This is a genomic window from Helicobacter sp. MIT 05-5294 (assembly GCF_000765675.1).
Lineage (GTDB): Bacteria > Campylobacterota > Campylobacteria > Campylobacterales > Helicobacteraceae > Helicobacter_D.
In genome coordinates this window covers 113,785-159,848 of record NZ_JRPA02000003.1, presented here as the reverse complement: position 1 = coordinate 159,848, position 46,064 = coordinate 113,785, and the positions used below count along the sequence as shown (strand labels likewise).

47 protein-coding genes (1 of these 47 running past the window's edge) are annotated in these 46,064 nt (G+C 37.1%); 41 read left to right on the top strand and 6 right to left on the bottom strand.

The window, feature by feature from the left end; translation table 11 throughout:
• Positions 1 to 111: 111 nt before the first annotated feature.
• Positions 112 to 324, top strand: a complete 213-nt coding sequence (locus LS69_RS02990; RefSeq protein WP_138121944.1) for a hypothetical protein — start codon at positions 112 to 114, stop codon at positions 322 to 324.
• Positions 299 to 475, top strand: a complete 177-nt coding sequence (locus tag LS69_RS10335) for a hypothetical protein (protein ID WP_194145388.1) — start codon at positions 299 to 301, stop codon at positions 473 to 475. The genes LS69_RS02990 and LS69_RS10335 overlap by 26 nt, the downstream gene beginning before the upstream one ends.
• On the opposite strand, the gene htpG is transcribed toward LS69_RS10335, so the two are convergent.
• On the bottom strand, positions 470 to 2,353 hold the full coding sequence (htpG, locus tag LS69_RS02985) for a molecular chaperone HtpG (protein WP_138121942.1): 1,884 nt from the start codon (positions 2,351 to 2,353) through the stop codon (positions 470 to 472). The genes LS69_RS10335 and htpG overlap by 6 nt on opposite strands.
• Before the next feature lie 291 nt (positions 2,354 to 2,644).
• Here htpG and uvrA point away from each other — a divergent pair, with 291 nt between their 5' ends.
• Positions 2,645 to 5,452, top strand: a complete 2,808-nt coding sequence (gene uvrA, locus LS69_RS02980) for an excinuclease ABC subunit UvrA (protein WP_138121964.1) — start codon at positions 2,645 to 2,647, stop codon at positions 5,450 to 5,452.
• A 255-nt stretch (positions 5,453 to 5,707) separates the two neighbouring features.
• Here the strand turns inward: uvrA and LS69_RS10330 are convergent, their stop codons facing one another.
• Together LS69_RS10330 and LS69_RS02975 are read right to left on the bottom strand one after the other, a co-directional pair.
• Positions 5,708 to 5,884 (bottom strand): hypothetical protein, encoded by a 177-nt coding sequence (locus tag LS69_RS10330; RefSeq protein WP_194145387.1) that lies wholly within the window; start codon positions 5,882 to 5,884, stop codon positions 5,708 to 5,710.
• 24 nt (positions 5,885 to 5,908) lie between these two features.
• On the bottom strand, positions 5,909 to 7,858 hold the full coding sequence (locus LS69_RS02975) for a methyl-accepting chemotaxis protein (protein ID WP_194145386.1): 1,950 nt from the start codon (positions 7,856 to 7,858) through the stop codon (positions 5,909 to 5,911).
• A 218-nt stretch (positions 7,859 to 8,076) separates the two neighbouring features.
• On the opposite strand from LS69_RS02975, the gene tatA reads away from it, so the two are divergent.
• From tatA to LS69_RS02945, 6 genes are read left to right on the top strand one after another with little or no spacing between them, the layout of a single operon-like run.
• Positions 8,077 to 8,304 (top strand): twin-arginine translocase TatA/TatE family subunit, encoded by a 228-nt coding sequence (tatA, locus tag LS69_RS02970; RefSeq protein WP_194145385.1) that lies wholly within the window; start codon positions 8,077 to 8,079, stop codon positions 8,302 to 8,304.
• A 3-nt stretch (positions 8,305 to 8,307) separates the two neighbouring features.
• Positions 8,308 to 9,924, top strand: a complete 1,617-nt coding sequence (gene argS, locus LS69_RS02965; protein WP_138121936.1) for an arginine--tRNA ligase — start codon at positions 8,308 to 8,310, stop codon at positions 9,922 to 9,924.
• Positions 9,925 to 9,934: 10 nt separating this feature from the next.
• The gene (gene fabD, locus LS69_RS02960) at positions 9,935 to 10,855 is read left to right on the top strand and encodes an ACP S-malonyltransferase (protein ID WP_138121934.1); all 921 of its coding nucleotides are present in this window, start codon (positions 9,935 to 9,937) and stop codon (positions 10,853 to 10,855) included.
• Position 10,856: 1 nt separating this feature from the next.
• Complete coding sequence (locus tag LS69_RS02955) at positions 10,857 to 11,543, top strand: 5'-methylthioadenosine/adenosylhomocysteine nucleosidase (protein ID WP_138121932.1); 687 nt, start codon at positions 10,857 to 10,859, stop codon at positions 11,541 to 11,543.
• Between the two features lie 21 nt (positions 11,544 to 11,564).
• Positions 11,565 to 12,038, top strand: a complete 474-nt coding sequence (locus tag LS69_RS02950) for a histidine phosphatase family protein (protein WP_138121930.1) — start codon at positions 11,565 to 11,567, stop codon at positions 12,036 to 12,038.
• 9 nt (positions 12,039 to 12,047) lie between these two features.
• The gene (locus tag LS69_RS02945; RefSeq protein ID WP_138121928.1) at positions 12,048 to 12,560 is read left to right on the top strand and encodes a YhcH/YjgK/YiaL family protein; all 513 of its coding nucleotides are present in this window, start codon (positions 12,048 to 12,050) and stop codon (positions 12,558 to 12,560) included.
• Between the two features lie 91 nt (positions 12,561 to 12,651).
• On the opposite strand, the gene LS69_RS02940 is transcribed toward LS69_RS02945, so the two are convergent.
• Positions 12,652 to 13,062 carry a Fur family transcriptional regulator gene (locus tag LS69_RS02940; protein WP_138121926.1) on the bottom strand — a complete coding sequence of 137 codons (411 nt, stop codon included), beginning with the start codon at positions 13,060 to 13,062 and terminating at the stop codon, positions 12,652 to 12,654.
• A 255-nt stretch (positions 13,063 to 13,317) separates the two neighbouring features.
• Here LS69_RS02940 and aspS point away from each other — a divergent pair, with 255 nt between their 5' ends.
• From aspS to pseH (LS69_RS02895), 9 genes are all read left to right on the top strand, one after another.
• Positions 13,318 to 15,069, top strand: coding sequence for an aspartate--tRNA ligase (gene aspS, locus LS69_RS02935; protein WP_138121924.1), 1,752 nt, complete (start codon positions 13,318 to 13,320; stop codon positions 15,067 to 15,069).
• A gap of 9 nt (positions 15,070 to 15,078) precedes the next feature.
• Positions 15,079 to 15,651 (top strand): adenylate kinase, encoded by a 573-nt coding sequence (locus LS69_RS02930; protein ID WP_138121922.1) that lies wholly within the window; start codon positions 15,079 to 15,081, stop codon positions 15,649 to 15,651.
• A 73-nt stretch (positions 15,652 to 15,724) separates the two neighbouring features.
• Positions 15,725 to 16,243: an inorganic diphosphatase gene (gene ppa / locus LS69_RS02925; protein WP_138121920.1), complete on the top strand. Its 519-nt coding sequence runs from the start codon at positions 15,725 to 15,727 to the stop codon at positions 16,241 to 16,243.
• A gap of 168 nt (positions 16,244 to 16,411) precedes the next feature.
• A complete protein-coding gene (locus tag LS69_RS02920; protein ID WP_138121917.1) occupies positions 16,412 to 17,434 on the top strand; it encodes a DctP family TRAP transporter solute-binding subunit in 1,023 nt (340 codons plus the stop codon).
• Positions 17,435 to 17,481: 47 nt separating this feature from the next.
• Positions 17,482 to 18,084, top strand: coding sequence for a TRAP transporter small permease (locus LS69_RS02915; protein ID WP_138121962.1), 603 nt, complete (start codon positions 17,482 to 17,484; stop codon positions 18,082 to 18,084).
• Between the two features lie 18 nt (positions 18,085 to 18,102).
• Entirely contained in the window at positions 18,103 to 19,377 is a 1,275-nt protein-coding gene (locus LS69_RS02910) for a TRAP transporter large permease subunit (RefSeq protein WP_138121915.1), read from the top strand.
• A gap of 38 nt (positions 19,378 to 19,415) precedes the next feature.
• Positions 19,416 to 20,162 carry a cytochrome c biogenesis protein CcdA gene (locus LS69_RS02905; protein ID WP_138121913.1) on the top strand — a complete coding sequence of 249 codons (747 nt, stop codon included), beginning with the start codon at positions 19,416 to 19,418 and terminating at the stop codon, positions 20,160 to 20,162.
• Between the two features lie 10 nt (positions 20,163 to 20,172).
• Positions 20,173 to 20,667, top strand: coding sequence for a UDP-4-amino-4,6-dideoxy-N-acetyl-beta-L-altrosamine N-acetyltransferase (pseH, locus tag LS69_RS02900; RefSeq protein WP_238699079.1), 495 nt, complete (start codon positions 20,173 to 20,175; stop codon positions 20,665 to 20,667).
• Positions 20,668 to 20,842: 175 nt separating this feature from the next.
• Positions 20,843 to 21,946 (top strand): UDP-4-amino-4,6-dideoxy-N-acetyl-beta-L-altrosamine N-acetyltransferase, encoded by a 1,104-nt coding sequence (pseH, locus tag LS69_RS02895; protein WP_138121909.1) that lies wholly within the window; start codon positions 20,843 to 20,845, stop codon positions 21,944 to 21,946.
• 71 nt (positions 21,947 to 22,017) lie between these two features.
• On the opposite strand, the gene LS69_RS02890 is transcribed toward pseH (LS69_RS02895), so the two are convergent.
• Together LS69_RS02890 and LS69_RS02885 are read right to left on the bottom strand one after the other, a co-directional pair.
• Positions 22,018 to 23,994 carry a 6-hydroxymethylpterin diphosphokinase MptE-like protein gene (locus tag LS69_RS02890; RefSeq protein ID WP_138121907.1) on the bottom strand — a complete coding sequence of 659 codons (1,977 nt, stop codon included), beginning with the start codon at positions 23,992 to 23,994 and terminating at the stop codon, positions 22,018 to 22,020.
• 78 nt (positions 23,995 to 24,072) lie between these two features.
• Entirely contained in the window at positions 24,073 to 25,623 is a 1,551-nt protein-coding gene (locus LS69_RS02885) for a flagellin B (protein WP_138121906.1), read from the bottom strand.
• 58 nt (positions 25,624 to 25,681) lie between these two features.
• Between LS69_RS02885 and LS69_RS02880 the strand changes: the two genes are divergently transcribed.
• From LS69_RS02880 to LS69_RS02780, 23 genes are all read left to right on the top strand, one after another.
• Complete coding sequence (locus LS69_RS02880) at positions 25,682 to 25,945, top strand: hypothetical protein (protein WP_138121904.1); 264 nt, start codon at positions 25,682 to 25,684, stop codon at positions 25,943 to 25,945.
• 63 nt (positions 25,946 to 26,008) lie between these two features.
• Positions 26,009 to 28,093, top strand: coding sequence for a glycosyltransferase family 1 protein (locus LS69_RS02875; protein ID WP_138121902.1), 2,085 nt, complete (start codon positions 26,009 to 26,011; stop codon positions 28,091 to 28,093).
• Positions 28,094 to 28,107: 14 nt separating this feature from the next.
• On the top strand, positions 28,108 to 29,412 hold the full coding sequence (locus LS69_RS02870) for a radical SAM/SPASM domain-containing protein (protein ID WP_194145384.1): 1,305 nt from the start codon (positions 28,108 to 28,110) through the stop codon (positions 29,410 to 29,412).
• Between the two features lie 11 nt (positions 29,413 to 29,423).
• The gene (locus LS69_RS10325; RefSeq protein ID WP_194145383.1) at positions 29,424 to 29,591 is read left to right on the top strand and encodes a hypothetical protein; all 168 of its coding nucleotides are present in this window, start codon (positions 29,424 to 29,426) and stop codon (positions 29,589 to 29,591) included.
• A gap of 119 nt (positions 29,592 to 29,710) precedes the next feature.
• The gene (locus LS69_RS02865) at positions 29,711 to 30,721 is read left to right on the top strand and encodes a radical SAM protein (protein ID WP_138121898.1); all 1,011 of its coding nucleotides are present in this window, start codon (positions 29,711 to 29,713) and stop codon (positions 30,719 to 30,721) included.
• A 68-nt stretch (positions 30,722 to 30,789) separates the two neighbouring features.
• The gene (locus tag LS69_RS02860; RefSeq protein ID WP_138121896.1) at positions 30,790 to 31,290 is read left to right on the top strand and encodes an acyltransferase; all 501 of its coding nucleotides are present in this window, start codon (positions 30,790 to 30,792) and stop codon (positions 31,288 to 31,290) included.
• The gene (locus LS69_RS02855) at positions 31,283 to 32,251 is read left to right on the top strand and encodes a Gfo/Idh/MocA family oxidoreductase (protein WP_138121894.1); all 969 of its coding nucleotides are present in this window, start codon (positions 31,283 to 31,285) and stop codon (positions 32,249 to 32,251) included. The genes LS69_RS02860 and LS69_RS02855 overlap by 8 nt, the downstream gene beginning before the upstream one ends.
• Complete coding sequence (locus LS69_RS02850; RefSeq protein ID WP_138121892.1) at positions 32,235 to 33,206, top strand: NAD-dependent epimerase/dehydratase family protein; 972 nt, start codon at positions 32,235 to 32,237, stop codon at positions 33,204 to 33,206. The genes LS69_RS02855 and LS69_RS02850 overlap by 17 nt, the downstream gene beginning before the upstream one ends.
• On the top strand, positions 33,203 to 34,288 hold the full coding sequence (locus LS69_RS02845) for a DegT/DnrJ/EryC1/StrS aminotransferase family protein (protein ID WP_138121890.1): 1,086 nt from the start codon (positions 33,203 to 33,205) through the stop codon (positions 34,286 to 34,288). The genes LS69_RS02850 and LS69_RS02845 overlap by 4 nt, the downstream gene beginning before the upstream one ends.
• On the top strand, positions 34,288 to 34,914 hold the full coding sequence (locus tag LS69_RS02840; protein WP_138121888.1) for an acyltransferase: 627 nt from the start codon (positions 34,288 to 34,290) through the stop codon (positions 34,912 to 34,914). Before LS69_RS02845 ends, LS69_RS02840 begins: the two co-directional genes overlap by 1 nt.
• Positions 34,911 to 35,828: a sulfotransferase gene (locus LS69_RS02835; protein ID WP_138121886.1), complete on the top strand. Its 918-nt coding sequence runs from the start codon at positions 34,911 to 34,913 to the stop codon at positions 35,826 to 35,828. The genes LS69_RS02840 and LS69_RS02835 overlap by 4 nt, the downstream gene beginning before the upstream one ends.
• A 118-nt stretch (positions 35,829 to 35,946) precedes the next feature.
• Positions 35,947 to 36,675, top strand: coding sequence for a hypothetical protein (locus LS69_RS02830; RefSeq protein ID WP_138121885.1), 729 nt, complete (start codon positions 35,947 to 35,949; stop codon positions 36,673 to 36,675).
• 21 nt (positions 36,676 to 36,696) lie between these two features.
• A complete protein-coding gene (locus tag LS69_RS02825) occupies positions 36,697 to 37,590 on the top strand; it encodes a hypothetical protein (RefSeq protein WP_138121884.1) in 894 nt (297 codons plus the stop codon).
• Positions 37,580 to 38,206: a hypothetical protein gene (locus LS69_RS02820; RefSeq protein ID WP_138121883.1), complete on the top strand. Its 627-nt coding sequence runs from the start codon at positions 37,580 to 37,582 to the stop codon at positions 38,204 to 38,206. Before LS69_RS02825 ends, LS69_RS02820 begins: the two co-directional genes overlap by 11 nt.
• Positions 38,196 to 38,333 (top strand): hypothetical protein, encoded by a 138-nt coding sequence (locus LS69_RS10320; RefSeq protein ID WP_194145382.1) that lies wholly within the window; start codon positions 38,196 to 38,198, stop codon positions 38,331 to 38,333. The genes LS69_RS02820 and LS69_RS10320 overlap by 11 nt, the downstream gene beginning before the upstream one ends.
• Positions 38,318 to 38,797, top strand: coding sequence for a hypothetical protein (locus tag LS69_RS02815; protein WP_138121882.1), 480 nt, complete (start codon positions 38,318 to 38,320; stop codon positions 38,795 to 38,797). Before LS69_RS10320 ends, LS69_RS02815 begins: the two co-directional genes overlap by 16 nt.
• 2 nt (positions 38,798 to 38,799) lie before the next feature.
• Entirely contained in the window at positions 38,800 to 39,717 is a 918-nt protein-coding gene (locus LS69_RS02810) for a ketoacyl-ACP synthase III (RefSeq protein ID WP_138121881.1), read from the top strand.
• 2 nt (positions 39,718 to 39,719) lie between these two features.
• Positions 39,720 to 39,956 (top strand): phosphopantetheine-binding protein, encoded by a 237-nt coding sequence (locus LS69_RS02805; protein WP_138121880.1) that lies wholly within the window; start codon positions 39,720 to 39,722, stop codon positions 39,954 to 39,956.
• 21 nt (positions 39,957 to 39,977) lie between these two features.
• Positions 39,978 to 41,237 (top strand): hypothetical protein, encoded by a 1,260-nt coding sequence (locus LS69_RS02800; protein ID WP_238699078.1) that lies wholly within the window; start codon positions 39,978 to 39,980, stop codon positions 41,235 to 41,237.
• A gap of 32 nt (positions 41,238 to 41,269) precedes the next feature.
• Positions 41,270 to 42,367: a DegT/DnrJ/EryC1/StrS family aminotransferase gene (locus LS69_RS02795; protein WP_138121878.1), complete on the top strand. Its 1,098-nt coding sequence runs from the start codon at positions 41,270 to 41,272 to the stop codon at positions 42,365 to 42,367.
• A gap of 21 nt (positions 42,368 to 42,388) precedes the next feature.
• The gene (gene asnB / locus LS69_RS02790) at positions 42,389 to 44,098 is read left to right on the top strand and encodes an asparagine synthase (glutamine-hydrolyzing) (protein WP_138121877.1); all 1,710 of its coding nucleotides are present in this window, start codon (positions 42,389 to 42,391) and stop codon (positions 44,096 to 44,098) included.
• Positions 44,095 to 45,186 carry a DUF354 domain-containing protein gene (locus LS69_RS02785; protein WP_138121876.1) on the top strand — a complete coding sequence of 364 codons (1,092 nt, stop codon included), beginning with the start codon at positions 44,095 to 44,097 and terminating at the stop codon, positions 45,184 to 45,186. Before asnB ends, LS69_RS02785 begins: the two co-directional genes overlap by 4 nt.
• Positions 45,180 to 46,064: the 5' portion of a Gfo/Idh/MocA family oxidoreductase gene (locus LS69_RS02780; RefSeq protein ID WP_138121875.1), read on the top strand. Its footprint extends 183 nt past the window's final position; 885 of the gene's 1,068 nt are visible here — the first part of the coding sequence; it begins with the start codon at positions 45,180 to 45,182; its stop codon lies beyond the right edge, outside the window. Before LS69_RS02785 ends, LS69_RS02780 begins: the two co-directional genes overlap by 7 nt.

The following is a 46,064-nucleotide window of genomic DNA, read 5'->3' as shown; positions in this document are numbered from 1 at the left end:
CAAACTATTTTAGCAAAAATCCAAGTAATTAAAAAGGGATTATAAATTGGGATTCCATAGTAGAATAGAATCTTTTGTGCTAGATTGTGGATTTGTTTCACTAAGTTTGCAATGACGAGTTACCAATCTGTAATTTTACTACTGCGTCATTGCGAGAGTTTTGTAAAAACTCGTGGTGCGCAATTTGTGAAACAAATTTCACCCGCTTTAGCGCAAATCTATAATCTTGATAAAAGGGGATTCTACAATGGCGAGATTCTAAAGCGTGGATTGCCGCACTCGCAGACGCTCGTTCGCAATGACGCAAAGCAACACGCATTGTAGAATCTCACGACGACGAGGCAGTAACATTAAAATTGATTTGATTATCCTTGTAATGGTGCAGGGGATTCTTAATGCAATGTCGTTTTTAAAGGATAATGGGCGAGATGGAATCCCGACTTTAAGTAATGTGGGATTCCATATCGGATTATAAGCTGTTTTGTAGAAGCATATTAAGGCGCGTTACAAACGCATGAACATCTTTGAGTTTGCCACCCTCTAAAAGCTTGGCTTCTTCAAGGAGTAAATGCGCGACTTGTTCTTGCTTTTGGCTGTCTGCGTCTAAGAGTTTGGTTAGAATCGCATGGTTTGGATTGAGTTCTAAAATCGGTTTGGGTTCTGGAATCTCACCGCCCATTCCCATAGCACCCATTTGCTTCATCATCTTAAGCATTGCAGCATTGGGGTCTTCAGGGTCGCTTACGATACAAGAAGGCGCGTCAATCAATCGCGCACTTAAGCGCACTTCTTTAACTTCTTCGCCTAAAATTTTTGTGAAGCTTTCCAATAGGGCTTTGAATTTTTCTTGCGTTGCTTCCTCTACTTTTTCTTCCCCTAAATCCTCTAAGGCTTCTTTGGAAGTGATAGCGCGTAGTGGCGTTTTGTCAAACTCTTGCACCATTGGCATTACGATTCCATCAATCTCTTCAGCAAACAAAAAGACTTCAATTCCTTTTTTGTTGAATGCATCTAAAAGAGGGGAGCTTTTCAATAGTTCCAAATCCTCGCCTTGTAGGTAATAAATCGCTTTTTGCCCTTCAATCATTCGCTCTTTGTAGGTTTTAAATGCGATTTCTTTGCCCTCGCTTTTGGTAGAAGCGAATCGCAAAAGTTCTAATAGTTTTTCTTTGTTTTCAAAATCGCTATAAACTCCCTCTTTGAGGCAGCGTCCAAACTCTTTATAGAATTTGTTGTATTTTTCCTCATCTTTTTGCAGGGATTCTATTTCGCTTAGGATTTTTTTGGTTGATGCGGATTTAATTGTCGCTAGGATTCTGTTTTGTTGTAGAATCTCACGACTTACATTCAGCGGTAAATCCTCGCTGTCAATGATTCCGCGCACGAATCGTAAATAAGGAGGCAAGAGTTCTTTATCATCATCGGTGATAAACACGCGCTTGACATAGAGCTTCACACCGCTTTTGTAATCCACGCGATAGAGGTCAAAAGGCGCAGTTTGTGGGATATAAAATAAAGTCGTGTATTCTAAAGTTCCCTCTACTTTAGTATGAATCCAGCTTAGAGGGTCGCTAGAATCGTAGCTTAGGTTTTTGTAAAATTCTTTATATTCTTCATCTTTTAAGTCTTTTTTGGAGATTCTCCAAAGCGCGGAAGCTTTGTTGATTTGCTCGTTTTTCTCTTCTATGATTTCTTTTTTATTCGCACCCTCACCCTCGCTTTTGGTTTCTGTGTAATGCAAGAAAATAGGGAATGGAATGTGGTCGGAATATTTTTTGATAATCTCTTCAATTCTCCAACGACTTGTCCATTCTTTTTCATCTTCTTTTAGATAAATCTTGATTTCACTTCCGTGCGATTCTTTTTCGCATTTTTCAATTTCAAATTCCCCGCTTCCGTTGCTAATCCACGCATAAGCTTGTGTTTCACCCGCTTTTTTGGTTGTTACGATGATTTTGTTTGCTACCATAAAGGCAGAGTAGAATCCCACGCCAAATTGTCCAATCAGCGCGGAATCCTTTTTCTTATCTCCGCTAAGTTTGGAGAGGAAGTTTTTTGTGCCACTCTTTGCAATCGTTCCTAGATTTTCAATCAAATCTTGCTCATTCATTCCGATTCCGCTATCGCTAATAGTGAGTGTGTTTTTTTCACTATCAAAAGCAATGTCAATTTTGGGTGTAAAATCTAGGTTTTTGAGTTTATCGTCTGTGAGGGTTAAATATTGCAATTTATCAAGTGCATCAGAAGCGTTGCTTACTAACTCGCGCAAAAAGATTTCTTTGTTGGAGTATAAAGAGTGAATCATCAAGTCAAGTAGCTGATTCACTTCGGTTTGAAAAGTATGTTTTGCCATGGTTTATCCTTTTTGAATCTTAAAATTTGTGCGAAATTATAACAAAAGTTTTGATAATGTCAATAAACTTTATATTATTATTATCAAGTTTCATTATATGATGAATATAAAAGTTTTGTTTGGCAAAAGCAAAGAATAAGATGCTACATTTGTGCGAAATCTTTTGTAATTTGTTATAATTACAGATTGATTTTATTTCAATGCAATCTTGCAAATAAAGGGCTGATTTTGAATCCAAAAACACAAACACAAACCACAAAAACGCAACCTAAACCTACGCCACTAGATCATATTATCATCACCAATGCTAAAGAAAATAATCTCAAAAACATCAGTTTAAGTATTCCTAAAAACAAGCTTGTTGTCCTCACGGGGCTTAGCGGAAGCGGGAAGAGCACCCTTGCTTTTGATACACTTTATGCCGAGGGACAACGCAGATATATAGAATCGCTCTCTAGCTATGCAAGGCAGTTTTTGGATAAAATCGGCAAACCCGATGTGGATAAGATAGAGGGGCTAACTCCCGCGATTGCGATTGATCAAAAAACTACAAGCAAGAATCCGCGCTCCACGGTGGGGACGATTACTGAAATTTACGATTATTTTCGGCTTCTTTTTGCGCGGATTGGTGTGCAGCATTGCCATTTGTGCGGCAAACCGATTTCCAAAATGAGTGCAAGTGATATTATCGCAGAGGTTTTAAAAATCAAAGAAGATTCCAAAATCCTAATCCTCTCCCCGATTATCCGCGAAAAAAAGGGAACTTTTAATGACAAATTAGAATCTCTGCGTCAAAAAGGCTATATCAGAGCGCAAATTAATGGTGTGCTGACGCGCTTAGATGAGGAAATCAGTCTTGCTAAAACCAAAAAGCACACGATTAAAGTTGTGATTGACCGCGTGGTTGTGAATGTTGCAAACAAAGAAAGAATCGCAGAAGATATTGAAAAGGCTTTAAAGGAATCTTATGGCGAAGTGGAGATTGAGATTCTACCCGAAGATAAGGAATCCAAGCCTACTTTGGTGCATTATAGTGAGCATTTGGCTTGTTTTGATTGTAAAGTCTCTTTTACTCCGCTAGAGCCTCTTAGCTTCTCGTTTAATTCTCCCAAAGGAGCGTGTCCTAAATGCGATGGTTTGGGGATTCGTTATACGATTGATACCAAAAAAGTTATCCAATCAAGTTTGCCTTTGAGTGAGGGAGGGATTAAAATCATTTATGGATTCAACAAAAGTTATTATAATGAGCTGTTCCGCGCCTTTTGTTTGGCAAACCAAATCAATCCCAAATCGGCTTTTGAAGATTTGAATGAATACCAACAAAAATTAGTTCTCTATGGAAGTCAAGAGGAAGTAGAGTTTGTTTGGAAAAGCTCGAAGCTTAAGCGTCCTTGGGCTGGAGTGATTGCGATTGCTTATGATATGTTTAAAGACAATAAGGATTTGGGCGATTATATGAGCGAAAAAGTCTGTGAGGATTGCGGAGGACATCGTTTGTTGCCCGAATCTTTGGCTGTTAAAGTCGCTAACAAAACCATTGGGAATCTGATAGACTTGCCGATTGAAGAATGTTATGGATTTTTTGCCAATCCTGAAAGTTTCGTACATTTGGATAAACAAAACGCGATGGTCGCCGCTCCGATTCTAAAAGAAATTTGCGAGAGGCTTTATTTCCTCTATGATGTGGGGCTTGGATATTTGAGTTTGGGGCGTGATGCACGAAGTATCAGCGGGGGCGAATCGCAACGCATTAGAATCGCAAGTCAAATTGGAAGTGGATTAACCGGCGTAATGTATGTGCTAGATGAGCCAAGTATTGGGTTGCACGAACGCGATACGCTAAAACTCATCAAGACTTTAAGAAGTCTGCAACAAAAGGGAAATTCTGTGATTGTCGTAGAACACGACAAAGAAACGATTGAACACGCGGATTTTATCGTGGATATTGGACCCGGTGCGGGTAAATATGGCGGGGAAGTTGTCTTTAGTGGGAATCTTACGCAGTTGCTAAATAGCAATACGCAAACCGCGCAGTATTTAAGCGGGGCAAAAAAGATAGAATATTTCGTGCGCCGCAATCAAGAAGAATGGATTGAGATTCGCAATGTTAATATTAACAATATCCACAATCTTAATGTCCAATTACCGCTTAAGAATTTCGTGTGTGTAACGGGCGTGAGTGGAAGTGGCAAAAGCTCCCTTGTATTGCAGACTTTGCTCCCTGTTGCGCAAGAATTGTTAAACAATCGCAAAAAAGTTAAAAAAGTTGATGGTGTGGAGATTATAGGGCTAGAGAAGCTAGATAAAGTGATTTATCTTGACCAAAGCCCCATTGGGCGCACTCCGCGTTCAAATCCTGTAACTTATACAGGCGCGATGGATGAGATTCGGCAAGTTTTCTCGCAGACGAAAGAAGCGCAGATTCGTAACTATGGCATTGGACGCTTTAGCTTTAATGTCAAAGGCGGAAGATGCGAAAAATGTATGGGAGAGGGAGAAATTAGGATTGAAATGCACTTCTTGCCCGATATTATGGTTAAATGTGATGCGTGTGGCGGGACGCGTTATAATGCGCAAACTTTGGAAGTAGAATATAGGGGCAAAAATATCGCAGAAGTGTTGTCCTTTAGTGTTGATGAAGCGTGTGAGTTTTTTGCTAAGATTCCGCGCATTTATCAGAAGCTTAAAACATTGCAAGATGTGGGGCTTGGCTATATTACTTTGGGGCAAAATGCGGTTACGCTAAGTGGTGGAGAAGCGCAAAGGATAAAACTAGCCAAAGAATTGAGCCGCAAGGATACAGGAAAAACGCTTTATGTGCTTGATGAGCCAACTACGGGATTGCATTTCGCCGATGTGGATAGGCTTACGCGCGTGTTGCACCATTTGACAGATTTGGGCAATAGCGTGATTGTGATTGAGCATAATTTGGATATTATTAAAAACGCGGATTTTATCCTTGATATTGGACCAGAGGGCGGAAGCAATGGCGGAACTATCGTAGATAGTGGCACACCTGAAAGAATCGCAAAGCGATACAAAAAAACAGGAAGCCATACCGGGAGATTTTTGGCAAAAGAGCTAGGAATGGAATCGTAAAAGACTTTTGTTGCTGCATTGGCGGTTCACTTACACTTGTAAATCCACACCTAGAATCTCGCCTTTAGGATTCCATTGTTAGCTTTGTTGGTAACCAAAGTTGCATGGCAACTTCTCGCAATGGAGGCTGGTGAGACAAAGTCAAAGGCTAATGCAAAACTCACAAACAAGAAAAGGAAACCTTCCTTATTGCCTGTTTGTTTGCATTAGCCTTTGACTAGGACTATTTGCGTGATTGAAATAGCTGTAAGGATTCTATTGTTTCGCCTTTTGGGCTATTTGCATTGCGGATTGCCACGAAGTCTGACAACCTCTCGTAATGACGCAAGGTAACAAACGCGCATTGTAGAATCTCGCAATGACGCATGGTAATACTTTGGCAATCGTGCGCAATGTGGAATCCTGTGATGATGTAATGAAAACACCTGCCAAATCCACGATGCTTAAGTGGAGATTCTAAAACTTCTTATTATTGGCTTCATCAAGCACTTTGGTGGCTAGATTATCCACAACATTAGAAATTTCTGCACAGGAGTTGGCGATAGATTCGTTCTCTTGTGTGAGTTTTTCTAGTTGTTCTACGGCAAGGTTGATTTTCTCTACACTTTGGGATTCTTCCTTGATAGATTCACTCATATCATTAATGCCTTGCACTAAGACATTCACATTTGCTTCTATCTCATTTAAGGATTTTCCTGTTCTCTCTGCTAGTTTTCTCACTTCATCGGCAACAACAGCAAATCCTCTTCCATGTTCTCCTGCTCTTGCAGCTTCAATAGCAGCATTAAGTGCTAAAAGATTGGTTTGGTCTGCAATGTCTTTAATCACGCCGACAACATTGCGAATATCATCGCTTTGTTGGATTACTTCTCCGCTTTTGTTAGCGACATTGTGCATAGAATCCGTGATTGCAGTAACGGCAATGCTTGTTTGCTCTAAGGATTGCGTTTGTGCGTGTGCGGAAGCTTGGAGGTTTGCCACGCGTTCTTGTAGAGTGCCAGAATGCCCTTTAAGCGTTTGGGCGATTCCGCTAGAAGTTTGGAGCATATTTTGGATATAGCGTCCTAATTCGTTGATATTTTCTACCACGCGAAGCAATGCGCCCTTGCTTTCGTTAGTGTCTGCAATGTGTGTGAAATCATTGCCTTTAAACATTTCTAATGCTTTTTCAATGGTTTCAAAGTTTTGGTTTAAGTCTTGCAGAGTTTGATTGAGGTAGAGTTTGATATTGTTAAGCTGTTTGTTGTTGGATTCGGATTCTATGAAGCGTCCAAAATTCCCTTCTTTAGCGTATTCAAGAGATTTTAGAGTTTCTTGCACACAGGTGCGTTCTTTTTCTAAATTTGTCTGAATCTCTTTAATGTTTGCGTTGATAGTTTGCGCCATTTCTCCTAATTCATCGTGGGTGTTGATGTGCAAAAGCTTGACACTCGTAGTTTTGAAATGCAAATAATCAAAGAAATCCAAGATTCCTTTGCGCAAGACTTCAATAGGACTAAGGATTTTGCGCGCAAAAAGGTTGATAAGCACAATAAGCACAATCGCAAAGACAAGCAAAGAAATCGCTAGAAAAGTCGTGTTTTCGTGAATGGATTTATAAAGTAGTTTTTCCTCTCCGACTAAGCACACATTCCATTGAGTAAGCGGATTGAGTGAGCAGATTCCGAACTTTTCTTCCCCTTCTTGTTCAAAGAAAATAAATTGATTCGTATTGTTTTTGGATTTTTCTACCAATAATTTAGAGATTTCACTTTGGTTAAGAATCTCATCGGCATTTTGCGAAAGAATGATTTTGCCACTAGGGTCGGTTGCGAAAATTGTATAATGTTCGCCTTTTTGTAGGGATTCCAAATAATCATTAAGAGGCTTAAGCGCAATATCTCCACTGACGACGCCGTAAAAACTGCCATTGTGTTGCAAAGGCGCACCAAATCCAAACACCGGAAGTTTTTTACTCGCTTGTAGCCAAGCATTGTTTAAGACAATGGATTGGTTTTGTGCTTTAGTATCATAATACCAACTGCGTTTGCGCGGGTCATATCCACTTTCTGGGAAGACATGGTTTCCATTGCTACGCATCATTCTACCGCTAGTCTCTACACCAAAATAAACAAGGTTGAATCCGCTTGTTTTTTCGACAAGCTCTAGGCTTTTGGCAATACTCGCCTCATCGTCAAGATGATTTGCGATTTCGTCTTTGAGGCGATTAATAGCGGTTTGCTTTTCTGAAATATAAGAAACAAGCAAAAGCTGAATAGAATGGAGTTTGCCTTGATAGCTTTTTTGCTCTGTTTGCAAAGTGCTTGTTTTGGTTGTTTGGTATTGCAAGATTCCAAAAATCAAAAATCCAATGATTGCTGTGAGCGTAATGCTCAATGTTACTTTTAAATTTAATGATAATTTCATTTCCCAATTTCCCTTTTTGTGTTGTCTAAACATTGTATCTCACAATCATTTTAATAAACCTTAGGATTCCATAATTCCACCTAAGAGTTTTTATCCCCTGTGTAAAAATGTGCTTTTCGTGTAGAAAAGCAAGAAAAATCAAAAACTAAAATTTGTGTTTTGTAGTTGCAAGAGGAATTATGCTATAATCTTAAAAAATTCACACAAATAAGGATTAAATGATGATGCCAAGCGTCCAGCAATTACTGATTGTCTTATTGATTATTGTTGTCTTGTTCGGAGCAAAAAAGATTCCGGATTTGGCAAAAGGTTTGGGTTCGGGGATTAAAAACTTCAAAAAAGCTGTTAAAGAAGACGATGAGGAAATCACCGCACAAAACACGAAGATTGAGCAAGATAAAAAAGAATCTGCCACAACTACAACTAACGAAACAACAAAAGCATAGTTTATGATGCAAAATATCAAACAAATCGTAGATGAGGCGTTAGGAATCTCTAGTATTTTAGAAAAGCCTCGTGATAGGAAATTCGGTCATTTTGCTTTGCCGACTTTTAGCTTTGCGAAGAGTCTGCGCAAAAGCCCACAAAGCATTGCAGAAGAGTTCGCCCAAAAGCTAGAATCTTTGCCACAAATTGCAAGTGTAAATGTCGTGGGAGGATATGTTAATTTTAGCCTAAGCGACACATTTTTAGGAATCTGTGCGTGGGAATTTTTGCAACAAGATTCCAAATCTTCTAATTCCAAACAAATACAAAACGAATCCGAAAAGATTTTACTAGAATATGTGAGTGCCAATCCAACAGGTCCTTTGCATATCGGACACGCGCGTGGAGCGATTTTTGGTGATAGTTTAGCGCGGATTGGGAAGTTTTTGGGATTCCATATTGTGAGCGAATATTATATCAACGATGCAGGTGTGCAAATAGAAAATTTAGGCAAGTCTATTTACTACGCCGGACGGCATTTGTTTTTTGGCGAATCTTATGAGTTGCCAGAGGGTTGTTATAAAGGTGAATATATTTTAGATTTGGCACAAGTTGTCAAAAAATCCTTAGGATTAAAAGTCTTTGAAGATTTGTCAGAACTTGCCTTGTTAAGCGAATTTGGCAAAAATGAAATGCTCAAAGAGATTCAAGAAAATTTAGCACAGCTTGGAATCGTATTTGATTGTTATGTTAGCGAAAAGGAATTGTTTTCGCGTTGGGATTCCACACTACAAACACTTAAAGAGCACAATGGAATCTATGAGGAAGAGGGGAGGTTGTGGTTAAAGTCTAGCGAATGTGGTGATGAAAAGGACCGCGTAGTGGTGCGCGAGAATGGAGAGCCAACTTATCTTGCGGGAGATATTATTTACCATGGGGATAAGTTTGCGCGACATTTTGATCACTATATTAATATTTGGGGAGCAGACCATCACGGCTATATTGCGCGTGTGAAAGCGGCGATTAACTTCTTGGGTTATGATAGTAGTAAGCTAGAAGTGCTTTTATCTCAAATGGTGGCTTTGCTTAAAAATGGCGAAGCCTATAAAATGAGCAAACGCGCGGGTAATTTTATTTTGATGAAAGAAGTGGTGGAGGAAGTAGGAGCGGACGCGTTGCGTTTGATTTTTTTGAGTAAAAAAGCAGACACGCATTTGGAATTTGATGTAGAAGAGCTAAAAAAGCAAGATTCTAGCAATCCTGTGTATTACATTAATTACGCACACGCGCGTATCCATACTTTGTTTTCAAAGTCTAATTTTAAAATTGAGGATTTTAAGAATCTTGCGCGAGATTCCTTTGCGACTTCTTTAGAAAATATGGAAGAGAATCTCTGCTCCTTATTGGTGCTATCTTTGGGGCTTGATAAAGTTTTAATGGACGCTTTTGTGCAACGTGCTCCTAATAAAGTCGTAGATTTTTTAAAAATGTTGGCGAGTGAGTTCCATCGCTTTTATAATGAAACCAAAATCCTAAACACAGAGAAGCAAGAACAAATCTTAAAAGTGTTGGTTGTTGTCGCAGAGTCTTTAAATCTAGGACTTGCATTGCTTGGTGTTAGAGCTAAAAAAAGTATGTAAAGGAGAAATTTTGAGTAAAGCAGTGATTTTCCCGGGTCAGGGTAGTCAAAGTATTGGAATGGGGAAAGATTTATTTGAAAACAGCACAGAAGTGAAGCAGTATTTTGAACAAGCAAGTGAGATTCTAAAAACAGATATGGCGAAACTTTGCTTTGAAGAAAACAATCAATTAAACTTAACGCAATATACGCAACCCGCGATTTTGTTGGTGAGTTTTAGCGTTTTTTCTCTGATTTTGCCAAAGATAAAAGACAAAATCGCTTTTGGTTTGGGGCATTCTTTAGGAGAGTTTAGTGCGCTTTGTGCAAGTGGAGCTTTGGACTTTGGACAAGCTATTTCATTGGTGAGCAAACGTGGGTATTTAATGGAAGAATCTTGCAGAGAAAAATCAGCTGGAATGATGGTTGTGCTTGGGCTAGAAGATGGAATCTTAGAGGAGTTTTGCGAGAAAAAACGCAATAGGGGCTTGAAGATTTGGTGTGCTAACTATAATGGCGATGGGCAAATGGTGCTTGCAGGAAGCAGGGAGGATTTATCGGCTTTGGAAGTAGAGATTAAAGGACTTGGAGCAAAACGCGCCTTAATGCTTCCGATGTCTGTGGCAAGTCATTGTCCGATTTTAGAGGGAATGCGTGAGGACTTTAAAGTCTTGCTAGATGAGGCATTAAGAGATTCTTTTAGTTTTCCTATTATTTCTAATGTTAATGCCAAACCTTATCGAACCAAAAATCAAGCATTGGAATTGTTGGCACAACAGCTCGTTTCTCCCGTGCTTTATAAACAATCTATTCGCGAAAATGACGCAGGAATTGATGGATTTATAGAATGCGGCGGAAATGTGCTAAAGGGTTTAAATAAACGATTAAGCCAAAAAGAAACAATCTCTTTACAAACTTACGCAGAGATTCAAGATTTTTTACAAAAGGATTAAGATGATAGTTGGGATTATGGGTGCAATGCCCGAAGAGATTGCTCCTTTACTTGCGCATTACCAAACTTATGAGAGTATTTCTTTTGGCGGGAATACCTTTTATAAAGTGGTTTTGGAATCCAAAACATTAATTATCGCATATAGTCGGATTGGCAAGGTGCATTCTGCTTTGACTGCTAGCACGATGATTTTGCACTTTGGTTGTGAAAAGATAATTTTCAATGGTGTTGCAGGGGGAATCAATCCGCAATACAAGATTGGTGATTTGGTGCTTGGTGAGAAATTATGCCAACACGATGTGGATATTACGATTTTTGGACACCCATTTGGTTATTTTTCCGAAGGCAAGGTTTTCACGCAAACCGATACAGCACTCAATGGAATCGCAGAAAAGATTGCTAAGAAAAATGGTTGGACGATTTATCAAGGCGTTATTGCCACAGGCGACCAGTTTATTAGCTCCAAAGAGCGCAAGGATTGGATTAAAAACGAGTTCAATGCAGATGCGATTGAAATGGAGGGCGCAAGTGTTGCAGTCGTCTGCGATAATCTAGGGATTCCCCTTTGTGTGATTCGTGCAATATCAGACAATGCGGGCGATGAAGCATTGGTGAGCTATGAGGAATTTTTGGAAACAAGTGCGCGTGTGAGTGCTTCGCTTGTGATTCAAATGATTGATGAAATTTAAACTTAAAACAAGGAGAGAAAAATGCGTTTAATTTTGGTGCGACATGCAAAAGCAGAAAACAGAGAAAAATGGATTGGTTCAGGTGAAGATGATTTAAAGCGTCCTTTGACTAAAAAAGGCGTCAAACAAGCAAAGCAGATTGCAAAATACATTGGCAAAAAATATCCCAATGTTGATGCCATCATCTCATCTCTTGCGTTACGGGCGTGTGATACGGCAAAATATATCGCTAAAAAGCAATCCCACAGCACATTCTTTTTGAATCCAAACATCAATCCAGAGGAAGGATTGCAAGGGTTTTTGGGGCATAAAGAGGAGATTGAGGACGATTGGCAAACTTTGGTTGTGGTTGGGCATGAGCCAAGTATTAGCGAATTTGTGCGATTTATTTGCGCTAAGGGAACTTTGAATCTTTATGTAGGAAAAGGTTGTGTAGTAGAGCTAGAGCGCGAGGGCGAGAATGATTGGCTGCTTGTAGGGTTGCATAATTTTTAGAGGGATTCTATGTTTTTAGGTTATTTGCCTGATGTGGCAAACAAATTCAAGAAAAACGAAGTATTAAACAAGGTTTTTGGTTATCTTTTTGACGCGCTAGACGAAGAGAGTGAAGTGTATCATCGCATCACTTCTCTACAAGCCAAAGAAGAATTTGTCGTGCATTTTGATGGCGGGGCAAGAGCGATTGAACAAGCCTACTATACCAAATCCCCCAAAGAAGCGTTTTATGAGAGCCATCAAGCAATGGTGGATTTTCAAATGGTGGTTTATGGCAAAGAGATTTTTTTCGTTGCTCCAAATAGCTTATGCGAGGTGAAGAATCCTTTGGATTCTACAAAAGATTTGATTGAATACTATCCTAGTGCGTTTCTTTCAAGCATTCAGCTGTTTCCCGGAAATCTTGCCGTCTTTGAAAGTCTTGATGTCCATGCAGGTGGAATCTCTAGTAATGCAGAATCTAGCCTAGTGCAAAAAGTCGTCGTCAAAGTCCCAAAAGAGTTTGTGAAGTTGAATTTCTAAGCGAGAGGGATTCTATTTGCAGAATCCCTTTATCCTGCAGGGATTCTTAATGTAATGCAGAATCGTTGGTGCGATTCGTGCTTAAACTACTTTAAACTACTGCTTGGCATTGCGGACAGATTCCAATCATCGCAATGGAAGCTTCTTTAATATCATAGGAAGAAGTTTTAGCGCACATTGCCTTGAGGTTTTCAACCGAAGCGTCAATCTCCATATCCATAATTTTCCCACATTTTTCGCAAACAAGGTGAATATGCGGATTCTTTGTGAGTTCGTAGCGTTGTTTGTGGTTTGGAAATTTGACTTCATCAACGATTTTAGCTTCTTGCATAGAGCTAAGATTCTTGTAAATCGTAGCAAGAGACATAGAGGGATTGCTTTCTTTGATGTTTTCATAGATTTCATCAATGCTAATATGCCCAAACTTTTGAATCTCTTTGAGAATTGCCAACCTTTGTGGAGTGATTTTGAGATGTTTTTCTTTTAAAATTTTTTCAAACATTGTGAATTTTCCTAATAATGATTCTTTTTGAAGTTTGTATTCTACAAAAATTATTTTTTTTTATCAAGAAAAATTATCAATAAATAATCTTAGAGTATTTATTTTTATTGATTTTTGTCTGTTTGCAAGTTTAGACATTAGGATTCTAATGGCAGTTTTTCTATTGCTTTGTCTCTTGATTCCTTTTAGCTTTTATTATTTATTATTTTTTGATACAATCACACACTTATTTTGTTAAATTTTAGGAGTAATGCCATGAGAAGCCATTATTGTGCAGATTTGGGCGAACAAAATATTGGGGAAGTGGTGAGCCTGTGTGGTTGGTGTAATACCTATCGCGACCATGGCGGAATCATTTTTATTGATTTACGCGACCGCAGTGGGCTTGTGCAGCTTGTGTTTGACCCAAAAGATAGTGGCGAAGCACATAAGATTGCTAGTGAAGTGCGCGATGAATATGTCTTGATTGCCAAGGGTAAAGTGCGTGCAAGGGGCGAGGGATTGGAGAATCCCAAACTCAAAACAGGCAAAATTGAAGTATTGGTAGAATCACTAAAAATTGAAAACAAAAGCTTAACGCCACCTATTGCTGTGGGCGATGAGAGTGTGGGCGAAGATGTGCGTTTGAAATATCGTTATTTGGATTTGCGCAATCCGCGTTTGCAAGAGATTTTTATCACGCGAAGCAAGGTAGCACAAGCAACACGCAACGCATTAAGTGGTTTGGGATTCCTAGAGGTTGAAACGCCAATTCTCACAAAAGCAACCCCAGAGGGTGCGCGGGATTATCTTGTGCCAAGTCGTGTGCATCACGGAGAATTTTATGCTTTGCCACAAAGTCCGCAATTATTCAAGCAATTATTAATGATTAGTGGATTTGATAGATATTTTCAAATCGCCAAATGTTTTAGAGATGAGGATTTAAGGCTTGATAGGCAACCAGAATTTACGCAAATTGATGTAGAAATGAGTTTTTGCAAACAAGAAGATGTGATGGCAGCCGCAGAAGCTACGCTTAAGGCGATTTTTGGAGTTTGTGGAATCGCAATCCAAACACCTTTTGAACACCATACTTATAAAGAAGTGATGGAGACTTATGGAAGTGATAAGCCGGATTTACGCTTTGCTTTGCCATTAGCAGAAGTAGCGGATTTGTTTGTGGAATCTAGCAATGAGATTTTTTCTACATTAGCCAAAGATTCTAAAAATAACAGAATTAAGGCACTTTGCGTCCCTAAAGGTGATGAATTTTTCACACGCAAAACTTTAGGTGAGGCAGAGGAATTTGTCCGAAAATTTGGAGCAAAAGGATTGGCATATATCCAAATCAAAGAAGAGGGCGCAAAGGGACCTCTTGTGAAGTTTTTAACGGAAGCGAATCTAAAAACGCTGATAGAACGCGTTGGCGCAAAAGTCGGGGATATTGTGTTTTTTGGTGCGGGAAGCAAAAAGATTGTGTGGGATTATATGGGGCGTTTGCGCCAAAAAATTGCTCAAGATATGGGATTCATTGATGAGAATCTTTACAAATTCCTATGGGTTGTGGATTTTCCGATGTTTGAACGCAATGAAGATGGTAGCGTTTCGGCACTACACCACCCCTTTACGATGCCAAAAGATTTAGATGTAGAAGATATTGAAGAAATTAGCTCTATCGCTTATGATGTAGTTTTAAATGGCTTTGAAATTGGTGGGGGAAGCATTAGGATTCATAATCAAGAGATTCAAAGTCGCGTATTTAGTTTGCTTGGCATTAGCGAGGAAGAAGCGAAAAACAAATTCAGCTTTTTGCTTGACGCATTGCAATATGGTGCGCCACCGCATGGTGGAATCGCATTTGGATTAGATCGCATTATTATGCTGCTTTGCAAGGCAAACTCTATCCGTGATGTGATTGCATTCCCTAAAACCCAAAAAGCAACTTGTCCGCTCACAGATGCGCCAAGTGCGGCAAATGAGGAGCAACTAAGGGAGTTGCATATTAAAGTTAGAGAAACCAAACGATAAAGGAGAGAAATGAAAAAGTTATTTTTAGTAATCGGAGCACCCGGAAGCGGTAAAACAACGGACGCGGAATTAATCAGCAAAAACAATAGTGAAAGCATTGTGCATTATTCCACAGGTGAGTTGCTACGCGCAGAAGTGGCAAGCGGAAGTGAGCTTGGTAAGCTGATTGATAGCTATACAAGCAAAGGGAATCTTGTGCCGCTTGAAATTGTGGTAAAGACGATTGTGGATGCGATTTCTAATGCGTTAAAAGATATTGTGATTATTGATGGTTATCCTCGCAGTGTCGAGCAAATGTTGGAGTTTGATAAGATTCTAAATAGCAAAAAAGACATTGATCTTGTAAGCGTGATTGAAGTAGAAGTAAGCAGAGAAACGGCTTGTGATAGGGTTCTTGGACGCGCTAGAGGGGCAGATGATAATGTAGAAGTGTTCAATAATCGTATGGAAGTCTATCAAACACCGCTTAAAGAGATTCAAGATTTCTATGGCAAAAAGGGCATTTTGAAAAAAATCAGCGGTGAGCGCACGATTGAAGAGATTGTCGCGGAAATGGAAAGCTTTATCAAATCTAAAATCTAAAAATCGACCACAAAATACCTTGCGCAGTAAGGACAAGGATTTTTGTTGTGGAATCAACTTTGAAGGATAAAAAATGAATGTATCAAAAATCAGTGTGGGAGAGAATCCTAACAAGCTTAATGTTGTGATTGAGATTCCTTATGGTTCTAATATTAAATATGAGATTGACAAGGAATCTGGTGCGGTTGTTGTAGATAGAGTGATGTATAGCGCGATGTTTTATCCGGCAAACTATGGTTTTGTGCCAAATACTTTAAGTGATGATGGCGACCCTGCCGATGTGCTTGTATTAAATGAATATCCTCTGCAAGCAGGGAGCGTGATTAAAGCGCGTTTGATTGGCGTTTTGATTATGGAAGATGAGAGCGGAATGGACGAGAAACTCATCGCAGTGCCTGTGAGCAAAATTGACCCAAGATATGATAGAATCCAAAGCTTAGAGGATTTGCCACAAATCACGCTAGATAGAATCAAAAATTTCTTTGAAACTTACAAAACTCTAGAACCTAACAAATGGGTAAAAGTTAAGGAATACAAAGATGTGAATGCTGCAAAAGAAATTTTAGATAAGGCGATTAAGAATTATCAATAAGTTTGCAGATATTGTTTCAAAAAGTAATCTTTAGTGGGGAAATATTTGGGATTCTATCCCGAATGCGTGAAAGCTTTTTGATTTTAATTCGTATTCTAAGAATACTTTTATAAAATATTAAAAACTTAACAAAAGTTGAGTTTATTTATTTGTAAATGAGGAGAGAAAATGAAAAAAATTCTTTTAGTTTCAGCATTGGCTGTATTTGGGTTTATCGGTTGTGGCGGAGAAGACAAAGAAGCAAACGCTTCCGCTCAAGATGCTAACAAAGTTTATGAAGTGAAGTTTGCGCATGTTGTAAGTGCTAATACGCCTAAAGGAAGGGCTGCGGATTTTTTTGCCAAAAGAGTTGAAGAACTAACCGATGGCAAAATTAAAGTGCATGTTTTCCCATCAGCGCAACTTGTAGATGACGATAAAGTATTCCAAGAATTAAAGCGCAATAATGTGCAACTTGCTGCGCCTAGCTTTTCAAAATTCACACCTTTTGCAAAAGAATTTAACCTTTGGGATGTTCCTTTTATTTTCCGTGATACCGAGCATTTGCACCAAGTAATGGACGGAGAAGTAGGAAAAATCCTAAAAGATGTGATTTCAAGCAAAGGCTATATTGCTTTGGATTATTGGGACGCAGGTTTTAAACAATTCAGCACCAACAAAAAACCTATCATTGAACCAAGCGACGCAGAGGGGCAAAAAATGAGAATTATGAGTTCTAAAGTGCTAGAAGAGCAAACAAAAGCAGTTAAAGCGATTCCACAAGTTTTACCTTTTGGCGAAGTGTATTCTGCATTGCAAACAGGTGTGGTAGATGCTGCGGAGAATCCACTCTCTAACCTTTATAATTCCAAATTTTACGAAGTTCAAAGCTCTATTACAATTTCAAATCACGGATATTTGGGATATTTGGTTGTTGCAAGTGAGAAATTTTGGAAAGAGTTACCTGCGGATTTGCAAGAAAAGTTTTCTGTTGCAATGCGTGAAGCAACAATTTTTGAACGCGAAGAGAGCGCAAAAGAAGAGAAAATGTTGCTAGACAAGCTCAAAGCAGATGATAAAACAAACACGACAATCTATGAGCTAGACGATGCGCAAAAGAAACAATGGCAAGATGTGATGATTGCGATTTATCCTAAATTCTATGATTTGATTGGTAAGGATTTAATCGAGAAAACACTCAATACAAAATAAGTTTATTATTTTTATAAAAAGGTTGCATTTTGCGTAATTTATTGTTGATGATTCAAAAGCCTTTTTTGTGGGCACATAAAGACCCGAGCGTTAATAAGCTTTTTGCTATTTTAGACAAGATTATTGCAGGGATAAACAAAAATGTGGCAGTCGTAGGAATGGCACTTGGAATCGTAATTACTGCAATCAATGTAAGTGTGCGCTATATCGCTGGATTCTATCCGGAGATTGGTTCGCTCACTTGGGCAGAAGAAGTGGCAAGATATTGCTTTTTGTGGTCGGCTTTTTTTGGCGCAGCGTATGGATTTAGAAAAGGTGTGCATATCGCCGTTACAATGTTGGTGGAGAAATTTCCTCCAGCCCTTGCTAAAGCCTGTGTGATTGCAACACATATTTTAAACTCTGTTTTTTTAGGTTTTATGTTTTATGCAAGTTTGATGGTTTGTTATCTGAATTATGAAATTGGCTATATGAGCGAAGCATTGCACGAAGTTCCTTTGTGGGTGTTTCTTCTTTGTTTGCCTATTGCTTTTTTGGGGGCAACCTATCGTTCTGTTGAAAAAATCTATGAGGTTTCATGGACAGACGCGGATAAAGTCGTGAAAAATGCTGAAGAAGAGATGATTCACGATTCTGTAATCAAAGATTAGTGAAGTGTAGGAGAATTAATGAGTGTTGCATTTTTGCTAATTGTATTGTTTGGTTTGTTGTTAGTCGGTGTGCCTGTTGCTATTTCATTGGGCGTAAGTGCGGTTATCACAATGCTATTGTTTAGCTCTTATGATATTATGGGTGTGCCTGAAATTATGCTAAATGGTCTAAAACCGGCTTTAATGGCGATTCCAATGTTTATTTTAGCAGGTTCTTTGATGAGCAAAGGAAGCTCCGCGCAAAGAATCGTAGATTTCGCAAGGAGCATTGTTGGGCATTTGCCCGGTGGTCTTCCAATGAGTGCGATTCTAGCTTGTATTATCTTCGCTGCGGTGAGTGGAAGTTCCCCTGCGACGGTTGTTGCAATCGGTTCTGTAATGTTCGTCGCACTCTCTCAAGCGGGTTATCCTAAGAGTTATTCGGTCGGAGCAATCACTTCTGCGGGAAGTCTTGGGATTCTGATTCCACCTTCTGTTGTGATGATTGTTTATGGCGTAACAGCGGAAGTTTCCATTGAAAAGTTATTTATGGCAGGTGTCGTGCCGGGCGTGATGATTGGTGGAATGATGATGGTGTATGCCTACTTTGGCGCAAAAAGATTGGGATTCAAAGCCACGAAACCTGCTCCCTTTAGTGAGCGTTGGGCTAAATTTAAAGAAGCATTTTGGGCTTTGCTGATTGTTTTTGTTGTGATTGGTGGAATCTATGCAGGAATCTTCACCGCCACAGAAGCAGCGGGGATTAGCGCAGTATATGCGTTTGTTGTTTCTATTTTCGTTTATCGTGATATTAAGATTAAAGAACTCTATGGTGTGCTTTTAGATGCCGCCATCACAACTGCGATGATTTTCTTCATCATTGGCTTTGCGGTAGTGTTCGCGCATTTCTTGACAAGTGAGCGCATTCCTCATACGATTGCAGAAAGTCTAGTCAATATGAATATGAGTTGGTGGCTATTCTTGATTTTGGTTAATATCGCGCTTTTTGTGATGGGGCAATTTATGGAGCCTAGCTCTGTCGTGATGATTATGACTCCATTGTTGTTGCCGATTGCTTTGCAGTTGGGGATTGACCCGATTCATTTTGGAATCGCGATGATTGTAAATATGGAGTTAGGAATGCTAACGCCTCCGGTAGGGCTGAATCTCTTTGTGGCAAGTTCGCTTACGGGATTAAGCCTCAAAGATGTTACAATCTCCGTGATTCCTTGGCTTTGTGTTTTACTCTTAGGGCTTGGGCTAGTTACTTATGTCCCTGCGATTTCACTTTGGTTGCCAAATTTGCTAAACTAAACCAAACTGCAAGGGCTTAAAAGAGAAGGATTTAGAGGTTGGAAGAATCGCTTGTGGCATTTTTTGAAAATGCCCCCCATCTCATCAGCTTGATTGCCGGGATTCTGACCTTTGTAAGCCCTTGTGTGTTGCCTTTGATTCCTGCTTATCTTTCTTATATCTCTGAAGTCTCTTTGCAAGAGTTGAAAAATTCTGGAAACCTTAACCTCAAAACGCGCATCAGGATTCTAAGAAGTGCGATATTTTTTGTATTGGGGCTTGGGATTGTCTTTGTGCTACTTGGCGCGGTGGCGGCTAGAATCCTACAAGGCGGAATCTTACTAAGTCCGATTCTGCGTTTTTTTGCTGGGGGGATTTTGATTGTTTTTGGATTGCATACCTTGGGAGTTTTTAGGATTCCATTTTTGCATTACACGAAAACCTTTCAAGCTGAATATCGCTTCGGAATCTTAAGGGATTTCTTCGCGCCTTTTTTGCTTGGGGTGAGTTTTTCTCTTGGCTGGACTCCTTGTGTTGGTCCGATTTTAGCTGCGATTATCTCTCTAACAAGCCTAGATGAAAGTGGTGGTTTAGCATTGCTTGTGATTTATACGCTTGGATTCTCCTTGCCTTTTTTGTTTTGTGCATTGCTTATTGGCTATGCCTTTGCTTTTTTGGAGGCAATCAAAGCTTATTTTGGGTGGATTGAAAAGTGCGCTGGGGTTTTGTTGGTTTTGATTGGAATCCTTGTCGCAAGTGGTGGAATGAATGCGCTTTCTACATATCTTGTGAAAATTTTGGTTTAAGAAGATTGTGATGCAGTTTAAGAATTTTTTGGATTTAAACGAAGTAGAAAAAGTCTTAGTGTATGGCTGGAGAAATCACCTAAAAATCGCACCTTTTATGCGGACGCAAACCATTAGTCTAAGAGGGCATTTGGCATTTTTAGAGACTTTAAGAGGAGATGAAAGTAAGCAATATTTTTTGCTTATAGAGGGTGGTGAGATTTTGGGTGTTGTTTGTTTTGTGGATATAAACTTTGGAATCTCTTGCGAGTTTGGGATTTATCAGAATCCCGATTTAAGAGGGAATGGAACAAGGCTTATGGAGGCTATGCTAGAATACGCCAAAAGTGTTTTGCGAGTTTCAAAAATCTACGCTTGTGTGCTAAATTGCAACACAAAGGCAATCGCGCTTTATGCCAAATTTGGCTTTATTTTAACCAAAAAGGACGCAACGATGAGTTATTTTAAACTCTCCACATTGGAGATTCCTACACCTGCGCGGGGGGGGGGGATTATAAGTCTTTAGTTATTGCCCTTTTACAATCTTGTAAAAATCAAGATTGTAAAATCTATGCACGAGAATCTCATAATGTTTTTGCTTTAAGAGATGAGCTTAGTTTCCCTGTTTTGTGGATTCAAACTCCCGCGCAAACTCCAAAAAATGCGCGGATTTTAAATACTAATGGGCATAGGAGTAGCCTATGTGCGTAGAATCCAAGCAGAGGATTGCGATTCTCACTTCTCCCAATCAATGGTTTGTCCCTTACGCGCAAGAGTTACAACACTTAATCCCAAAAGCGCAGCTTTATTTTTCTCATTTGGAGATGAAAGAATCCTATGAAGTGGTTTTTATTCTCTCTTATCATCAAATTATCCCGCAAGAGTTTTTGGATAAAAATTGTTTAAATCTCTTCATTCACGCCTCTTCATTGCCTAAAGGTAAGGGTTGGTCGCCTTTGTTTTGGCAAGTTTTAGAGGGCAAAGATTCTGTTGTTTTTACGCTATTTAAGGCGGATGCTGGAGTAGATAGTGGAGTTATCTATCTTCAGAAGACTTTGCGTTTAAATGGTTTGGAGCTTTATGAGGAGTTGCAAGAAAAACAAGCTAGAATGTGCCAAGAAATGTGCTTGGAGTTTTTGGAGAGATTCCCAAAGATGAATCCCAAAGCGCAGAGGGGTGAGCCGAGTTTATATCCCAAACGCACCGCAAAAGATAGTGAGCTAGATATTACAAAAAGCATAGAATCGCAAGAGGTTGGTGAAAAAGGCAAAAGTGTGCAACCTAAAAAAGGCGAGATTCCTACTATTTCGGGGGTAATTAGTGCGATTTGTTTAGATCTTGAAGATTATGCGGATTTAAGCATAGGTGAATCCTGTGCAATTTTGGAGATTAGGAATTTAGAAAGCGTGAAATCTAATCTTTATAATCAACATAATATCTTACAGGACGAACATTTTGCTTTCATAGAATCTCTAAAAAACAATAAAAATAAGCAATATTTCCTCATAAGATTTTGTGGTAAGATACTCGGAAGTATTAACTTCGCATTTAAAGGAGAAGAAGCAGAGTTTGGATTCTTCGCAAACCCTAATTTAAACATTGGTGGAATCGGGCGGGTATTAGAGCAAATCAGCTTGTTTTATGTTTTTAAGATTTTGGGGAAAAAGAAGCTAAGCTTGGAAGTGTTTTGTAGCAACAAACAAGTGATAAATTTGCATAAAAAGTTTGGATTCAAAGAAGAATCCAAAAAGCAAGTTTTGGGCAAAGAAGTGCTAGAAATGTCGCTTAGGCTTAATGCCTTATAGGATTTAATTTGCGCCCAACAAACTCTATTTCACTAGGAATTTTTGAAGCGAGTTTTAGGGTTGCGTTTGCTTCATTTTTGATTCTTTTGTGTAGTAGAATCTTTGATTTCTTTTGCCCCTTCTTCGTATTTTTTAGGAAGTTTTAGCCAAGTTTTAGTGGAGCGTTTGACGACTTCCAAAGTCGCGTCCATTCCTCCTGCAAGAGAAAAAAGCCAAAATTTATGCGCATAAAGCCAATCAATTTGCTTGACTTGTTTTTCAATCAAAGTATGCACAGGGCGCACGACGATCTTTGCAAACTCTAATTCTTGATGCACGATATAGGATTGCACCGCGTCAATGAAGACTTTGACGAAAGTCTCTTCTAAGAAAAGATTTTTGACATCATCAATCTCTTCCATTAGTTTATCAATCTTATCAAACTTGATTTTCTCTAGTTTATTCTCGCGGTTTAGTCTTTCTAGCTCTTCTGTCATTTTGACGACTTTTAAGAAAAGTTTTTCCACTTCTTTTTTCTTTTTGTATCCATAGTCTAGGAACTCTTTGACTTTCTTTTCAATTTGTTTTCTGTTTGTGGTAATCTCTGCTTTGGTAGGCGGTGTAAGTTGGATAGGAGATTTTTTCACCTTTGGCAAGGATTCCAAGACTGCTTGGAATGGAATCTCCTTCGTCCCTGCGATTCTAGCTCCGCCTTCAGTAGAGTTAATCACTTCTAATTCATAAGGCGTTTCGGCAATGTCTTTTTCAAAGAAGTTTAGAAACATTCTCCACACATAGCTTGTTTCCACAAAGCCATCTCCGCCATAAGCGGGGACTAGGATTTTTTCTAGCACATTTTCTTTGGGTTTGTATTGTTCTTCGTTTTCGCCAAAAATCGCGTCTTTGGAATGCGTTTTGCCATCAGGGGCAAAAGCTAAATCTTGCCCGATAAAAATACATTGTTTGAATCTATTATGCACGATGAGTTCGTAAGCCATATTTGCAGCACTCATTCCAATCCCCGCATAGCCATATTCTTTTAAATCAAAGAATCGCGTATAGCCAAAGGGGCGCATACTATAAGTTTTGATTCCTTGTGTGATAGCCTTTGTGGTGGCTTGATGGATAATACTTGTGAGCGCGAAAATCACGCCTTTTTGTGCTGCTTTTGGGGTTTTGATATAAAAATCCGCCGTAGGCTCTACGCGTTCTAGCGTTACAACAACATCGGGTTTAATTCCGTGCTTAACAAGAATCGGAAAAGAAGCATCAACGCAGAAAATCGTCAAATAAGGGGCGTATTTTTTCAAAAGCGGGAGTTGTTTATAAAGCGAAGGTCCTGTGGAAACAATCACCGCAGATTCTGTGTTTTTGGCATTTTTAACAAAATTCATTAAAGAGGGGGTTGTAATCATTTCGGGGAGATTTTGCAAATGATGTTCTAGCCCAATAAGTGCGTCTGTGGAATCGTTGCCCACAGAAATGACATGGTGCTCTAGTGAGCGCGTGATGATTGTGTTTAATGCCAAGCATTCTTCGCTGTATCGTCCATAATAGTTATTATAAATATGGAGATTATAAATGCGAGAATAAATCCATTGTCCCTCGCTAGATAAATAAGAATCCAATCCTCCAAAATCTGTCGTCCTAGTCCAAAAAATCAAAAGTTTTCCTGTGGAAATTTCCTCGCTAAAATCCGCAAAATTTAGCGCAATATAAATCAACTCCAATTCGGGTTCAAAGATAAAGAGTTTTTTGAGTGATGAATTTTGGTTGAGCAACAAACGATAAAAGATTCCATTGCCAAATCCAAAGAAATAAAAAAACGGATAAAGCGAAAAGGATTCAAATTCTTTGATTTTTGCAAGTGTTTGTGTTAAAGGCTCATCGGGATAAAGTGCGACTTTGTTTTCTTTGTCGTAGATATTGATGTTTAGCGGGTCTTTGCCGATATAGACTTCGTATTTTTTGTTGGGTTCTAGGATTTTAAGTTGCGCGGCAAGAAGCGGATTGACTTTAGCAAGTGCTTCGAGATTCTTATCAAAGCGAGAGTTAAGAGATTCAGACATAGGGATTCCTTGTTGTGTTTTGGATTCGGATTCAAGTAGAAAAAATTATAGCAAAAAAGCCCAAAAATGGGCTTTAAGTTATTGCAAAAGTTTAAGGACATTTTGTTGCACTTGGTTGGCTTGTGCCATCGCAAAGCTTCCTGATTGTGCAAGAATGTTTGTTTTAGAGAAGTTTGCAGATTCACTCGCAAAATCCACATCGCGGATTTGAGATTCCGCAGACTTGACATTGACTTGAGTTACGGTGATGTTGTTAATAGTTACTACAAGTTGTTGTTGCACAGAACCCAAATCCGCTCGGATTCTATCTAGGTGTTCTTGGGCAGATTGTGCCATATCCATAACCGCCATTGCGCCTTCCATACTCGTTACACCCGCTCCGATTCCGCCTTTGTTGACAAAAGCTACAGAAGTGTTGTAGTTTGCACCAATCGCAGAAGCGATATTTGCGCCAAACTCACCATTGACACTTCTAAGATTGACGGTGTATTGTGCCAATCCTGAACCTGCTTGAATGTTTGTTGCTCCAGAGTGTAAGCCAACTTGAGAGAAGTTCGTGCCAGAGACTAAAATATCTCTTGCATTGAGGCGAATCAAAGTCAAGCGTCCAACAATCGCGTGGGTTGAGCCTGAAACACCGGCAAATGATCCTCCACCAAGAATTGAAGCACCACTTGCAACTTGCACAGAGATTGCTCTACCATCGTTAGCCGTGAGTTGTAATGCACCCGAGATACTAAGAGAAGCTTGCACACCGGTGCGTTCTTTTTGTGCGTTAATCGCATTGATGAGGCGTCCATCATAGTCGTTTTTGGAAACATCATTAATATCACCAATATTGATTCCATTAATCACTAATCCGCGCACGGTTCCAGAACCGATTGCCGTCGCGCCTTGTCCTTGCACGATATAAGTAGAACGAACGCCTAGAACATCAGAGTTTTTGTTGATTGCCTCTGATAATGCGCCGATTCCTGTCCCTGCTGAAGTGGAGATTTTGATAGATTCAATGGCGTAGTTGTTTGTGCCATCAGTATTTAAGAATCTAAGCGTAACTTCAGTAAGGCTATCCGCTCCTGCACTCACAGACATTTCTGCTGCTGTTTCGTAGCGCACATGCCCTATTTTATTGGAGTTTGTTGGTTGGATAGAAGCTTTTACAGTGGTATTAGAATAAGCACCAATTTGGAATTCTTTGTTGGTAAAAGCACCAGAGAGCATTTGTTGTCCGTTGAAACTTGTTGTGTTTGCGATATTGTCCAACTCTTCCATAAGTCTTAAAATATCACTTTGAAGTGCGTTTCTTGTGGTTTTTGTTTGCCCATCTTGTGCTGCTTGTGTTGCTTTGGTTTTAATTGTATCTAAGATTTTGATTTGCTCGTCCATCGCTTTATCAGCGGTTTGAATCATACCGATTGCGTCGTTTGCGTTGTTGGTTGCTTGACCTAAAGCGGCTGCTTGAGAGCGCAAACTATCGGCAATCGCCATACCTGAAGCGTCATCTGCTGCTTTGTTGATTCTAAGCCCAGAGCTTAATTTTTCTAGTGATTCCGACATATTGCGGTTATTCACGATTCCTGAAGTGTGTGCGTTAAGCGCATTCACATTGGTGTATATCCTATAACTCATTATGCATCCTTTGCAAAAAATAAATTTGCAAAAGCTAAAGCAAAAGGTGTTCCACTTTTTGAATCGGATTCTATTATGGTGTGATACAGAATCCACAAAATGCTATGCACTCGCCCTTTGCGTTGCGATTCTTGCAATGACGACTTGGAAAAATTCTCTGAAGCGTAATATTATGGATTTGCATAGCGCGGGTGAAATTTGTTTCACAAATTGCATGACACGAAGTCTAACGACTTCTCGCAATGGCAAAGTGACGGGATTTTGGGTTGCTTTATATTGTATTTTTGGATTGAAATATGCTCACAATGAAGCATATTTTTGAATTTTATTAAAGTTTTGCTAAAATTTGCCGATATTATCAAATCCTAAACTCAAAAGAATAAAAATGCAACCAACTCAAGAAATTTTGCAAGAAACTCTAAAAAGGCTTCAAGAAGCAAACGATAAAAAAGCATTCCAAGAAGCAATCGTGTGGATTCGCGCATTGGGCAAAGAAGAACAAGAAAGTTTAGCGCAAGAAGTGAGACTAGAAATCATCACGCTTTTGCGCCAAAAAACATTAGAGCTGATTTATCAAAAGGGCGACATACCGGATTATAATATTCTATGGTGTTATGGAATTTTTGGGGATTCTCAAGCGGATTATGCCAATAAGATTCCGCAAGATAATAGGTTTAATAGCTATATTGACTTGGCAAACTATATCCAAACAACAGAATCGGATTATGAAAAGGTGATGATTATTTCTTGCGTGAGTGTGGCAATGCTACTTAAAGGTGAGGGAGAGAGGGCTATCCGATTCTTCTTGCGTCATATTATTTATGTAAGCCTTGCAGAAATGTATATGGAGGGCTTAAATACCTTTGCGTTGGATTTTCTTTTCTATTATAAGATTCCGATTGATTGGATTTTGGAGGCGCAACGCGAGGCGTTGGAATCTGAATCTTTTTATCAGCTAAACGACCACGCGAAAAAGTCTATTTTTTTGTGGAGTATGCACATTTTTTGGAATGTCAAGCATTATTTCAATGAATTAAAATGGCGCGAGAATTTCCCTGTGTGGCTTGGAGTGCTAAAGCGGCTTTTGGAAATGGGAAATTTGGATTTGGCAATGTATGTGCAGTTTTATATCTATCATAAATTCGGCAATAGTGCACAAACGCAAGAGGATTGGCAAGAATATAATGATAAGATTGTGAAGCTTGTCGAGCCGTATTTCGTAGAGTATGGCAAGAATCTACCCAAATGCAAAGCAAAGATTGACAACACGCAAGGGCGCAAAATCAGAATTGGAATCCTAAAAGATAGAATCGTAGAAAATTCTCCTTATAAGGTAGAATATTCGCTCATTAAGTCGTTGCTTGGAGATGAAGAGTTTGCAAGCAAGTATGAAATTGTTGTGTATTCTATGGCTTATATCCAAAAAAGCATTGATGATATTAAAGCAATGCAGGCTTTAGTGGAGATTGGCGCACAAGTGATTAGCCCAGCCTATGGACTAATCCAACAATATAGCTATTATGTCCCACATCTTCAAAAAGCACTCACGCTTCGCAGTCGTATCCTAAGTGATGAAATAGATATTCTTATCTCCACGGGAACGATAGATGGGAGTGATTTTTTGTTTGCGACAAGGAGTGCGCCTAAACAGATATTATGGAGCCATGGGAATGGACGCTACGATATTACGGGGATTGATGAGAGGATAAGTCATTTTCTGCAAGAAAGTGATTTTGAGTTTAAGACATTTAGTGTTGCAATGGATCAAGAAAAATTCTATAATCCTCCCATAAATCCAGAAATCATTGAACAAGAAAAAGCAAAATATCCAATCAAGAAAAACACAATCGTGCTTGGTGTGATTGGAAGATTGATTAAAGTCGATAGTGAGGAATTTTTGCAATGTATCGCAGAAGTGATGAAAAAGCATAAAAATACGATTTTTATCGCTGCGGGTTCTGGGAATATCCCTGTGATTCGTGAAAAAGTAGAGAGGCTTGGAATCTCGGAGCGATTCTTTATGCCCGGGTTTGTCAATCCACATATCTATGGGCATATTATTGATATATTTTGCAATACATTTCCTCACCAACAAGGTGAGAGTATGTCGGAGTTTGCTGCAAAAAATAAAATCTATAATTTTTATTTAGTAACCTCCTTAATGAGTATTGATGAGTTTCGTAAAAATCGTCTTAAAAGACTACAAGCATATAAAGAAAATTATAATATTTTAGATAAATTCAAAACCAATAAACCATCTTTTGATGAATTTGAGAAATACTTTTGGAGATTTGTTGATAGATGCTTTACAGATAAGCAATCTTGCATAAAAAGCGTAGATAGTATGGTAGAAGACTATGAAAGTGAAAAAAAAGAAATGATACTTAATTGTTTGTGTAGCATGAATTTGCTTGAAAGATATTTACAATCTCAAATGGCAGTTGATTCATTTAGAAAAGTAATAGAATAAATTAGGAGATGTCAATGACGCCGTCAATTCTACAACCACTTTTTCAACAATGGAGAGAAGAGGGGCTTTCGTTTTGTGTAACAAGTGAAAACTATAATAGAAGTGATTTATTAGGGAAATCAGATTCTACCTCTGCGGGGGGGGGGGGGATTTTTAGCTATCCTTTTGCGCATTTGATTGAATCATCGGGATATTGGCAAGAAAGCAATCATTATAATGAAGAGCCACCCACTTTTTTAACAAAAGATTTAATAGAAAGAATTGCACTTCATTTGATGAAACATATTAAACCAAAAGTTATTTATTTGCAGGTTACTACAAAATGTAATTATTTATGCCCTATGTGTCCATTTCATGGAAGTGGTTATGAGGGAAAATATTTTAAAGACAATCCAAGTCTAAAACCACAGAATATGCCACTAGATGAGGCAAAAAGATATGTTGATAAAATCGTTGATTATGGGGCTAGTGTGGTTGCAATGTCTCCAGAAGCGGAGTTTTTCGTTTATCCTTATTGGGAAGAAATCAGTCGTTATATCAAATCAAAAGGATTAAGAATTAGTGCTACCACGAATGGTTCTTTGGTAAATGAAGAAGCGATTGCAAAATTAAAAGACATTGGTTTTGATGAATTGATATTTTCTATAGATTCTGTCAATCAAGAGACTTATGCAAAAGTTAGAAGCCCAAAAGAAAAAGATTATCAAACTGCAATTTCAGCTCCTATTCTTGCAGCAAAAGCAGGTATTCGCACACAGGTTCATTTCGTGCAGCAAAAACCAAATCTTGGTGAAAAAGAGGAAGTTTTTTCTTATTATAAAAATGCAAATATTCATTCTATTACTTTTGGGATTGAGTTGCATACAGAGGCGGATAGAGAACAAACCTTAATGCCAATCGAGAGAAAGCAATACATTCATGGTTTGTGTGGAGCTTACAATAATCTAGTCATTTTAATAGATGGGAATCTTGTTTCATGTTGTGGTTTTGCAAATCGTTATAAATATATTAAATCTAAATTAGATGCTTTTTCTTTGCGGGAGCATTCCATAGCCGAAGTATTATCTTATCAACATTCTTTGTTGGCTAATAAAGATAAAGATGTAATGGGTTTATGCTGTAATTGTGATTTGTATCAAATTGCTTTTGAAGCTCAAAAAGAAATTTCAGTCCAAAAAAATTATGTTATAATCAAAAAAGCAATATCCGAATATCATCTTAGGATTCCAAAAGAGTTGGAAAGCATACCTGATAATTTATTGTCTTGGATGTATCAAAACAATATTATCACAAGAATGAAGCAGGATAAAATTCTATAAAAGGCTTATTAATGACGCCGTCAATTCTACAACCACTTTTTCAACAATGGAGAGAAGAGGGACTTTCGTTTTGTGTAACAAGTGAAAACTATAATAGAAGTGATTTATTAGGGAAATCAGATTCTACCTCTGCGGGGGGGGGGGGATTTTATTTAGATACCCCAACCAAGAGCTTTTAGAAACTAATGGAAGTTGGATAGAACAGAATAACTACCAAGAACTCCCACCAAAATTTTTACCTAAATGGCAAATAGATGCGATTGCAAATATTCTGATACTTCAAAATAAACCAACAAACATGATTACTTTACAAACTACAAGTTATTGCAATTACTTTTGTCCAAAGTGTCCTTGGCATGGGGATAATGTATTTTCTAAGGAATATTATCGAAAAAATCCAGAATTAAAACTCAAGCATATGCCATTAGATATGGCAAAAAACATTGTAGATAAGATTGTAGATTATGGTATAAAAACCATAGGATTAACGCCCCAAGGTGAGTTTTTCTTATATCCACAATGGGAGCAGTTATTAGAATATATTACCAAAAGTGGTGTTAATGCCTCCGTGTGCAGTAATGGTTCTTTATTGAATGCAGAAACCATAAGCAAATTAAAAAATTTTAACATTAAAACATTAGCAATTAGCATTGATACATTGAGATGGGAAGTGTTCAGAAAGATTCGGAGTGATAATAAAAAACTCTTTGAAAACACAATAAATTCTCTTTTTAGACTTGAATCTATGCCATTTCGTACACAAATTAATTTTGTCGAAGGTCTAGACAATTGCGGAGAGTTTGATGATATATTTGAATTTTATAAAAAGGCGCGTGTTGGTTTGTTTTTTAAGTTGCGTGAAATTTCGTATGAGCAACGAATATCAAAAACTAGTAAAAATAGTGAATTCCCAATCAGTATATGTGAGGGGTTTGGAGACTATATTGTTGCAGTAGATGGGAATGTTTTGGCTTGTTGTTATATGGCAAATTATCCTAAAATACTAAGCAATAAGGCACAAAATCTGAAACACACTACTTTGGAAAAAGCTATTAATGCAATCAATGATGAGTTTATAGATAATAGATTAAATGGTTTGTGTTACGATTGTCCAGCATACAGGGCTAGAGTAATACAGAAAGAATCAATAAGTATTAATGGTTCTTACGCGATAATGAAAAATAGAGTATTTGAGACTTATGTGGCTATCCCGCAGAAGCTTTCTTGTTTGCCTGATGATGTGCTAATTTATATGTTTCAAAATAATTTGGTTGCCAAGATGAAAGCCGATAAAATCTTAGATTATTAATTTTGTATTTTTTAAGCAAGTTTAAGGGATAATAAAAGCGTTTATATTTTTAAAAGGTTGATTGATAAATGGTTTTTATTCACCCCACAGCCAATGTTGCCAAGGAAGCACAAATAGGGGCAGAAACTAAAGTTTGGCAGAATGTTCAGATTAGAGAATTTGCCCATATTGGTGAAAAGTGTGTAATTTCTAAAGATGTGTATATTGCAGAAAATGTCTCTATTGGGGCTAGGTGCAAGATTCAAAATGGAGTTTCTGTATTTCAAGGAGTTACACTAGAAAATGATGTTTTTGTTGGACCAGAAGTATCTTTCACTAATGATAAAATTCCAAGAGCTTTTAATGAGGATTGGGAGATTACCCCAACTCTCGTTAAAGAGGGTGCAAGTATTGGTGCAAACGCTACAATTGTATGCGGAATCACGATTGGAAAATATGCAATGGTTGCTGCAGGAAGTGTAGTTACAAAGAATGTAGAAGATTATAGTCTTGTAATGGGGAATCCAGCCAAGCATTATAGTTATGTTGATAAAATAGGCAATAAAGTAAAAGTTCAACCAAATGAATAATCAAAGTATTAAAATTGGTTTATTAGGCGTAGGTAGAATGGGGCAAAACCATTTGCGCATTTTATCTATGCTAAAAGATGTCGAGATAAGTTTCATTTATGATATTGCTGAAGATGTCGCTAAAAATATCGCTATACAATATCAAGTCCCCTTCTCAAAGAATCTTGAGGAAGACTTAGAAAAAGTAAATGGTGTGATTATTGTAACACCCACTTTTACACATGGTGAGTATTTTTTTAGAATTGCTCCATTTGTCAAAAATATTTTCATTGAAAAGCCATTGGCTCATACCTTAGAGATGACGCAAAAGATTGCTAGTTATGTGTTAGAGCATAACATATCATTGCAAGTAGGTTTTATAGAGCGTTATAGCCCCGCTGTTGCAGCTTTAAAAAAAGCAATTCATAATAGTGGGTCTATTATTAATATGGATTTTACTAGGACTAATAAAATTAGCAGTCGCATCACAGATGTAGATGTTGTATTGGACTTGATGATTCATGATATTGATTTGGCATTAAGCCTCAATGGGGACATTCAACATGTTTATGCTTATGGTTGCTACCAAAATGATATGATAGAATTTGCAAGGGCTGTTATGACGCATAAAAATGGTGTTTTCTCTACGATAACGGCGAGTCGCATTACAGAAAAACGAATGAGACAAATTAGTGTTACTTGTGATAATATGTATGTGGATTGCAATCTTTTAAGTAAAGAAGTTTTCGTGAATAAGCAGTCTTTAGAACAATATCTTGAAAATGTGTCGATAGTGTCCAAAACAGAAACAATTGATGTTAAACCAAGAGAAGCACTCTTGTTAGAATTGATAGATTTTATTGAATTGTGTAAAGGAAATAAAAAGGATTTTGCCACAGCACAAGACGCGTTAAAGGCAATGGAAGTTGCCTGCAATATTCAATCTCAAATTAAAAAGCACCATGATGAATCCATATACTAGAACACCAATTAAAGGAAGCATAATTTTAGTTACAGGAGGAGCCGGCTTTATCGGTAGTCATTTGGTTGATAGACTTTTGGAAGAAGAGGCTAAGCAAGTTATCGTTGTAGATAATTTTTTTTTAGGAAGTGAGGAAAATCTACAATCTGCCATTGCAAAAGGAATTATTCTTTATAAAGATGATATGGAAATTGCTTCATCAGTGGAATATATTTTTGAGCGACATAAGATAGATATTGTTTTTAATTGTGCAACAAAAGCTTTGAATTACTCCTTTGTAAATCCAAAAAATAGTTTTGATGTCAATAGCACTATAATGCTGAATCTCTTGGAAGCACAAAGGAAAGGTTTGTTTAAAACTCTTGTCCATTTTTCTACTTCAGAAGTGTATGGAAGTGCAGTTTATGAGCCAATGGACGAACAGCACCCTATTAATCCAACAACAACTTATGCGGCAGGTAAAGCTGCTGCAGATATCGCATTGAAAAGCTGGGTTTCTATGTTTGGTGTAGATTCTTTTATTGTGCGTCCTTTTAATAATTATGGACCAAGACAGAATTATAAAGGTTATCTAGCGGGCGTGATTCCAATTACGATTTATAGAATTTTAAAGGGATTGCAGCCTGAGATTTATGGCACAGGTTTGCAGAGTAGAGATTTTATTTATGTTGAAGATACGATTGACGCGATTATTAAGGTATATCCTTTGATGTGTAAAGGGGAAAGCGTTAATATTTCAACAGAAGGACAAATCTCCATTAGAGAAGTTATTCATAAGATAGTAGAATTTATGGATTATCAAGGCAATATCTTAGAAAAGCCTGCTAGAAATTCTGATGTGGAATGCCATAATGCAAGTAATGCAAAAATCAAATCCTTGATTGATTACCAACTTACTCCTTTTGATGAGGGGTTGAAGAAAAGCATACAATGGTATAGAGGAGCTATACAATGATAAAGCTTATTCAGCCTTATATCAGTTTTGATGAAGTAAAAAAGGATTTTGAAGAAATTTTTGATTCGGGTTGGCTGACAAAGGGAAAGTATATTCAGCAATTTATGCAAGATTTGCAGCACTATATAAATATCAAATATGCTTATGCGACAACATCGGCAACTACGGCTTTAAGTGTTTGTCTAAAAGCATTAAATATTCAAAGTTGTGATGAAGTGATTGTTTCTGATTTTTCATTTCCAGCCACTTCTAATGTGTTGGAAGATTTGGGGATTAAACCTGTTTTTGCTGATGTTTGCCTTTCTAGTTTTAATATGTTGCCAGAGGAATTAGAGAGAAAAATATCTAATAAAACAAAAGCTGTTATTTTTGTGCATGCGTTAGGAAATCCTAGCGGTATTTCTCGTATTCAAGAGATATGCAAATATTATAAGATTCCATTAATAGAAGATGCAGCTTGTGCAATTGGCAGTAGTGAATTAGGTATAAAGGCTGGAGCTTTTGGTGATTTGGGTTGTTTTAGTTTTCATCCTCGCAAACTTCTAACAACAGGGGAAGGTGGAGCAGTTGTTTTTAATAATCAATGCTTTGAGCAATTTTTTGAAATTAAATTAAATCATGGTGCAGTTTATCATCAAGGAAAATTTGATTTTATAGATTTTGGCTATAATTATAGACTTCCTGAATTACAAGCGGTTATGGGTATAAAACAACTAAAGAAGCTTGATAAAATTATCCAAGAAAGAAACCAAATCCGAGAAGTGTATATTCAGTATTTAAAGCCTCTAGGATTCCAAGAACAAGAAATTAATCAAAATGTGATATTTAATGTTCAGTCTATGGTTTTTGTTGTCCCTAAGAATATCAGCAGAAACGATTTGATAACTTATTTATATGAAAATGGTATAGAAAGCACACTTGGCACTTATTGTTTGAGCGGAACGAGTTTTTCTAAAAGCAAATATAAAGATGTGCAAAAAAATGCAAAATTTTTGGAAGATTCTACTTTGACACTTCCTTGTTATCAAGGAGTTGATGTGGAATATATTTCTCAAACTATAAAGAGGTTTTTAACTAAATAATGGAAAGAAAAATTCTACAATTTAAAGAAAAGATTTTAAAACTTTTTGTAAAATTAAGAGATAACAAAAAGCTGAAATATAATAGAGTTATGCCATTAAACGAATATTTTAATGATCGCTGGGAAAAAGCAAGTTATTTAAAGTGGGGAGAGGGGAGCAATTGTTATGATAATGTGTATATTTTTGGCAATGTGGAAGTAGGAGAAAATACTTTTGTTGGTCCTTTTTGTATTCTTGAGGGAAGTGGTGGATTGAAAATTGGTAAGTTTTGTTCCATTTCCGCTGGGGTGCAAATTTATACACACAATAGTGTGCAATGGTCATCTAGTGGTGGCAAAGAATCCAAAGTATATGCGCCTGTTGTGATTGAGGATAATTGCTACATTGGTCCTAATGCTGTGATAAGTATGGGTGTTAAAATCAGTAAGGGTGCAGTTGTTGGGGCATGTAGTTTTGTAAATAAAGATGTCCCACCTTATACAAAAGTCGCTGGGTGTCCAGCAAAAATTATAGGAGGAATTATGAATCAAAATAATAGTAATCCTGCGGGGGGGGGGGGGCATTTAGTCGCTTTTTTGCTTCACTCCAAACCACTTCTAAAAAAGTGGCATAGGAGGGTAGCATGAGAACTCCAAATTTTATCATCGGAGGGGCAGCCGCAGGAGGAACGAGCTATCTTTATGAGTTGCTCATCCAACACCCCGAAATTTATTTACCACAGCAAAGAATCCCAGAACCTCATTATTATTATAAAAGTTGGGAATACGCAAAGGGCTTGAATTGGTATTTGAATCAATATTTTAGAAATGTGCCTAATGAGAAGGTTGCCATAGGAGAAAGGTCAAGCTCATATTTATACGGTGGTAGAAAAATATCACAAAGAATCGCAAAGGATTTTCCGGATATGAAATTTATCTTTATGCTTAGGAATCCCATAGAGAGGGCTTGGGGAAATTATAGATTTACAGCATTGCAGGGGTTAGAGGAATTAACTTTCAAAGAAGCTCTTTTACAAGAAGAAAGAAGGATTGGGGAATCTCAAGGAATATGGAGCGAGATTCAGCCTTATGACTATACTGGTAGGGGATTTTATGCTAAGCAGCTTAAAGAATTTTTAGAGTTTTTTCCAAAAAGGCAAATTTTGTGTATTAAGTCAGAATCGCTTAATAATAATGATTTGTCGTTACTACCAAAAATTTATGAGTTTTTGGGATTGGAGAATACCGATTTTGTTTCATGTATCGCGCCAAATCATACAAGTTTTAGTGTGATTGATGTGAGGTTGCAAAAACAACTTAGACAACATTTTGGCGATAGAATTTTCTCGGAGTTAATGCAGTCTATACGGAAAGAGGAAGCAATAGTAGATAGCGAAGAAAGTGAATGGATTTTGAAATTAAAAAACAACATTAAAACTGCAAAAGATAGGATTCCAGAAGAATGCTTTGAAATACTTAAAGAATCTTTTGGTAGTGATATTGAAGAATTAGAAAGTATGGTTGATTTCAGTGTTGATGATTGGCGGTATCCTAGTAAGTAAATCATAAGAACTTGTAGAATTTAAAGTTTGAATTTTTGGTTAGTATTTTTTGGCAGGATTCTTTTTTAATCTGATATAATTTCGTAGATATTTTATTTTTAAAAGTGTTGTAAATATAATGGAGTTTGGTTTAGTAGGCGAAATTAATCCCATTGAATCTATTTCTTTTCAAAAATTTTTTTTGACTTTTGATATTGATTGGGCAAGCGATGAAGTGTTAGAATATAGCATTGGATTGCTGGAGAGAGCAAATGTGAAAGCAACTTGGTTTGTTACACATAAGACCCCTTTGCTTGAAAGATTAAGAGGCAATCCACTTTTTGAATTAGGGATTCATCCAAATTTTAATCCATTATTAGAAGGGGATTTTTCTTATGGAAGAGATTATAAAGAGGTTTTGAGGTATTTTTTGGATATTGTCCCAGAGGCTAAGACTATGAGAAGCCATTGTTTAGGGATTTCTAGTAGAATCTTGAGTGAAGCTAAGAAATTAGGTATTACACATGAAAGCAATCTTTGTATTCCAATGATGGCTCATAATTCTTCGGGGGGGGGGGGCTTTTTGCAGCCTTATGAGAATTGGGAGGGACTTATTAGATGTCCTTATCATTGGGCGGATGATGTTGCTTGTATGTATAAAAATAAGATTAAAACAAGCAAGATTGCAAAGAATTCCTATTTAATGTTTGGATTCCACCCTATTCATATTTTTTTAAATACTGAAGTCTTAAGTCGTTATGAAAGTGCTAGAGGTTATTTCCAAGATTATAATTTGTTAAGACAATATCAAGGAGATTCTCCTAATGGAAGCTGTGCTCTCTTGGGTCGTCTCTTAGAATTACAATAAAACAAAAAATAGGATTGTAGAATGGTTCTTAATTTGGATATGGATAAAATTTTAATTGAACAATGGGGTGTGGAATATCTTGGTGGGGTAGAATCATCAATTCAAAATACAATGAGTTATGCCGAAAATAAAGCATTTTTTCTCAAAGCAATTGCCAATCCAAATATTATGGCTCTTCTTACAAAGAAAGTAATTTATCAGGAATTGCAATCTTATATTCAAAGAGAAATAATGATATTTATCACAGAAAATCCTAGATTTTATTTTTGGAAGATTCATAATCAATATGGAGGAATCTTTAAGAAATACATTTGTGATATTAAAAATTATCGTGGTAATAATGTCAAAATTCACCCAACGGCTTATGTTGAGGACAATGTTTATTTGGGTGATAATGTTGAAGTTGGAGTGCATGCATATATTGCGTCTAATTCTTATGTTGGGGATAATTCTTATGTTGGCAATGGTGTTGTTGTTGGAGCACAAGGGCTAGAATTGGCTTATAATGGATATGAAAAAGTAATGATTCAACGTTATGGTGGGGTGAAGATTGGTAATAGTGTAGATATTATGGATAATAGCGTTGTTAGTAAGTCCGTATGGGGAGTTACGGAGCTTCAGGATTCTGTTTCTATTGCTGTGCTTTGTAATATTGCAGCAAATTGTATAATAGGCAAGGCAACTCGTATGTCTGGAAATTGTTTGATAGGAGGTAGTGCTAAGCTTGGAGAAAATGTTATTTTGGGTCCTTCTGTAACTATTAAAGATGGAATCAGTATAGGCTCAAATTCAAGAATTAGAATTGGTAGTGTTGTAGTGCAGAGTTTTCCAGAAAATTCGGATGTTTCTGGAAATTTTGCATTTGATCATATTAAAAACATTCGTTTGTTCGCAAGGAATAAAAATGGGCAATAATATTATTACTCTTGATGGTTTATATTTTTTGGGCAATCGTAATTATATCCAAGGTGGCACGATTTATGAGGCTATTTTACCTAAAATCTCGCAGGTTTTTTCTAAGCTCGTTAATCTTGATTTTACCTATCGGGCGATTATTTCAAAAGATCTTATATTTTACGAAAAACAACAAAACAACAAAGAAATTAAAGTTGTTTTAACACTAGAAAATGAGAATGGAAAATATAGATTTTATGGTTATCATCAAGAAGATGCTAATGATATTCAATTAAGGATTCCTTATGATGAGGAAGAAATCTTAAGAACTGCTAGGATTAATAATAATGGGATTTGCTTAAAAGATTTTAAGCAGCAAATATCAGTCGTTAGGTATGTTATTGCAATGAATAAGGCATTGCTTAGTTTCTTGTTTAAGGACGATATAAAAGACTCTAAATGGTTTTTGTCAAGATTGACATTAAATCAAATGATTGATGAGGGTAAGATAAAAGAGATATGCCTAAAATATTGTTCTAAATTTGAATTTCAGATTGTCAAAACAGAAATTTTCGTCAATCAAATAAGTGTTGGTTTTATTTATTTTTCTCTCAAAGGAAGTAATTATGTTTCTTAATGATTTATATAGTGATTTTGTTTTCAAGGCGGAGCGTAACTATGTGCATGGAACGACAATTTACGATTTCCTATTAGACAATATTGAAACTATTGTCGGGGGGGGGGGCTTTTGCAGCTTGATTTAGTGCTTCATAAACTTGCACATAAGAATCTTTGTTTTACTACGGAGAAACCACAAGATTTAGAAGATATTGTTTTGGCTTTAAAGTGCCGAAATCAAGAAGAAATGTTTAAAGTTTTTGCAATAGAATATGAAAAACCCATTGTCAAACGAGTTCCTTATAATGAAAATGAGGTTATTAAACAAGCCGCTTTTAGTAATAATCAAGCTATGGTCTTGAAAAATAGCGATTATTCTTTCATAGAACATCTTGTTTCTTTGAATAAGTCTTTACTTTTTAAGATTTTTGACGATATTAATGGTAAATTTTATTTTTCTCGACTTGAGTTTGAAAGTGGGTTTATAAGAGATTTTGAATCTATGCAAATTTCTTATTTGTCTCACTTCAATCATCGGCTTTTTAAAACAGCGGTTTTGGTTGATAATAAAAAATTAGGGTATATTTATTTTTCTTGCAAAGGGAGCTAACATTGGTAGGCATAGAGGAAATAGCAGGATATATTCCACAAGGTAGAATCTCAAATGATGAGTTGGCTAAACAATATAAATTAGAAGAAAATTTTATCCGAGAAAAGATAGGTGTTATCAACCATTCGGTAATGGGTGTTGATGAAACAGCAATGGATATGTGTTTGAATGCTTTTAAGAATTTACAAAATAAAGTAAATGTAGAAAATATTGATGCTGTTGTGGTGGTTACGCAGAATCCTGATTTTAAGCTTCCGCATCTCTCTGCTATGTTGCATAAAGAATTGGAAATGTCTAAAAGCGTGGCTTGTTTTGATATTTCTTTGGGGTGTTCTGGGTATGTTTATGGCTTGTCTATCATGCAGTCTTTTATGGAAGCAAATGGATTCAAAAGGGGATTGCTTTTTACAGCTGACCCGTATTCTCGTATTGTGGATAAAGATGATAAAGACACCTCTCTGCTTTTTGGCGATGGAGCTTCTGTAACACTTTTGAGTGAAAATGCAAAATTTCATTCTAAAAGAATTTTGTTTGGCACTGACGGTTTGGCTGGCTGGGATTCTTTGATTTGTCGCAATCAAAAACTAGAAATGAATGGGAGGCAAGTGTTTAGCTTCGCCGCCACAGAAGTTCCAAAACAGATTCAGCGACTCTTAGAAATGGAAGATATGAAGATTGTTGATATTGATTTGTTTATTTTACATCAAGGGAGTCGTTATATTGTCAAAACAATTCAAAAGCGTTTGGGTGTAGAAGAATCCAAAGTGCCTTATGAGATTTTTGATTATGGAAATACGATTTCATCATCTATTCCATTGATATTGGCGAATCATCTCCACAATCAAAATATCAAAAAAGTAGTTTTGAGTGGTTTTGGTGTAGGATTTTCTTGGGCAAGTTTAGTTTTAATAAAGGAGTAAAAATGGAAATTAGCAAAAAAATGATTAGGGAAATTTTGAAAGAAATTGATATTTTAGGCGAGGTTGATGAATTGTCCGATGATTTAGGGCTTGTAGAACAAGGTGTGGATAGCTTAGATATGGCAAATCTGTATCTAAAACTAGAAGAACATTTTGGCATTAAAATACCGGATTCTGATTTGCATTTGGTGCAAAGCATTAAGAATATAGAGGAATACATACAAAATAAGTTAGGATAAATAATGAGGATTATGCTTGGGTTGCATGAGATTTCTAATGTCTTGCAGAATCTTAAAAAGGGTTTTGATACTTTAGGGATTTCAAGTGATATTGTTTTGACGAAAGATTATGCGTTTGGTGTGGATACGGACTTGATTGCAAAGCATTGGAGTATTTCGTTGGCAAAATACGCAATCTTACTTCACAGAAGAAATAAAGAAGTCTTTTTGATAAGGCATATTCTAGCGTTTTTTTCTCTTATTGGACGCACGATATTGTTTGTTAGATGTTTAACGCTCTATGACACTTTTATATTTGTAGCTTTTTCTAGTTTTTTTAATTTCAAAGAATTAATTATTTTAAAGTTTTTCAAAAAAAAGGTTATTTATTTTATATTGGGTTCAGATTTTAGACCCCCGTATTTGGACGGCTCACATTTTCAAAAAAATTTAGATGAAATTCATCGATTGACGATAGAAACGAAAGATAGAGTAAAAATAATTGAGCAATATGCCTCTTATATTATCAGTTATACAGCTGTATCACATTTTCAGACATTACCATATATTGATTATCGCTATTTTGGAATCCCTACGGATTATCATTATATTCAGCTTAAAAGTATTCCACAACCTTATCTTAAGAAAGGTAAAATCAAAATTGTTCATGCCCCAACAAATCGAGTTGCAAAAGGAACTTCAATAATTACACAAACCATTGAATCCCTCCAAGAAAGATATGATATAGAGTTTGTATTATTAAGCAATATGAATAATCAAGAAGTGCTATACCATATTGCAACAAGTGATTTTGTGATTGACCAATTGTATTCTGGTGGAGGATATATGGCTAGATTTTCAACGGAAGCTGCTTTTTTTAAGAAGCCTTCTATTGTAACGGGCTACGATATGTCGCATTTTTATGAAAATTTTAAGTATCAAGAAAAAATACCACCCATTGTCTATGGTGTTCCAGAAGATTTAGAAAAACTGATTTTACACCTTATTGGAGATGAGCAATATCGTATAGAGATTGGAGAAAAAGCTTATAATTTTGTCATTAGAGAGTGGAATCCAATTGTGATTGCAAACAAATTTAAAAACTTAATAGATGATAATATACCACAAGAGTGGTGGTATAATCCACTCCAAAATAAAACACTTTGGTATTATGGGAGAAATAGATTAGAAGCACGACAGATTTTGAGAGAATATATTGCTAAATTTGGAGAAAATGCTTTATATATGGAGCATAATCAGCAAATAAAACAAGTAATACTAAAGTTTGCAATGTGTCCATAATCATATTGCAAATAAACTCTTGGAGGTAATAAATGAAGATTGATTTTGCAAATTTAAAAGAATCACACAAGGCACATCAAGAGGAGATTGAAGAAGCGGTTTTAAGGGTTTGTAGGAATGCAAATTATATTATGGGGAGTGAAGTAGAATCCTTAGAGCAAGAATTAGCAATCTTTGCAAAGAGTAAATACGCCATTACTTGCTCTAGCGGAAGTTCTGCGTTATTGCTTGCTTTAATGGCTTTAAGTCTAAAAGCAGGCGATGAAGTGATTACAACACCTTTTACTTTTATTGCGACTGCGGAGATGATTGCACTTTTGGGCATCAAGCCTATTTTTGTGGATATTTCCTTAGAGGATTATAATATTAATTGTGATTTGATTGAAGATGCTATTACTCCAAAAACAAAGGCGGTTTTAGCTGTTAGTCTCTATGGGCAACCACCCAATTTGGAAAAGCTTGGGAGTATTTGTGCTAAAAGGAATCTTAAATTAATCCTTGATGGGGCGCAAAGTTTCGGCTCAGAATTTCAGCAAAAAAAAGACTCTACTTTTGGTGCGATTGCTACTACAAGCTTTTTTCCTGCTAAGCCTTTGGGTTGTTATGGTGATGGTGGAGCAGTTTTTACCCAAGAAGAGAGTTTTGCGCAAAAGATTAGAAGCTTGCGATTGCATGGGGAAAAAGAACGATATGTGCATCAATATATTGGAATCGGAGGGAGATTAGATGCACTGCAAGCAGTGATTTTAAGGATTAAGCTAAGGAGTTTTGGGAACGATATTGTGCGTAGAAATCAAGTTGCTAATATGTATAATGAGTATCTAAAAAATGCGAATGTGATTCTTCCTCAAGTATTAGAAGGTAGAAAAAGTGTGTTTGCGCAATATACGATTCGCACTAAGAATCGCAAAACCATACAGGAGTGCCTAAATCAACATGGAATCCCGAGCGCAGTTCATTATCCATTAGGATTGCATTTACAAGAATGTTTCGCGTATTTAGGACACAAAAAAGGAGATTTTCCAAATACAGAATTAGCAAGTGATGAGGTGTTAAGTTTGCCAATGAATCCTTATTTGAAAGAATCTGAGATACGACAGATAGCAGAAGTGATTTTGGATGCAAAGTAGGTCAAAGGAAATTGAGCGAATATGTGTAGTATTTGTGGAGGCAACTATCCCTTAGAGATAATCCAAAAGGCTTCGGCAACAATGAAGCATAGAGGACCAGACTTTAGCGGAAATTTTTGTGATAATAGATTTTCTTTTGCACATAATCGTCTAAGTATTATTGATTTGGATTCTGCTGCAAATCAACCCTTTACTTCTCCTTATTGCCCACATTTAGTGCTTGTTTTTAATGGAGAAATTTATAATTATGAAGAAATTAAAGTGGAATTAGAATCTTTAAACATTCCATTTTTTACTCATAGTGATACAGAAGTTTTGCTCCACGCATTTGCGACTTGGCAAGAAGAGGCGTTAAAGAAATTCAATGGCGATTTTGCTTTTGTGATTTATAACAAACGCGATTCTTCGTTGTTTTTGGCGCGAGACAGGTTAGGAAATAAGCCTTTATTTTATGCATTAACAAATGATAAAATCTTTTTTGCCTCTGAAATTAAGGCATTTTTGGCAATCAAGGATTTCCCTTTTGATTTAGAGGAAGTTTCAAAATGGCTACTTTTTAGCAATGGAAGTGAGAATCGCACGATTTATCAAAATATTTTTTCTTTTCCTAAGGCACACTTTGCAAAGTTTCAGTTAAAAGATAAGACTTTAAGATTCCAAAAATATTGGGATTTTGAACCTGATTTCGAAAGAATCCAAAGCTTAACATACGATAATAAAAGCATCCAAAATATTTTAGAAGAGTTGGAATCCCTGCTTTTAGATGCGACAAGGTTGCGTTTGCGCTCTGATGTGCCTGTTGCCTTGTCAGTCTCTGGTGGGATAGATAGCTCTATTTTGGCGCATTTTATTCAACGATTAGAGGCAAATTGTCATTATTTTGCTCTTAACTTTCAAAACAACGCGCAAGGTGATGAAAGTATGTATGCAAGGCAACTTGAAAAAGATTTGAATCAAAAAATAGAATTTATTAACCCAAGTTTAGATTCTATTAGGCAAGATTTTAAATCCCTCTGTAACGCCCAAGATGAGATTTTTCGTAGTCTCTCTATTTACTCGCAGTATTTGCTTTTTTCTTCTATTACGCCTTATTGCAAGGTTGTTTTGGGGGGACAGGGAGCTGATGAGCTTTTTGGTGGATATTATCATCATATTGGGAGATATATCTTTGCCAATAGAACAGAATTTGAAGAACGCGTTAGAATCTATGGTAATGCAGCGTTTGGCGAATATAACTTCGGACTTAAATGTTCATTAGAAAAGGCTTTAAAGCTCCAACTCTTTGCGCAAGACAATGCCAAAGAAATAAAAAAAATAAATGCGTTAGGATTTCCAAATCCGCCTTTGGATAATCTCTTGGAGAGATTCCAGCTTGATTTTACGCAAGGGCTTTGGTTGGATACAATTGAGTTTAATTTGCCAAACCTCCTGCGCTATGAGGATAGGAATGCAATGGCATTTGGGATTGAAAATCGCACACCTTTTACGGATTTTCGTATCGTAGAATTCGCCTTTAGGATTCCGCATAGTTTGAAAATCAGGCAAGGTTTTAGTAAGTATATTTTAAGACTGCTTTTGGAGAGGTTGGGAAGTAAAGAGTTGGCGTGGAGGACTGATAAGATTGGCTTTAGTGCGCCCGAGTTTGGTCTAATGCAAACTTTAGGATATAATGCGACTTCACTTTTTGATATTCGTTTAGCGATTTTTGAAGCTTTAAAGGCAAGAAAATGATTTGGATTGATGTGGCAACGCCAAAATATGCAATGTTTTTTACAATTATGATTAAAGAATTGCAAAAAAGAGGTTATGAAGTTCTTGTAACCACGCGCTATGCGCCAAATTACACAGAAGCAAAAGAGATTTTGGAGTTACATAAGATTCCGCATATCGTGCTTGGAGAATATGGCGGGGCAAGTTTGTTGGAGAAATTTGAAGCAAGAATCTTCCGTCAAAAGGAAATTTTGGATTTGTTTAAAGTGCGAGGAATGCCAAAAGTTCTTTTGAGCGGTTGTGTCGTGGATTCTGTGCAGCTTGGTTTTGGGATAGGGATTCCAATTATAAATTTTAGCGATACCCCTGCTTTTGATAAGGTTGATTATTTTGGAATCCCGCGAAATCTTAGCATTGTCTCCAAATTAACAATGCCTTTTTCAAAACTTTGTTTTTATCCTTTTGTGCTTCCTATGGAGCTTATGCTTCGTTTTGCATTAGATGAATCACAAATCGTGCCTTATCCTTTTATTGATGTGGCATTATGGATAAATAAAATCAAAAAAGATTCCAAAAATGACTTTAGAATTCGCTATGGATTGGATACTCTCAAGCCTACAATCCTTGTGCGCGAAGAAGAATATAAAGCACATTATGTCAAAGAGCAGATTCCGATTATTTATGAGGTGATTCCGCTTTTGAAAAAAGAAATTGATGCAAATATTATCATCATGCCAAGATATGAAAAAGATAGGCTAAAAAGAGATTTTGGAGAAGTCGCAACGATTTTAGAAGAGAAATTAAAGCCTGAAGAATTTTATCCTTTTATTGATTTATTTATCGGTGGGGGTGGCACGATGAATTTAGAAGCAATTTGTTATGGGATTCCAACAATTTCTACTCGCTCTATTTGGTTAATTCACGACCAATATCTAATTAAACATAAATTAATGTTTTGGAGTCAAAATTGTCAAGAGATTTTAGAGATTGCCAAAAAAATGTTGGGTAAAAGAATCGAATCGCAAAGTTATTTTGTGCAAGGAGAATGCAACTTTAATGCGATCATTGATAGAATAGAATCTCAAATTTTAAAGGAGGCAAAATGTTAGGTGTGGCATTGCTTGGTTGTGGGAGGATTGCAGTGCGTCATGCACAACTACTAAGTAGTGGTGAAATTACAGGAGCAAAACTTATCAGTGTGTGCGACATTGACAAAACAAGGGCAGAATCTTTTGGCGATAAATACCAAGTGCCTTACTTTAGTGATTTGGACTCTATGATGAAGGATTGTGGAGAACAGATTGATTTAGTTGCAATTCTAACACCTAGCGGAATGCATGCCAAAAACACTTTAGAAGTTGCACCCTATAAAAAACATATCGTTGTAGAAAAGCCGATGGCTTTAACTTTAGATGATGCAGATAAAATGATAGAATCTTGTGATAAACATGGGATTCGACTCTTTGTTGTAAAGCAGAATCGCTACAATTTGCCTGTCCAAAAATTGCGCGAAGCATTAGAAGCTGGGAGGTTTGGAAAGATTGTTATGGGAAGTGTGCGAGTGCGTTGGTGTCGGGATAATGCGTATTATAAGCAAGATTCTTGGCGTGGCACTTGGGCGCAAGATGGAGGGGTATTTACCAATCAGGCAAGTCATCATATTGATTTGTTGGAGTGGATGTTGGGTGATGTGGAAAGTGTGTTTGCTAAAGGGCGCACAGCTTTGAGTGATATAGAAACTGAAGATACAGGGGTGGCAGTTTTAAAGTTTAAAAGCGGTGCTTTAGGTGTGATTGAGGCTACGACTGCTACGCGTCCGCGTGATTTGGAGGGGAGCATTTCAATTTTAGGAGAGTTTGGAAGTGTAGAGATTGGTGGATTTGCTGTAAATGAAATCAAACATTGGAATTTTGCTAATGCGTTGGAATCGGATAAGGAAATCATGGAAAAATATTCTGTCAATCCTCCAAATGTTTATGGTTTTGGA

Excerpts from the sequence above, each read along its gene's own strand:
- LS69_RS10335 (WP_194145388.1), top strand. The coding sequence starts at position 299 with ATGACGCAAAGCAACACGCATTGTAGAATCTCACGACGACGAGGCAGT.
- htpG (WP_138121942.1), bottom strand. The coding sequence starts at position 2,353 with ATGGCAAAACATACTTTTCAAACCGAAGTGAATCAGCTACTTGACTTG.
- LS69_RS02840 (WP_138121888.1), top strand. The coding sequence starts at position 34,288 with ATGGAAAGAAAAATTCTACAATTTAAAGAAAAGATTTTAAAACTTTTT.
- LS69_RS02955 (WP_138121932.1), top strand. The coding sequence starts at position 10,857 with ATGATAGTTGGGATTATGGGTGCAATGCCCGAAGAGATTGCTCCTTTA.
- LS69_RS02940 (WP_138121926.1), bottom strand. The coding sequence starts at position 13,062 with ATGTTTGAAAAAATTTTAAAAGAAAAACATCTCAAAATCACTCCACAA.
- LS69_RS02890 (WP_138121907.1), bottom strand. The coding sequence starts at position 23,994 with ATGTCTGAATCTCTTAACTCTCGCTTTGATAAGAATCTCGAAGCACTT.
- LS69_RS02830 (WP_138121885.1), top strand. The coding sequence starts at position 35,947 with ATGGAGTTTGGTTTAGTAGGCGAAATTAATCCCATTGAATCTATTTCT.
- LS69_RS02885 (WP_138121906.1), bottom strand. The coding sequence starts at position 25,623 with ATGAGTTATAGGATATACACCAATGTGAATGCGCTTAACGCACACACT.
- ppa (WP_138121920.1), top strand. The coding sequence starts at position 15,725 with ATGAATGTATCAAAAATCAGTGTGGGAGAGAATCCTAACAAGCTTAAT.
- LS69_RS02920 (WP_138121917.1), top strand. The coding sequence starts at position 16,412 with ATGAAAAAAATTCTTTTAGTTTCAGCATTGGCTGTATTTGGGTTTATC.
- aspS (WP_138121924.1), top strand. The coding sequence starts at position 13,318 with ATGAGAAGCCATTATTGTGCAGATTTGGGCGAACAAAATATTGGGGAA.
- LS69_RS02855 (WP_138121894.1), top strand. The coding sequence starts at position 31,283 with ATGAATAATCAAAGTATTAAAATTGGTTTATTAGGCGTAGGTAGAATG.
- LS69_RS02915 (WP_138121962.1), top strand. The coding sequence starts at position 17,482 with ATGATTCAAAAGCCTTTTTTGTGGGCACATAAAGACCCGAGCGTTAAT.
- LS69_RS02835 (WP_138121886.1), top strand. The coding sequence starts at position 34,911 with ATGAGAACTCCAAATTTTATCATCGGAGGGGCAGCCGCAGGAGGAACG.
- LS69_RS02990 (WP_138121944.1), top strand. The coding sequence starts at position 112 with ATGACGAGTTACCAATCTGTAATTTTACTACTGCGTCATTGCGAGAGT.
- LS69_RS02850 (WP_138121892.1), top strand. The coding sequence starts at position 32,235 with ATGAATCCATATACTAGAACACCAATTAAAGGAAGCATAATTTTAGTT.
- LS69_RS02805 (WP_138121880.1), top strand. The coding sequence starts at position 39,720 with ATGGAAATTAGCAAAAAAATGATTAGGGAAATTTTGAAAGAAATTGAT.
- LS69_RS02870 (WP_194145384.1), top strand. The coding sequence starts at position 28,108 with ATGACGCCGTCAATTCTACAACCACTTTTTCAACAATGGAGAGAAGAG.
- LS69_RS02820 (WP_138121883.1), top strand. The coding sequence starts at position 37,580 with ATGGGCAATAATATTATTACTCTTGATGGTTTATATTTTTTGGGCAAT.
- LS69_RS02795 (WP_138121878.1), top strand. The coding sequence starts at position 41,270 with ATGAAGATTGATTTTGCAAATTTAAAAGAATCACACAAGGCACATCAA.
- LS69_RS02845 (WP_138121890.1), top strand. The coding sequence starts at position 33,203 with ATGATAAAGCTTATTCAGCCTTATATCAGTTTTGATGAAGTAAAAAAG.
- LS69_RS10320 (WP_194145382.1), top strand. The coding sequence starts at position 38,196 with ATGTTTCTTAATGATTTATATAGTGATTTTGTTTTCAAGGCGGAGCGT.
- pseH (WP_138121909.1), top strand. The coding sequence starts at position 20,843 with ATGTGCGTAGAATCCAAGCAGAGGATTGCGATTCTCACTTCTCCCAAT.
- LS69_RS02950 (WP_138121930.1), top strand. The coding sequence starts at position 11,565 with ATGCGTTTAATTTTGGTGCGACATGCAAAAGCAGAAAACAGAGAAAAA.
- LS69_RS02910 (WP_138121915.1), top strand. The coding sequence starts at position 18,103 with ATGAGTGTTGCATTTTTGCTAATTGTATTGTTTGGTTTGTTGTTAGTC.
- LS69_RS02865 (WP_138121898.1), top strand. The coding sequence starts at position 29,711 with ATGATTACTTTACAAACTACAAGTTATTGCAATTACTTTTGTCCAAAG.
- argS (WP_138121936.1), top strand. The coding sequence starts at position 8,308 with ATGATGCAAAATATCAAACAAATCGTAGATGAGGCGTTAGGAATCTCT.
- LS69_RS02875 (WP_138121902.1), top strand. The coding sequence starts at position 26,009 with ATGCAACCAACTCAAGAAATTTTGCAAGAAACTCTAAAAAGGCTTCAA.
- LS69_RS02860 (WP_138121896.1), top strand. The coding sequence starts at position 30,790 with ATGGTTTTTATTCACCCCACAGCCAATGTTGCCAAGGAAGCACAAATA.
- tatA (WP_194145385.1), top strand. The coding sequence starts at position 8,077 with ATGATGATGCCAAGCGTCCAGCAATTACTGATTGTCTTATTGATTATT.
- LS69_RS02930 (WP_138121922.1), top strand. The coding sequence starts at position 15,079 with ATGAAAAAGTTATTTTTAGTAATCGGAGCACCCGGAAGCGGTAAAACA.
- LS69_RS02945 (WP_138121928.1), top strand. The coding sequence starts at position 12,048 with ATGTTTTTAGGTTATTTGCCTGATGTGGCAAACAAATTCAAGAAAAAC.
- asnB (WP_138121877.1), top strand. The coding sequence starts at position 42,389 with ATGTGTAGTATTTGTGGAGGCAACTATCCCTTAGAGATAATCCAAAAG.
- pseH (WP_238699079.1), top strand. The coding sequence starts at position 20,173 with ATGCAGTTTAAGAATTTTTTGGATTTAAACGAAGTAGAAAAAGTCTTA.
- LS69_RS02785 (WP_138121876.1), top strand. The coding sequence starts at position 44,095 with ATGATTTGGATTGATGTGGCAACGCCAAAATATGCAATGTTTTTTACA.
- LS69_RS10325 (WP_194145383.1), top strand. The coding sequence starts at position 29,424 with ATGACGCCGTCAATTCTACAACCACTTTTTCAACAATGGAGAGAAGAG.
- LS69_RS02975 (WP_194145386.1), bottom strand. The coding sequence starts at position 7,858 with ATGAAATTATCATTAAATTTAAAAGTAACATTGAGCATTACGCTCACA.
- LS69_RS02825 (WP_138121884.1), top strand. The coding sequence starts at position 36,697 with ATGGTTCTTAATTTGGATATGGATAAAATTTTAATTGAACAATGGGGT.